Below are 57,671 nucleotides of genomic sequence, written 5' to 3' on the forward strand. Positions count from 1 at the left end.
CCTACCCCCTGTACCTGGACAATCCGCTGCGCGCCTCCGCGGTGGCCGAGCTGTGGTTCGGGGCCGCGCGCGGCCGCGGGAACGCCGTGGTGGTGAACCTCGGCACCGGTGTGGGCGCCGGGCTCGTGCTCGGCGGCGGGCTGCACCGGGGGGTCAGCAACAGCGCCGGCGAGTGGGGCCACACCACGATCGTCCTGGACGGCCGGGTGTGCCGCTGCGGCAAGCACGGCTGCGTGGAGGCGTACGTCGGCGCGTCCGGGATCATGCTGAATCTGCGGGAGCTGAGTCCCGGCAGCCCGCTGCTGCACCAGGACGACCAGACGGCCACCATCGCCGCCCTGGCCGAGGGGCTGCGGCAGAACGATCCGGTGGCCCTCGGCACGCTCCGCGACACCGTCCGCTACCTCGGCGCCGGGATCGCCAACCTGGTCAACCTGTTCAACCCCGAGGTGATCGTGCTCAGCAGCTGGGTCGCGGCCGCCCTCGGCGAGCCCTTGGTCGAGGAGGTGCGCGAGGCGGTCGCCCGGCATGCGCTGCCCCGGCCGATGGCGGCCACCGAGATCGTCCTCTCCCCTATCCCCACGGATCCGGTGTGCCTGGGCGCGGCGACGTTCGCGCTCGAGGGCGCCCTCCAGTCGGTCGGCCAGAAGTCGCCGAAACGCAGCATCACGCCCGCGAGGGCCAAGACGCCCAACCCGCGTTAGCCAGAGCCTGGTTCCGGCAGTGGGCCGTAGGGCCCGGAAGGCAGTAACCCGCAGTACCCGAAGGGGGGTTGCGGGCCGCTGGTGCGGCGGCCCGTGACCCGCGATGTCCGGTATCCCGAACACTCCGCAACGCTTCGAACAGACTTCGTCCAACCCCTTGCCGAAGCCTTAGCCGAAGGTTAACGTCCCGCACCGCGACACCAATTGAGCCACCTGGCGCTGAGCCGCTTCAGGCACCGGGCGCAGAGCCGCAGCCGTACTCGAGACAAGGACGTCAGCATGTCGGCAATGAGAAACGTCAACTGGGACCGCCGTACCGTTCTTCGGGCCGCCATGGGTATGGCGGCCGCCGGCGGACTGGCCGCGTGCGGGGGCAACACCGGACGCAGCAGCTCCGGCGAGGGGCTCACGCAGTACTTCCACGCGTACGGCGAGGCGGGCACCGAGCAGGCCATCAAGCGGTACGCGAAGGCCTACAAGGAAGCCAACGTCACCACCCAGTGGATCACCGGCTCCAACTTCGAGAACAAGCTGTTCCCGGCTCTGCTCACCAAGAACGCGCCCGACGTCTTCGAGTTCCACCCGCAGCTCCAGATGGTGACGAGCGGTCAGGTGGCGGACCTGAGCGACATCATCAACCCGGTCAAGGACGACTTCAACGCCGCCGACATCGCCTCGCACACGGTCGACGGGAAGATATACGGCGTCCGGATGATCGACGACCCGCAGTTCTTCTACTACCGTCCGTCGCTCTTCGAGAAGGCCAAGGTCGAGGTTCCCCAGACGCTGGAGGAGCTGATCGAGGTCATCGACAAGCTCACCACGAGCAAGGTCAAGGGCGCCTTCCTCGGCAACGACATCACCCCCGTCCAGAACCCGCTGATCTGGTCGGCCGGCGCGGACACCCTCAACGACAAGAACGAGATCGCCTACCACACGGACGCCGTGGCCGACGGTCTGAGCCAGCTCCGCAAGCTGTTCACCAGCGGCAACCTGCTCCTGGACGCCCCCGCCGACTGGTGGGACCCCTCCGCCTTCACTCAGGGCCTGACCGCGATCCAGTGGTGCGGCATGTGGGCCATGCCCGTGATCCAGAAGGCGCTCGGCGACGACGTCGGCATCTTCCCGTTCCCGAAGGTCGGCGACTCCGGCAGGTTCTCGGTCATCAACGGCGGCTGGTCGATGTTCGTCAACGCCAAGAGCAAGAACCTCGACGCGGCCAAGGAATACGTCAAGTGGCTGTGGATCGACCAGAAGGAGTACCAGGAGGACTGGGCGCTGTCCTACGGCTTCCACATCCCGCCGCGCACCTCGATCGCGCAGTCGGCCACCAAGCTGAAGTCGGGTCTGCCGGCCGAGGGCGTCAAGCTCTTCGGCGAGTACGGGCACTTCGACAACATCGCCTGGACGCAGGCGATGATCGCCTCGGTGAACGACGTGATCGCCAACTCCGTGCGCAAGAACGGCAGTCCGGAGGCCGCGCTCGACGCCTGTGACAAGAAGGTCAACGCAGAGCTCAAGAAGCTCTTCGGATAGGCCGGCGGGCGGACCTCGACATGTCGACCACCACCAAGCTCGACCTCACGGACGCCGCCCCGGCCAAGCCTCAAAAGGCGCGGCCGCGGCGGAGTCTGCGGGCGAACAGCACCCTCAACTTCTGGCTCTTCACCAGTCCCTTCCTCATCGGCCTGGTGATCTTCGTCTTCGTGCCGATGGGCTGGAGCATCTACCTCAGCTTCTTCGAGGCACGCTTCACCGTCTCGCCGAGCGAGTTCATCGGCTTCGACAACTACACGGCGATCCTGGACAACCCGGACTTCACGGGGTCCCTGGTCACCTTCACCGTCTTCGCCGCGTTCATCGTGCCCACCACGTGGGGGCTCTCGCTGGGCCTGGCGCTGCTGGTGCACCGGCTGACGTTCATGAAGGCGTTCTTCCGGTCGGTGTTCTTCATCCCGACCGCGGTCTCCTATGTGGCCGCGGCGCTGATCTGGAAGATGTCCATCTTCAACGGCGTCCGCTTCGGTCTGGCGAACACCGTCATCGGCTGGTTCGGCGTCGAGAACACGGCCTGGCTGGCCAACCCCGACCCGCCCTGGTACTGGCTGGTCATCGTGACGCTGCGGCTCTGGCTCCAGGCCGGCTTCTACATGATCCTGTTCCTGGCGGCGCTCCAGAACATCCCGGCGGAGCTCTACGAGGCCGCCTCGATCGACGGCGCCAAGCCGGGCTGGCAGACCTTCCGGTACATCACCCTGCCCCAGCTGCGGGCCACCTCGACCGCGGTGATCCTGCTGCTGCTGATCGCCGCCTACCAGGCCTTCGACGAGTTCTGGAACCTGCTCAGCAGGGCGACCTGGGGCCAGCCACCGCTCGTGGAGCTGTACAAGACGGCCCTCGGTGAAAGCCAGGACTACGGCCAGGGCAGCGCCGGTGCCGTCATCCTGACCTTGCTCATCCTCGTGATCACCCTGCTCCAGGGCCGGATCATGGGCTTCGGAAGGGGTGAGGAGTCCAAGTGACCACCACCGCACCTGACGTCACGAAGACCCCCCGCAAGAAGCGCGGGGGCAAGGTCATCGGCAACACCGGGCTCTACATCGCCACCGGTGTCGCGGCCCTGCTCTTCCTGGTCCCGTTCTATCTGATCGTCCGCAACGCCCTGATGACGGACCAGGAGATCACGGGCGAGAACTGGAAGTGGCTCCCCACCGACATCCAGTGGGGCAACATCACCGAACCGTTCAACGACGAGACCGTCGACTTCGGCCGGGCCCTGTGGAACTCCTGGGTCGTCGCCGTCCTGCACACCAGCGGCATCCTGCTGATCTGCTCGCTCGCCGGCTACGGCCTCGCCCGCATCCCGTACCGGCACGCCAACAAGGTCTTCTACGCCGTCCTGGTCACCCTGATGATCCCGACGGCCGTCACCTTCGTGCCGAGCTTCGTGCTGGTGTCGTCGCTGGGCTGGGTCGACACCTACCGCGGTCTCATCATCCCGGGCCTGTTCAGTGGTTTCACCTGCTTCCTGTTCCGGCAGTACTTCCTGGGGTTCCCCAAGGAGCTGGAGGAGGCGGCACGTGTGGACGGACTCTCGTACTGGGGGGCGTACTGGCGGGTCGTCGTACCCAACTCGCTGAACTTCTTCGCGGCGATGGCCACGATCACGTTCATCAGCGGCTGGAACTCCTTCCTGTGGCCCCTGGTCATCGGCCAGGACCCGAGCTCCTGGACCATTCAGGTGGCCCTGTCCTCGTACATGACCAACCAGACCGTCAACTACCACCTGATCTTCATGGCCACGGCCATTTCCATCCTGCCCCTGTTGCTCGTGTTCCTCTTCCTCCAGCGCTGGCTGGTGCAGGGGATCGCGCAGACCGGCATCAAGGGCTGACGTTCTCTTCTCAAGACCTGGAGACCGATGTCTTTCCGCACCACCGCCGTCGACTACGTCGAGGACGTCTCGCCCGGTAGCGGGGCCCTGCCGCCCCGCGCCTGGTACGCCGCCTCCGACGCGAAGGCGCTGTCGCTCAACGGCAGTTGGCGCCTGCGCGTCTCGGCGACCATCGACGCCGAGGACGACTCGTTCGCCGAGGAGGGCTACGACGCCGGGGACTGGGCCGAGGTCCAGGTCCCCGGGCACTGGGTCCTCCAGGGGCACGGTTCGCCCATCTACACGAACCATCTGTACCCCTTCCCCGTGGACCCGCCGCACGTCCCGACCGAGAACCCGACCGGCGACCATCTGCGCGTCTTCGACCTCCCCGAGGCCTGGCCCGCGGACGGCGGCGCGGTGGTCCGCTTCGACGGCGTCGAGTCCTGCGCCCGGGTCTGGCTGAACGGCACGGACATCGGTGAGTTCAAGGGGTCGCGGCTTCCCCATGAGTTCGCGGTGGGGCATCTGCTGAAGCCGAAGGGCAACGTCCTGGCGGTCCGCGTCCACCAGTGGTCGGCCGGCTCCTACCTGGAGGACCAGGACCAGTGGTGGCTGCCCGGCATCTTCCGTGACGTCACGCTGCTGCACCGCCCGGCGGGCAGCGTCCTGGACTTCTTCGTGCACGCCGGCTACGACCACGTCACGGGCGAGGGCACCCTGCGCGTCGACTCCGACGTCGACGGGCGGGTGACCGTGCCCGCCCTGGACATCGATGTCGCGACCGGCGAGTCGGTGACGGTCGCCGTGGAGCCGTGGAACGCCGAGACACCCCGGCTGTACGACGGCGAGCTGGTCACCGAGGGCGAGCGGGTCCCGCTGCGCATCGGATTCCGCACCATCGTGCTGGAAGACGGTCTGCTCAAGGTCAACGGCAAAGCGATCCTCTTCAAGGGCGTCAACCGGCACGAGTGGCACCCCGAGAAGGGGCGCGCGCTGGACCTGGAGACCATGCGCGAGGACGTGCTGCTGATGAAGCGGCACAACCTCAACGCGGTGCGCACCTCCCACTACCCGCCGCACCCGGCCTTCCTGGACCTGTGCGACGAGTACGGCCTGTGGGTCATCGACGAGTGCGACCTGGAGACCCACGGCTTCACCGAGCAGGACTGGCGGGACAACCCGGTCGACGACGACCGCTGGACCCCGGCCCTCCTCGACCGCGCCGCCCGCATGGTCGAGCGCGACAAGAACCACCCCTCGATCGTCTTCTGGTCGCTGGGCAACGAGGCCGGCACCGGACGCGGCCTCACCGCGATGGCCGAGTGGATCCACGGCCGCGACTCCTCGCGCCTCGTGCACTACGAGGGCGACTGGAACTGCCGCGACACGGACGTCTATTCGCGGATGTACGCCAACCACGCCGAGGTCGAACAGATCGGCAAGGAGCTCGACGGCGGCACCCACAAGCGTCGTGAACTCCCCTTCATCCAGTGCGAGTACGCGCACGCCATGGGCAACGGCCCCGGCGGACTCGCCGACTACCAGGAGCTGTTCGAAAAGCACGACCGGCTCCAGGGCGGCTTCATCTGGGAGTGGATCGACCACGGCATCACCCACCCCGAGCTGGGTTATGCCTACGGCGGTGACTTCGGCGAGGAGCTGCACGACGGCAACTTCGTCTGCGACGGCCTGATCTTCCCCGACCGCACGCCCTCCCCCGGCCTGGTCGAGTACAAGAAGGTCATCGAGCCGGTCCGGATCGAGGGCGACGGCGCCGACGGCACCGTGCGGGTGACCAACAAGTACGACTTCGCCGACCTGTCGGCGCTGGCCTTCGAGTGGTCGTACCAGGTCGAGGGCGAGACGGTGGAGTCCGGCTCGCTGTCGGTGCCCGCGCTGAAGCCCGGGGAGACGGCCGACGTGAAGCTGCCGGAGCCGCCCGCGGACCACCGGGGCGCGGAGACGCAGTGGACCGTGCGGGCGCTGCTGGCGCAGGACACCTCGTGGGGGCCGGCGGGCCATGTGGTGGCGTGGGGCCAGTTCCCGGTCGCCGCCCGCCCGTTGCCGTCCGTCGCGCCCACCGAGGGGCCCGTGCGCGGCGAGGGGCAGATCACGCTCGGCCCGGCCGCCTTCGACGCCCGCACCGGTGCGCTGCGGTCGGTCGGCGGGGTGCCGGTCGAGGGCATGCGCCTGGACGTGTGGCGGGCGACGACGGACAACGACGACGGCGCCGAGTGGCAGACGGACACCCGGTACGGGGTGCTGTGGCGGGCGCTCGGTCTGCACCGGATGCAGCACCGGCTGGACGCGGTGGAGCTGTCCGACGACGCGCTGACCGTGCGGACCCGGGTGTCCCCGGCCGCCCGCGAGGTGGGTCTGGCCACGGTGTACCGCTGGACCTCCGACGGCGACCGGCTGAAGCTGACGGTGTCCGTGGCTCCCGAGGGCGACTGGACGGTGCCGCTGCCCCGCCTGGGCATCCGGTTCGGGCTCGCCGAGGCGGACGCGGTGCGGTGGTTCGGCGGCGGTCCCGGCGAGGCGTATCCGGACAGCCGTCTGGCGTCGACCGTCGGCCGCTGGCAGTCGACCGTGGACGGTCTTCAGACGCCGTACGTGCGCCCGCAGGAGAACGGTGCCCGTGCCGACGTCCGCTGGGCGGAGATCGGCGGTCTGCGGATCGAGGGCGACCCGGAGTTCTGGTTCACCGCCCGCCGCTGGACGACCGAGCAGCTGGACGCGGCCACCCACCTCACCGACCTCACCCCCGGCGAGACGGTCTGGGTCAACCTCGACCACGGCCAGCACGGCCTCGGCTCGCAGTCCTGCGGACCGGGCCCGCTGCCGCAGTACCACCTCAAGGCGGAGCCGGCGCAGTTCTCGTTCGTGTTCTCGACCGCCAGGTAAGAGATCCATTAATCGATTGACTGATTGATCGACATTCCGACACTGTCGGAACGTCGCCAGCGGCCGGTCGGCATCCTTGCCGACCGGCCGCACTTCTGTTTGCGCACAGAGGAGTTGATGCCACTTGGTCGGCAGCATCGAGGTCCGCGGACTGTCCCGCACCTTCCACACCACCGTCCGCCGGCCGGGTTTCACCGGTGCGGTCCGTTCCCTGGTCAACCCGGAGCGTGTCGCCAAGCACGCCGTCAGCGACATCACCTTCGACGTGTCCCCGGGCGAACTCCTCGCCCTGCTGGGCCCGAACGGTGCCGGCAAGTCCACCACCATCAAGATGCTCACCGGCATCCTCACCCCCACCGCCGGCCATGCCCGGGTCGCGGGCGTGGTGCCCTACGAGGAACGCGAGCGCAACGCCCGCAACATCGGCGCGGTGTTCGGGCAGCGCACCCAGCTGTGGTGGGACCTCCCCGTGCGGGAGTCGTTCGCGATCCTGCGGGACATCTACGAGGTGCCGAAGGCCGAACACGCCGCCCGCCTCAAGGAGTTCGACGACCTCCTGGACCTGTCGTCGTTCTGGGACACCCGAGTGCGCCACCTCTCACTCGGCCAGCGCGTCCGCAGCGACCTCGCCGCCGCCCTGCTCCACGATCCGCCGGTCGTCTTCCTCGACGAGCCCACCATCGGCATGGACGTGGTCGTCAAGGAGCAGGTCCGGGAGTTCCTCAGGCACCAGGTCGAGGAGCGCGGCCGCACGGTCCTGCTCACCACCCACGACATGACGGAGGTCGAGCGGCTCGCCGAGCGGGTCGTCCTCGTCAACCACGGCCGGCTGGTCCTCGACGGCTCCCTCGACGAGATCCGCCGCAAGTTCGGCTCGACCTGGCAGGTGCGGGCCACCCTCGCCGACCCGCACGCCGAGATCGTCCCGCTGCCGGGCATCACCCTGCTCCAGCAGACGGGTCCCCGCCTGGTGTTCGGCCCGGACGGCGTCGACGCGCCGACCGTGCACCAGGCACTGAAGGCCGTCATCGAGCGGTACGAGGTGACGGACATCGCGCTCGACGAGGCGGACCTCGAGGACGTGATGCGGGCCGCCTACGTCCATGCGGAAGGGGTCTGACATGGCGGCGATCCACGCCTGGCGCGCCGCCCGCGTCACGCCCCTCGGCGAACTGCACACCCCGCCCCGTATGACGGCCGCCCTGCTCCGCCTGACCGTGCAGATCGTGCTGGTGGCGTCCCTGTGGCACGGCCTGTACCAGAACACCGGCACCACGGCCGGACTCGACCGCGACCAGGCGGTGACCTACGCGGTCCTCGCCGTGCTCGCCTCCCGGCTGCGGGAGCTGGACCAGTACGCGGGCCGCGACACGGTCCTGCAGCACATGCACTTCGGCACGATCATCTACTGGTACCTGCGCCCGCTGCAGCCCCAGCGGTACTACGCCCTGCGCGCGTTCGGCGAGCAGCTGTACGGCCTGGTCTGGGCGCTGGGCGGATACGCGGTCTGTCTGGTGTCCGGTGTCGTGGAACCCCCGAAGTCGGCAGCCGTGGCGGGGGTGTTCGCGCTCAGCCTGCTGCTGGGCCAGTGGGTCCTGTACTACGTCATGCTCGTCATCGACCAGCTGTGCTTCTGGACGCTGCGCAACGGCGCCGCGATGCTCATCCTGATCTTCGCGCAGAACCTCCTGGCGGGTGTGTACGCGCCGCTGTGGTTCTTCCCCGACTGGTTCATCACGTTGAGCACGTTCCTGCCGTTCCAGGCGACGCTGAGCGTGCCCCTGTCGATCTACATCGGCCGGATCGAACTGTCGGACGCCGCCCTCCAGTTGGCGATCCAGGCCGCCTGGGTCCTCGCGCTGGCCCTGTTCACCCGTCTGCTGTGGCGGCGGGCCGCCCGCCGTGTCGTCTCCCAGGGAGGCTGATGCCTGTGAATGCCGTCCGGATCGCGTGGCGCATCACGCGTCTCAACTTCCGTGCCCAGCTGGAGTACCGCTCCGAGTTCCTGATGATGATCGCGATCGGCGCGGTCTGGCAGGTGTCGGTGATCGTGTTCGCGACGGTGCTGCTGACCCGGTTCACCGGGATGGGCGGCTGGGACAGCTCGGACGTGCTGCTGATCCCGGCGACCCGGATGCTGGCGCACGGCCTGTTCGTGCTGTTCCTCGGCCGGGTGCACGGTCTGGGCCGGCACATCCAGGAGGGGGTCATCGACACCTATCTGGTCCGTCCGATGCCGGTCTACCGCCAGCTCCAGCTGTCCTACTTCCCGACGAACGCGATCGGTGACCTGACGGTGGCCGTGGGTCTGATGGCGGGTGCCCTCAGCCGCAGCGACCTGGACTGGACGGCGGGCCGGATCTCGTACCTGGTCGTGGCCGTGCTCGGCGGTCTGCTCCTGGAGGCGGCCCTGTTCACGGCGGTCGCCTGCGCGTCGCTGCGCTTCCCGGCCGCCGACTACTGGGGGCGCTGGCTGGAGGAGCTCCTCGGTACCTTCGGCAGCTACCCGCTCAACGTGCTGCCGAGAGCGGTGGGCGGCCTCCTGACGTACGGCCTGCCGCTCGCGTTCGTCGCCTACTTCCCGGCCGCCGTGCTCACCGGCCACGGCCACGACACCGGCGTCCCGTACTGGCTGGCCGCGGCCTCGCCGCTGCTGGGGGCGCTGGCGTACCTCGGGTCGCGCCGACTGTGGCACTTCAGCCTCAAGCACTACACCGGGGTCAACGGATGAAAGGGGCCGCACGGGTGGTCCTGGCCGGGAGCTAGTGCCGCGGCAGGCAACGTTTGCCCGTCAAGGAGCGGCGTCCGGTGCGTGCTCTCGGCGTGCCGGCCGGAAGCCCTCGTACTGGACGTACTTGGGCTTTCGGCCGGTGCGGCGAGAGTGCGTGCCGGGCGTCGCGACGGGGCAAACGTTGCCTGCCGCGGCACTAGGCTCGGGCGCGATGGACGAGCGAGAGGAACGGGTGCGGGCGTACGCCGCCGAAGGGGTCGTCTGGTCCCGGCTCGCCGGGCTGCTACCGGGCGCCGAGGACGTGGAGCTGATCCAGGCGTGCTGGGACATCGGCGAGCAGGAGGGCGGCCTCTTCCAGCTGGTGGACCGGTTGTTCGAGCTGGAGCTGGCCGTGGGCGACTCGGCACGGGCCGAACTCGCGGCGATGGCCTCGCAGTGGGGGGTGTGGGACCAGCTCGCCACGGACATCGTCGACCTGCCTGGTTCTCAGGGGCAGTTGCGGGTGCTCGAGGGCTTGGAGCCCGTCGACAGGGACGGCATGGCGCTGGTGCCGTGGATACGGTGCGAGGGCTGCGGCCGCATCCTCGCCCTGGAGCATCGGTACGAGTCGTGGGGCGCCCTGTCGTTCCAGCCGGTGTCGTACACCGTCTCCGCGCCCGACGGCACGCTCCTGGAGTTCGACAACGAGAAGGAGGGTGCCGTGTGGCGCGCGCTGGACGCGTTGACGGCACCCTGCCGGGTGGGCACTGCGAGCGGGTGACTACCCGGTGCCGGGCGCCGTGGCCGCCAGGTCCGGGGGCGGCGCGGGGGTGGGCAGGAGGTCCTACACGGGGTTGTCCAACGGGCTCAACCCGGCGCTCTGAACGGGCATTTCGGCCGGGAGGTCCGCCAGGGAGCGGATTCCCGGTATCGGCAACGGCAGCAGCCACAGCACCGACAGCACTCCGCCGACGGCGACCGTGACGAGGGTCGCGCGCAGCCCGAAGGTCGTGGCGAGCGCCCCTCCGGTGAGTGCGCCGAGGGGGCGTACGCCGTAGTTGACGGTGCCGAAGGCGCCGGTCACGCGGCTGCGCAGGGCGTCCGGAGTCACCGCGGTCTGCAGGGAGTTGAGGTTGACGTCGAACCACATCACCCCGAGGCCCACCAGGAAGTAGGCGCCGCCCAGGCACCCCGCGGCGGCCCACGCCGGTCCGCCGGCGACCGCGGCGAGGGCGTAGGGCGCCGGGAACAGCACGGCACCCACGGCGACCGCGCGCCCGACTCCGATACGGCGGGACAGCCAGGGCGCGGTCAGGGCGCCGAGGAGAGAACCGGTCGACCCGACTCCGAGGGTCAACCCGATCGCTCCCGGGGAGAGTTGGAGGACCCGGTCCGCGAACAGCACCACGAGGCCGGTGCCCGCCAGGAACGTGAAGAAGTTGACGGTCGTGCAGCAGCCGAGGCTCGCCCGCAGCACCGGGTGCCGGACGACGAAGGCCAGACCCTCGCGGGCGTCGCGCAGCAGCGCGGGTGCGGCGGCGCCGATGCGGGCCGCGGGCGCCGGTTCGTCGACTCTGATCCGGCCGAGCAGCAGGGCGGAGGCGAGGAAGGACAGGGCGTCCACGACGACGGTGACCGGTGCGCCGATCGCCTGCACGAGGCCGCCGCCGACCGCGGGGCCGGCGACGAACGAGGCGGAACGGGCGGCGCTGAACTTGCTGTTGGCGTCGACGTACGAGGAAGGCGGCACCAGCCGCGCGAACAGCGGCTGCCACGCACAGCCGGCCACCACGCCCGCGAGGCCGGTCAATAACGCCACCGCGTACAGCTGGCCGAGCGTGAGCGTGCCCCACAGGTAGGCGGCGGGCAGCGACAGCAGCACGCCCGCCCGCACGAGGTCGGTGACGATCAGCAGCCGCCGTTTGCGCCGCCGACCGTCGACCCAGGCGCCGAGCACGATCCCGAGCAGGTTGGGCGCCCAGGCGAGTGCGGTCAGCCAGGAGACCTGCGCGGCGGAGGCGTCCAGGAGGCCGATGGCGATCAGCGGGACCGCCACCTCGGAGACCCGGTCGCCGAACTGGGAGACGGCCCCGCTGGTCCAGGTGAGCCGGAAGGGACGGTCGCGCCACAGGGAGGTCTCGGAGACCGATATCCGCGGGCGCCTCATTCCGGCGTCCCGGATTCCTCGTCCGCCGCCTCCGGCAGGGCGTACAGCAGCATCCGCACGGCCCGGCCGTCCGGCGGCTGCTGTGCGGGCTCGCGGGTGACGTAGGGGGCGAGGAGCTCCTCCATCGCGTCCTTGAGCGCGGCCAGCTCCCCGGCGGTGACGACGATCCCGGTGTTGTTGGACATCGCTGCGCCCATCCACTCCGGCTCCAGGCGCGGCGCGGTCTCGGTCAGCCAGCGCATCGGCAGCTCGGCGCGGCTCGCGAACATCTCGCCGGCGAGCACCTGGGCGGCCGCCCGGCCCTCCTCGTCCTGCGGCACCTCGAACCGGTAACCGCGCGCCACGGCCCCCCAGCGCCGCTCGCGCCGGTCCGCTCCTGGCTCCGCGTCCCGGACCAGTCCGAATCCCGCGAGGTGGCGCAGATGCCAGCTGGTCACGGACGGGGTGGCCCCCACGTGCGGGGACAGCTGGGTGGCCGTGGCGGGCCCGTACCGCTGCAACCGCTCCAGGGCCGCGAGCCGTACGGGGTGGGCCAGCGCGCGCATGGCCTTCGGGTCGGTGATCTCCAAGTCGCCGAAGCGATTGCCGGAATCCATGACGTGAGAGTGTCCTCTCACAAAGTATGAGAGTCAACTCTCATGACTCTCACTGTTTCCCCAACTGCCCTTGCCCGCCACACTGGTTGCCGTCGAACCTGAGCACCGTTCACCTTCTGCCCCACCTTCCGACCGGAGCCCCCCATGAGAAGACTCCTCGGCACCCTCGCGGCCGCCGCGCTGGCCGTCACCGGCCTCGCGGGCACCGGCGCCACGCCGGCGGTCGCCGCGACCAGCGGCTCGTTCAACGTGCTGACGTACAACGTCGCCGGCCTCCCGGAGGGCCTGAGTTCCGGCAACCCGGAAACCAACACCCCGCTGATCTCACCGCGGTTGGGGTCGTACGACATCGTCAACGTCCAGGAGGACTTCAACTACCACGCGGCCCTGTACGCGGGCGACAACCACCCGTACCGCACCGCGACCAGCGGCGGCGTGCCCTTGGGCGACGGTCTCAACACCCTCTCGGACCATGCCTTCGAGGACTTCGAGCGGGTGAAGTGGAACAACTGCACGGGCACCAACTGCCTGACGCCGAAGGGTTTCTCGCTCGCGCGCGTCCGGCTCGCCGAGGGCGTCTTCGTCGACCTCTACAACGTCCACACCAACGCGGACGACACCGCCGACGCGCTCGCCGCCCGGCGTGCCAACATCACGCAGCTGTCGGACTTCATCCGGGCGAACTCCTCGGGCAACGCGGTGATCGTCATGGGCGACACCAACACGCGCTACACCCGCAGCGGCGACAACATCCGCACCCTCGCCGACGAGAACGGCCTCACGGACGCGTGGGTGCAGCTGGCGAAGGGCGGCGTCCGGCCCACCCAGGGAGCGGACGCGCTGCTCTGCCCCACGACGGCGCCGCCGAACGGCTGCGAGGTGGTGGACAAGGTCCTCTACCGCGGCAATGACCTGCTGTCCCTGAACGCCACCCGCTACAACAACGAGTGGGCCGCGTTCCTCGACCCGGCGGGCGCCAACCTCTCCGACCACTTCCCGCACACGGTCGACTTCTCGTACACCCTCGACTCCTCGCTGCGGGCGAGCGACTTCTTCGGCGGCCCGCACGGCACGGCGTACAACGACGCCGACGACCTGCCCTCCACGGTGTCCCCCCGCACACTGACCCTCCGCGGCGGCACCCGCCTCGACGCGGTGTCCCTGACCCACGACGGCGGTACGACGCTGAGCCACGGCGGCACGGGCGGCACCGCGTCGTCGCTGACCCTGGCGTCCGGCGAGCACCTCAGGTCCGTGAAGCTGACACAGGGCCAGAAGGACGGCCGTACCCGGATCTTCTCGGCCGCCTTCACCACCGACAAGGGCCGCACCCTGTCCTCCGGTACGGCGACGTCCGGCGCGAAGACCTTCACGGCGCCCTCCGGCTGGCAGATCGTCGGGTTCACCGGACGGTCGGGCATCGAGATCGACAAGCTGGGCGTGCTGTACGCACCGATCAGCTGAACCCGGCGGTTCTACAGGGTTCGCCCGGGCGCCGGGATCCGCGGCGACCGGGTGAACCGGCGTCGGCGACGGGCGTGTTCACCGCCCATCGCATCCGGGACGCGTGACGGCGGGTCGACGGGTCGACGGGCCCGGCGTATCAGGCGATCCACGCCCCGCCGTGCCGATGCCGCTCCAATCCCACGGCGGAGAACTCGTCCTCGCCGGGCCCCGCCACGACCCCCAACCGCCGCAGCGCTCGGGAGACCGGGCCGCCGTCAGGGGGAAAGGGCTCCCCCTCCTCCACCCGCAGCGGCCCCAGCACGACGGCGCCGCCCTCCCACACGGCGGCCCGCTGCTCGCCCACGCCACCGAAGTACTCGGCTTCCGCATAGGCCACCGGACCGCCGGCCGACCAGGCGGCGACGGTCTTCGCGAACGGCTCCGGCAACCGGGAGAATCCCAGCGCGCCCCCACCCCAGCCGTGCGCGACGGACGCGAACAAGGCGCGCGTCATCGGCATCAGGGCCAGGCCCTGTCCGATCGACGCCGTCCGGGCGGCGGGCAGGTCCCGCGCCGCGCGGCGCAGCGACTCCTCTTCGGCGATCACTGCTTTCAGGTCGTACGCCATCCGGTCCGCCCGAGGTGGTCGGTCTGATCCGCCGCCCGCGCTACCGGGGCGTCAGCACACAGAACTCGTTGCCGTCGGGGTCGAGCATCTCGACCCGGCCGGTCTCGCCGGGGTCGGCGTCGGCGAGCTCGGCGCCGAGGGCGAGGAGGCGCTCGACCTCGGTGCGCTGGTCACCGCCGGCGGGTGGCGCGAGGTCGAAGTGCAGTCGGTTCCGGCCCGTCTTCGGCGCGACCGGCGGGCCGCCCCAGGTGATCTTCGTCCCGCCGTGCGGCGACTGGATCGCGGTCTCCTCGTCCTGGTCCCAGACCAGCGGCCAGCCCAGCGCCTCGCTCCAGAAGTACCCGACCGCTTGCGAACCGTCGCAGGCCAGCGCTCCAATGAACGCGGTGTCGGCGAGGAAGTTGTTGCCCGCCGGGATCACACAGAACTCGTTGCCGTCGGGGTCGGCGAGCACCACGTGCCCCTCCTCCGGGAGTTGGCCGACATCGATGTGCCGCGCGCCGAGTCGCAGGGCCCGGTCCACCGTCTCCTGCTGCTGCTCCGGACAGGCACTCGTCAGGTCGAAGTGCATCTGGTTCTGGCCGACCTTCTTCTCCTGGGCCGGAAGGAAACGGAGCCGGAACCCGTGCTCCTCGGCGGGCAGCAGCGCGACTCCGTCGTGCGGGTCGTCGATCAACTCCCGCCCCAGGACCCCGGACCAGAATCCCGCGAGACTCCGTGGCTCACTCGCACCGAAACACATCGCGAACAGTTGACAAGTCATAGCCCCGCGCATCCCCGATCCGCTGCCCGGCCACTGCCGACAGGACGCCTCGTCGGCTCCCCGGGGCGGAAGCCTAGGGGCGAGCCGGCATCACGCGCAGCCCAATATCCGACGTGACCTTCATGTACTAGCATTCGACCTAGAGACCCTAGGTTTCTGAACAGCCCAGGTTTCCCTTCGGCACCCCGGAGCCCCATGGCCCGCGCAGGAATCACCCCCGACCGCCTCACCGCGGCCGCCGCCGACCTCGCCGACGAGGTCGGGTTCGAGAACGTCACCCTCTCCGCCCTGGCGCGGCACTTCGGGGTGAAGGACGCGAGTCTGTACTCGCACGTCAGGAATCTTCAGGAGCTGCGGACCCGTGTCGCGCTGCTCGCCGGAGGCGAGATGATCGACCGGATCGCCGTCGCCGTGGCGGGGCGGGCCGGGAAGGACGCGCTGGCCGCGTTCGCCGGGGCCTACCGGGAGTACGCGCTGGAGCGCCCCGGGCGGTACGCCGCCACCCAGATCCGTATCGACCAGGCCCTCGTCGCCGACTCCCCCGGCCTGCGCCGCACCACCGAGATCACCTACGGCATGCTCCGCGCCTACGGCCTCGAGGAACCCGACCTCACCGACGCCGTACGCCTGCTGCGCAGCACCTTCCACGGCTACTGCGCACTGGAGGCGAGCGGCGGCTTCGGCGCCCCCCGTGACGTACAGAAGTCCTGGAAACGCGCCATCGACGCCCTGCACGTCCTGCTGCAGAACTGGCCCCGCGAGGAGAGCGAAGAAGAGTGACCGACCTCTACTACGACGTCCGCGGCAGCGGTCCCGTGCTGCTGATCATCCCCGGCGGGGCGGGCCATCCCATGGGGCTCGGTCCGCTGACCGAGGCACTCGCCGACCGGTTCACCGTCGTCGTCCACGACCCGCTCGGCCTGGCCCACGGCCGGCTCGGCTCACCCGTCGACGACCAGCGCGTCGAGGACTGGAGCGACAGCGCCCGGCGGGTGCTCGACAGCGTCCTCGCCGACGGCGACACCGCGTACGTCCTCGGCACCAGCGCCGGCGCCGTCGTCGCCCTCGACCTGCTCGCCCGGCACCCGGAGCGGTTGCGGCACGTCGTCGCGCACGAGCCGCCCTGTGTGGGCGTGCTCCCGGACGGGCACCGGCACCGGGCCATGTTCCGGAAGGTGGCCGACACCTACCGCGGGGCCGGGCTGCGAGCCGCCGCCGCGCGGATGACCGCCGGGCTCACCGACCAGCCCGCCCCGGCCGCAGAGGCGCCTCTGGTGGGTCAACCCCTCACCCGTGAAGAGGAGTTGGGCAATCCCATGGCGCTTTCCCTCGCGCACGTCCTGGTCCCCTTCACCTCCTACGACCCCGATCTCACCGCCCTGGCCTCCGCTCCCCTCACCCTCGCCGCCGGAAGCGACTCGCGCGGTCAACTCCTCTACCGCACCGCGGAGTTCACCGCCCGGCAGACCGGGGCCGCCTTCGCCGAGTTCCCCGGCGGACACCTCGGCGTCGCCCAGCGTCCCGACGCCTTCGCCGAACATCTCGTCGGCGTGGTGGGGTTCGGGGAACACGGTCACGACAGGTCGCCCACCGCGTCCGCGTAGTACGTCGATCCCTTGAGGTGGAGGGCGAGTTCACGGAAGCTCCAGCCCTCGCCGGGAGAGTCGTCGAGTTCGCGCTCGGTGAGCGCGTCCAGCCGGGCGGCCCAGATCCGGGCCAGCCGGTCCAGACGGCTGCGGGCCTCGTCCAGGTCCTCCTGGGTGAAGGGCGCCAGGTCCGCCCCGGTCGTGATCGCCGAGGCGTACCAGTGGTCCGGCCGGGGGTCCACGCCCGCCAGCCGGGCCTCCATCTCCGCGAGATGGTCGACGAGGTGGTCGGCGACCCGGCGGATCGCCTTGTGCGGGGTGTAGACACGGCCGTCGGTCTCGTACAGCCTGCCGTCCCAGGCGGTCCAGGTCGCGGCCAGGGCGAGGACGTGGTCGACCATCCCGGTGACGGCCCGGGCGGGGGTTTCCTGCGGGTTCTCGGTCATACCGGCACGCTAGAAGGGTGTCGGTTCGGTGCCCGCCGAAGTGTCCCCGAGGGACCCGTTACGCTCCTCGCTCCGCCGCACTGCGCTCCACACAGAACTCGTTGCCCTCCGGATCGGCCAGCACCGCCCATCCCGTACCGTCCGGCTTGCGCCGGTCGTCGGAGAGCTTGGCGCCCAGCCCGAGCAGCCGCTCGACCTCCTCGTCACGGGTACGGTCCTGCGGCTGGATGTCGAAGTGGATCCGGTTCTTGGCCGTCTTGGGCTCCGGAACGGTGACGAAGAGCAGACCCGCGGCCTCGATCAGCGCCTCCTCGTCACCGGGACGGTCGTCCTCGTGCAGCGGCAGACCGAGAACCTCGGACCAGAAGCCGGCGAGGGCGTAGGCGTCGGCACAGTCGATCGTCGTATGACGGATGGCGGAAGTCATACGGCGGATTTTCGTGCAGTGCCTTCGCGGAGATCAATGCGCTTTTCGAAGAGATCGACGCGCGCGGCAACCATTCCTTTGCCTGCGGCCACATCAGGGCATGACTTCAGCACCACGCACCACGCGCCACCGCCGTGTCCGGGGCGCCCGCAAGCCACTGATCGCGGGGCTCGCCGCCACGGCCGCGCTCGTCGGCGCCTGGTACGCGACCGCCGGGGCGAGCACGGCCACCGGGCTCACCGTCTCCACGACCACGGTGTCCCTGTCCGCCAAGTTCCCCTATCTGTCGGTGGGTTACAACAACAGCCGCGAGTGGACGCGCACGGCGACGGCGGCCGCCCCGAACGGCACCCTGCGGGTGGCCTGGCCCGCCTCCGACGGCATCCACGTCACACCGCTGACGGCGGCCGGCAAGCGTTCGGGTGCGGACACGATCGTCAAGGGCGCCAAGGAGGTCGGCGGGCTGGTCGCGCACAACAACGGGTTCGCGCTGCTCACCCGGGTCTCCGACACCAACAAGTGGAAGGAGACGGCGGCCGCGATCGTCCGCTACACGAACGGCACGAAGACCTTCCAGACCAAGCTCACCGGCACCGCCACCCACGACACGTCCCCCACCCTGGACGGACAACTCACCTGGAACGGCACCAAGTACGGCGCCTACTTCGTGGTCCACGGCGCGGGCGGCTTCGCCGACGGTCATTTCGGCGACAAACTGTCCTACCTCAGCAGCACGGGCAAGAAGCTGAGCGGCGGCTGGAGTTGGGGCTGCAGCCACAACGAGGGCATCGCCCTGCACCCCGAGACGTCCGGCGCCTTCACCTCCCTCTGCTTCGACGACTGGCGCTCGGGCCTGTTCGTGTCCACCGGTATCGGCGCCCCCGACGTCGCGCCGGTCGTGCAGCGCGAACAGTGCTGGGCGGGCTACTGCGGCGGTACGTTCGCGGGTCGTACGGGCGACCTGGTGAAGTCCGCCACCGGCCGTTACGCCACCGCCTTCGCCTCCCGCGGTGCCGCGTCGGCCAAGAAGAACCCCGACGACTCCAGCGGGCGCGGCTGGAGCGTCACGGCGAAGACCAGTACCCACCAGGTCGCCGTCGCGTTCATGAAGAACCGTGACTCCGGTCCCGGCAAGGCGGTCTACCTCTCCACCACCAAGGGCACGGACCACGTCAACGTCCGCCTCGCCCCGTACGGCAAGGACCGGCTCCTGCTCTCCTGGGAGTCCGTCAAGAACGCCACGTGCACGGCCGGCACCTGCACCGGCACCTTCGCGGGCACCCATCTGCGTCTCATCGACTGGAACGGCAAGTTCCAGGGCGCGGACAAGATCGTGAACACCCGGATCACCGGTGACATCGCGGTCCAGAAGGACGGCGCGCTGACCTGGGCGTCCGTACCCGTCACCCCGTCGTACGCGGCCGCCCTCACCGGGGCGTCCCCGACGACCAAGACGCTGAAGATCAGCCGCCTGACTCCCTGAACGCGTACAACCACCTCCCCGTCCGGCGTGTCTCCCAGGTGCGATGCACGCGGACGGGGGAGGTCGGTGCGATGTCCGACGAACAGTTCAAGCGGGATGTACAGCGTTTCTTCTGGCTTCCGCCGGATGTGCCGCGCCCGCCCGCCCGGGTGTGGGCCACCCTGCGGGTCTGGCTGCTCTGCCTGGCAGTCGGGGCGCTGGGCGCGGCTGTCGGCTGGGAGGAGGAAGGCCTCGTCGTGATGATGATGGTGGTGATGGCGAACCTGCTGGACGACGTGTTCGAGGGGGTACGCCACCGCTGGCCCGCCTTCGTGGCCGCCCTGGCGTTCGGCTGGGGCGTGAACCGGCTCGGCCACGCCCTGATACCTTCCTCCGACTCGCTGTGGGGCGAGTACGGCATCTATGCCCTGTGGACGCTGGTGGCCATGGCGACCTTCGTCGCTGTCAGTCGGCTGCCCCGGCGGTGAGTACGCCGACCATCCGGCGTACGACCTCGGCGGGCAGCGCCGGATTCCGGGCCGCCGTCTCCGCGTTGCCGGTGCCCGTCCGCAGCAGCATGACCAGGAGCCGGACCGGCAGCCGAGGGTGGAGCGCGGCGGCATGCCGGATGTGCTCGTGCGGATCCTCCAGCAGCCGCGCGGCGCCCGCCGCCGAGAGCCGGGGGTCGGTGGCGGCGCGGTAGCGCACCTCCTCGTCGGGGTCCCTGCTGAGCCGTTCCACCAGCTCGGGCGTGGACAGCGGGTCGTCCAGGGCCAGTTGGCGCATGCGGGGGCTGGGGTCGTCGGCGTACCGCAGGAGGCCGTGGCGGGGGAAGTTGGGGTGGCCGCGCGGCCGGTCGGGGGAGCTGAGGCTGCCGGTCCACCACTGCCACACCTCCAGGAGCATGTCGGCGGGCGCGTCCTCGCAGGACTCGGCCAGAAAGAGCTGGACGACGCGGTCCTCGTCCCGGGCCAGGCGTGCGACGACGTCCGGCGGCAGACGGCGGGCGCGGGCGACGCTTCTGCGGATGAGCGGGTGGCAGGAGGCGGCCAGGCGGCGCATGGCGTCCTCGTCCTCGTGGAGGGCGACGACCCAGTCGAGAGCCCAGGAGTGCTGGTTCGGGTCGAACTCGAAGTCGATGCGCGCGCGTTGCTCCTCGGTGAGGTCGGCCCGCTGCGCCACGACGTAGCGCACGTCGGCATCGGGGTCCTCGGCGAGGAGGGCGGCGAGGTCCGGGTCCAGGCGCGGGTTGCGTGCCAGCGAGCGGCGCTCGTCCGGTGTGCCGTGCCGTGCCAGGTCTTCGGCCAGGCCCCGCTCCAGGCGGCACGTCTCCAGTGCCTGGCCACGGATGTCCTGGACCCCCTGGATCTCCTGGGCCTCGAACACGGCACGGGGCATGGGGTGTTGCCGGTGGTGCAGCAGCCGGGCGCGGACGCGCACGGTGCCGTGCGGATCGGCCAGGAGCGCTTGCTGTGCGGCGGCGTCGAGATGGGGCCAGGCCGTCAGACAGGCCACGGCCCGCACGCCGCCGTCGGGGTCGGCGGCCAGCGCGACCGACAGATCGGCGGGCAGGTTCTTGAGCCGGGCCGTCTCGGAGCGCACGCGCGGGGAGGGGTCGGCGGCGAGTCTGCGGCAGGTGCCTTCGTCGAGTTCGGCCCAGCGCTCGGCGGCGATCATGGTGAGCAACCACCGTTGGCGCTCGTCCTGCTCGGCGAGGATCACCCGGTCCCACTGCTCGGGAGTGATGTTCGGCTGGTGCTCGGCCGCCCGCATCCGCCTCTTCCAGTCCGGATGGGCCAGGGCGGCGTCCAGGGCTTCTGTCGACAATGCGCTGTACATCGCATACGAAGACCTGTCGACCAGCTGGGACCGCAGCTCCTTCGGGGTGGCCGCGTTGAGCGAGAGCCCGCTCGCCCAGGCGTCGATCACTTTCTCCGGGGGCCTCGGCCCCTGGAACAGCGACTCCCAGGCGGCCGCCCGGTCCTCCGCCGTCTCCCGGCCCGCAAGCCGCGCGGCCTCCTCCTGCCGCTCCCTGATCCGGTCGACGGCGACGAGCCAGACGGCGTACTCCTCGGTCGTGACGCCCAGCAGGGTGTCCCCGTCCGGCGACATGGTGAGGAACTCCGGCTGCCCGGGCCGCTCGCCGAGCACCCCGGCGAGATCCCAGTCGGCGGCGAGCCGGACCCGGATCCACCGCCGGGGCGCGCACCCGGCGTCGACCAGGAACACCCCGTCCTCGCCGAGGATCCCCGTCTCGGACGCCAGCCGGAACCACTGCGCGTTGATCTCGGCGACCGGATCGGCCCGCTCGAAGCCCACCGCCACGGCCGGCTCCGCCTCCCACTTGGCGACATGGCGCCACGCGAACGGAGGCGGCAGCACCTCCTCGACCCGCCGCTCCCCCACGACCTCCAGCCCGGCCCGCCCCAGCAGTTCTACGAGTTCATCCGTCCCACCCATGATCCCCATACTGCCCGAGACGGCTCACCCCTCGGCCCCGACCGACACCCCGGCGTCGTCCAGCCGGACCCGCACCTCGGCTCCCGCACGCCAGCGGACCGTCAACTCGCCCGCGCCGTCGGCCCGTACGGTCACGGCCTCGTCCAGCGGCACGGGATCCGCCTCTCCGGTGAGCCGGACGAGCGCGACGAAGAGCGTCCCGCCCTCGCCGGTGACTCCGGTCAGCGCCGCGTCGAGACCGACGGCGGGCGACGCCTGCGCCAGCACACCGTCCCGAGCCGCCCACCCGGTGACCCTCACCGGCGTCCCGGGCTCGGCTCCGGACACCAGATGGGCCCGCACCTCCACGGCCCCGCGCGCCAGCACCACGCTGGTCACCCGCGCTCCACCGCCGGCCGCGTGCCGCGAGGCCACCCACCCGTCCCCCAGCCCGAGCGGCTCGATGTCGGTACGGCTCGGATCGTCGCCGACGATCACGGTGTTGTCGTACGACGGTGAGGGCGCCGTCACCGTGGAGTACGCGAGGCGCGTGTAGTACGGGTCGTAGCGGACGTCCTCGCTGCCGTGGTTGTGGAGGCGGACCAGACCGTCCGAACTGGTCGACTGGATCAGCCAGTTCGGGGCGGTGACCGGTCGGACCTCGTCCGCGCGCTCGACCGGGGACGGCTCCTCCTCGGCCGTCCACACCTCGTGGTCCGGCGGGAGGAGCAGGCCGAGGAAGGCCTTGCTCGCCCAGTACGGGGAAGCGGGGCCCGAATAGCCCTGGAGGACGGCGGAGTCGGGGCCGTGCCAGCCGAGGGTCAGCAGGCCGTCGGAGTTCACCGCGCCCCGGTCGAGGAAGTACTTCAGCGCCCCGGACGCCAGCCGCCGCGTCTGCCCCGGCGTGAGCGGGGTACGGCCGGTCAGGGCGCCGAGCCACAGGGGGGCCGTCGTGGCGAAACGATAAGTCAGCGAGCGGCCCTGATGCATGGGGGCACCGTCACCGCCGAACAGGCGGGCGTAGTCGGCAAGGTGGGCCTCCAACCGCTCGCCGTATACAGTCGACAGCCGACTGTCGTCGGCGAACCAGGCATGCAACACCGGATACAGGTGCATCGCCCAGCCGTTGTAGTAGTCGAACTTGCGACCCTCCCCGTCGGTGTACCAGCCGCCGCCGACGTACCACTCCTCGATCCGCTCAAGACCGCGGTCGATCGCCTTGCGCGAGGCCTCGGGCTCGTGGCCGATCTCCTGGAGGAACCCGCCGACGGTGACCGGGAACAACTCCCAGTTGCAGGGCCAGGCCTCGGCGGTCAGCGCGTCGCCGAGCCAGGCGGCGGCCCGCTGGCGCACCCCTTCGTCCAGCCGGTCCCACAGCAGCGGGCGCGTCAGCCGCAGCGCCACGGCGATGGACGCCGCCTCCACCAGCGGCTGACTCCGGTCCTCGATACGCGGCCAGACTCCGGAGACTCCGGCCGCGAGACCTTCCGCGTACCGCTGGAGGGCGGTCTCGTCCTGCCGGAAGGCGGCCAGCAGTATCGTACGGGCGTACCCCTCCAGCCCGTCGGAGAGCCGACCGGACCAGCTCGTGCGGTCGCCCGGGAAGTAGTAGAGGGCGCCCCCCTCGGCGGCGTACGGCTCCGTGGCAGCGAGCAAGCCGTCGGCCGCGGCCTCCCAGTGGGCGCGCGTGTATCCGGTGTACGGGCTACGGATGCGGTCGGCGGGAGGGAGGTGCATTGAGCTCTCTTTCAGATCTTGAAAATGTCCGGCACGATAACGCGCCCCGAAAGGGGCGCGGGGCTGTGTCGATAAGCGGCTCCGCCGCGCGGGCGCGATCAGCCCCCACCGGCCCGCGGCGTGTCACGGCTCAGCAAGCGCAGCGAACAGGCCTGGGGCGCCCCGGTTCCGGTCGAGGCGCCCCAGGGGCTCATCCCGCCCGCACCAGGCCTTTCGGCACCAGGTGCTGGGCGAGGAGTTCGTCGCGGACGAGGCCGGCGTACACCGTGGCCCCGTGCACGGAGGTGTGCGTGTTGTCCCGCTTCTCGTTGTAGAGGTAAATCGCCTTGGAACCCTCGACTCCCAAGGATTCCACGAGCGACTTCGTCTTCGCCGTCAAGTCGATCAGCGGGACGTCCTGCGCGGCGGCGACCGAGCGGGTGACTGCGGGGTGGTCGACGCCGAGTCCGTTGACCAGGAGTGCGGTGTTGTTGTTCAGGGTGCCGTCGGAGTTGAACCAGCGTCGCACGATAGGCGTCACGAGGACAGGCTCACCGCCCTTTTCCCGGATACCGGCGACCAGTGTCTCCAGGTTCGTCCGGTAGGTCACCTCGTCGGTGGTCTTGTCGTTGTGGGCGAGCTGGACCAGGACGAGGTCGCCGCGGCGGATCAACGGCTGGACGGTGGCGAACAGTTGAGGATTGGACAGGTAGGTCACCGTGCTCTCGCCGGAGTCGGCGTAGTTGGCGACGGAGACGCCCTTGCGGAGGTACTGGGGCAACTGCTGGCCCCAGCCGGAGTACGGGTCGCCGGGCTGGTCGCAGACCGTGGAGTCGCCGACGAGGAAGATCTGGCGGGTGTGCCGGGCGGGGGTGACCTTGATGTCGGCGAGCGCGGGGGCCGAGCCGCCGAGCACGAGGTCCAGGCCGGGGGTGCCCTCGGCGCCGGTGGGTTCGCCCTCGGGGGTGCGGACGTTCACGGTGAAGCTGCGGGCGGTCCGCTCGCCGGCCGCGACGGCGGTCTCGGGGAGCAGGGAACGCCGGGTCTCACCGCTGACGCTCGTGCTCGATCCGGCGTCGCCGCCGAGGAGGACCTTCACGTCGTACGTGCCCGCGGGGACGTCGAAGTGACACCCGGTGGCGGTGCAGTTCTCGATGCCGAGGGGGCGGTGCCCCTCGGCTGCGGCATGGGCCGGGACGGCGGTCAGTGCGGTGCTCAGTGCGACCGTCGCCAGCAGGGCGAGGTTGAAACGTCTCATTCGAGGCTCCTACGACACACGACAAGGCCTGGCGGCTGGACCGTACCCCCATCGGCAAGCGCTTTCTAGACCTCGGGTCGATTTCACAAGATTGCCAACCTCCAGCAAGCGAAAGCCCTTTCGCGAAATCGATTCAACTGTCACCCTCGCTCTCACCCGCACCACCCCCACATGTCCTCGAAGGAGGCACCCCCATGTCCGGATCCGCTGCGAACAGACCGGTCCGCCGCCGCACCTTCGTCCTCGGCACCGCTGCCACCGCCGGCACGGCCGCCCTGGCCGGCCCACTCGCCCAGACCGCCTCCGCCGCGACCTTCGGCTGGAGCGACGACGGCTCCAACTACGTCGTCGACACCGGCGCGAACCTGGTCTTCAAGGTCAGCAAGACCAACGGCGACCTGACCTCGCTGGTCTACAAGGGCACCCAGTACCAGGGCTACGGCGGCAAGAACTCGCACATCGAGTCCGGCCTCGGCACCTCCACCGTGAGCATCAAGCAGTCCGGTACGACGATCCTGATCTCGGTCGCGTATGGCACGCTGAAGCACTACTACGCGGCCCGCAGCGGCGAGAACAACATCTATCTGTGGACCAACAAGGCCGACACCTCGGTCAGTGCGACCCGCTACATCCTGCGCGTCAACGCGGGCAAGTTCCTCAACGACGAGTCCGACTCCTACACCTACGCGCCCACCACCATCGAGGCCCAGGACGTCTTCGCGAAGTCCGACGGCCAGACCCGCTCGAAGCACTACACGAAGTCCCGGGTCATCGACTACAACTACGTCGGCTGGACCACCGGCAGCGTCGGCCTCTACATCGTGCGCTCCAACCATGAGAAGGCCTCCGGCGGTCCGTTCTACCGCTCCCTCCTGCGCCACCAGAGCGCGGACGGCGGCGGCCTGTACGAGATCCTGTACTACGGCGAGAACCAGACGGAGGCCCAGCGCTTCGGCCTCCAGGGCCCCTACGTCATCGCCTTCACGGACGGCGGCGCCCCCTCCTCCGCGCTGTACCCGGGAACCCTCACCACGTCGTGGGCCGACTCGCTCGGCATCTCCGGCTACGTCCCCGCGAGCGGCCGGGGCAAGGTCGCGGGAGTCGGCATCACCGGCCGGAACACGGCCTACGCCTACACGGTCGGGCTCGCCAACTCCGCCGCCCAGTACTGGGGTACGGCTCGGGCGTCGGACGGCTACTTCTCCATCGGGGGTGTCCTTCCGGGGACGTACACCCTGACCGTGTTCAAGGGCGAACTGGCCGTCCACACCGGCTCGGTGAGCGTCAGCGCGGGCGGCACGACCACCCTCAACACCATCGCGATCCCCTCCTCGAACGACCCGAGCAACGCGGGCGCGATCTGGCGCATCAACGACTGGAACGGCACGCCGAGCGGCTTCAAGAACGCCGACCTGATGACGTACGCCCATCCGTCCGACGTCCGCGCCGCCTCCTGGACCGGGAACGTCATCATCGGCAGCGGCACCGAGACCTCGGCGTTCCCCTGCTATCTGTGGAAGGACGTCAACAGCGGGATCATCGTCTACTTCAAGCTGACGGCCGCCCAGGCCGCCGCCGCGCACACCCTGCGCATCGGTGTGACGACGGCGTACGCCAACGGCCGTCCGCAGGTCGTCGTCAACGACGCCTGGACGTCCGCCGTCCCCTCGCCGCCCACCCAGCCGAGCACCCGGTCGCTGACCGTGGGCTCCTACCGGGGCAACAACTACACGTTCACCTACAGCGTGCCGGCGTCCGCCTGGCTGACGGACACCAGCGCCTACAACACGCTGAAGATCTACGTGGCGAGCGGTTCGGGGTCGACGTCCTTCCTCAGTGCCGGTACGTCGATCGACGCGATCGATCTGCTGGCCTGACGTCAGGTTCCGCGCGTCCACTGCTGGTTGGTCGCTCCGTTGCACGTGTACGTGATGATCGCGGCGGAGTTGGCGGTGGACGCGCCGTTCACGTCCAGGCACTCGCCGGAGGCGCGGGCCTTGATGTTGACGTACGAGCCCGAAGTGACCACCGACCACTGCTGGGTGGTCGCGCTGGCGCAGTTCTCCTGGGTGACGGTGGACGCGTTCTCCTGGAGGCACAGGGAGCTGCCGCGGCCGACGAGCTGGTAGTAGCCGGTGCCGAGGTCCTTGAACCAGAACTTCTGGTTGTTGCCGCTGTTGCAGGTGTACTGGGCGAGGGCGATGCCCTGCCACAGGGACTGGTTCGGTACGTCGACGCACTTGGAACTGTTGCGGGCGATCAGGGTGTTGTACGTCGCGCTTCGCCCGGAGATCGTCCCGGCGACCGCGTCGACGGTGACCTCGGGGTACCAGGACATCGACATCGTGGTGGAGCTCGGGAAGGTCAACGGCAGCCACACATAGCGGGAGTCGTTGACGGTGCCGCCGAAGGAGTTGCCCCAGCGGTCGCCCATGTAGAGGTACGAGGTGCCCGAAGTGCCCTGCACGGGAAGGACGTACGCGGTCTGCGAGTTGTACGTCGTGGAGTCGCCGACGTTGGCCATCGACGTCCACGGTCCGGCGAGCGAGGTCGCGGTGGCGTACTGCTGCTGGTTGGCGCTCCAGCCGGTCGCACCCGACGTCAGCATGAAGTAGACGCCGCCCCGCTTGAAGAGGGCCGGGGCCTCCCGGTGGCCGCCCGCCCAGGGGTTGGCGACCAGGCTGTCGATGGCGGTGTAGGCGGAGTTGAGCTTGTAGATGTGCAGGTCGTAGTTCTCTTTGGCGGCGGACACCATGTAGCCGGTGCCGTCGGTGTCGACGAACGTGGTGATGTCACGGGACATGTGGGTGCCCAGCGGACGGAAGCTGCCCTGGTAGGTGTAGTTCCCGTCGACGGTGTCGGAGACGGCGACGGCGGCGCGGGCCTCGCCGTAGTCGGTGCCGTTCTCCTTGTGCATCCACATCACGAACTTGCCGGTGGACGCGTTGTACATGACCTTGGGCCGCTCGATGTAGGCGGTGCCCAGCTCGGCGGCGGAGGACTGGGTCAGGACGTTGTTCCTGAACTCCCAGTTCTTCAGGTCGGTGGAGCGGTAGGCGGACACGTACCGGAAGGTGTTGTCGGAGTTGCGGTTCTCTCCGAACCAGTAGTAGTACGACCCGACCTTGATGACCCCGCCGCCGTGGGCGTGCAGGGCGCCTCCCGAACTGTCCGTGAACTGGACCCCGTTGGGGATCGTCAGGGCGGCGGCCTGGGCCGGTCCCGCGGTGACCAGGGCGCCTGCCAGGGCCAGACAGAGGGCGAGCAGTACCGCGTACGCACGTCTCATCTCACGCACTCTCCTTCACCGAGTCGATGGCGGTGTCCGCCACCGGTATGCCGAAGTCCGGGGTGCCGTCCGCGTTCCAGCCCAGCTTCTGGACACGGGTGTGCCGGTTGGGATCGTTCAGCGGGTCGCCGACGATCTCCTTGTACTGCCGGGCGTGGTAGACGAGGACGTCGCTGCGGCCGTCCTCGGCGACGGTGAAGCTGTTGTGGCCGGGGCCGTACTGCTTCGTGGTGTCGTTGCTGGTGAAGACCGGGGTGGGCGACTTGGACCAGTTGGCGGGGTCCATGAGGTCGGCGTCCGCGTCGGCGGTCAGCAGGCCCATGCAGTAGTTGAAGTCGGTGGCGCTGGCCGAGTACGACATGAACAGGCGGCCGTTGCGGGCGATGACCGAGGGGCCCTCGTTGACCTTGTAGCCGATGCACTCCCAGTCGTACTCGGGTGTGGACAGCCGTACTTGAGGGCCCGTCAGGGTCCACGGGTTCGCCATCCTCGACAGCCACAGCGCGGTGTTGTTGCCCATGCCGGGCTCGTGCTGGGCCCAGGCGAGGTAGCGGCTGCCGCGGTGGGTGAAGGTGGTGGCGTCGAGGGAGAAGGTCTCCCAGGCCGTCTTCAGCTGGCCGCGTTCGACCCACGTCCCCTTGAACGGGTTGGGACTGGCGTTCTCCAGGACCCAGATACGGATGTCCCAGACGCTCTCGGCGGGTGCGGAGGCGAAGTAGATGTACCACTTGCCGCCGATGCGGTGGATCTCCGGCGCCCAGATGTGAGCGCCCATGGGGCCGGTCGCGTGCTTGGTCCAGATGACCGACTCGGGTGCGGTCGCCAGTCCGTTCAGGGTGCGGGAGCGGCGCAGGATGATCCGGTCGTACTCGGGGGCGGTGGCGGTGAAGTAGTAGTGGCCGTCGGAGTGCCGGTGGATGTGGGGGTCGGCGCGGTTGCGGACGAGCGGGTTCACGAACGGGGGTGTCTTCTTCGGGCTCGGAGCGGCTGCGGCGACGGTGGGGGTCACGGCCAGGGCGCCCGCGGCCAGGGCGCCTTTCAGCAGCAGTCGCCTGTCGGGGACCTCGGGGGTGCGGCTCATACGGACTGCCTCTCGGATGGGGGTGTCCTGAGAGTGATGTTCGATATTGAGAACATCTGTTGTTATTGCGAACAGCCGAAAGGTAAGGCTGGGGAACGAGGAGGTCAACGGGTCGGACGCGACTAAAGAAGGCGCTTTCTACCGGGCGGGCACTTCGCGGGAACATTTCTGTTATCGACGGCCGGTCCGGCCCGTCTCCGTAACCGTGCGCAGCCATACCCACAAGACAGCAGCCGCAGCCGGCGCCCTCGCGACGGTCGCCTTCCTGATCGCCACTCCCCCGGCGCGGGCGGTCGGCACCCTCGACATCACCGCCGACGTGCTCGCGGGCCGGAACGTGACGCTCGCCGGCGACACGGTCGTCACCGTCCCCTCCGGCACGACGACGTACGACGGACTCCTGCGCGGCGAGGGCACGCTCACCGTGCGCGGCACCGGAACACTGATCCTGACCAGGAACAGCGACTTCACGCTGCCGAAGTCCCGGCAGCGGCAGAAGGTGTCGATCCAGGGCGGCAACCATCCCTACGTCACCACGACCGCCCCCGACCCCCCGGCGATCACGGTCGCACGCGGGGCGACACTTCAGTACGGCAACGGCGGCTCGACCGGTCTGATCGGCCACTTCCCTTACGGCACCCCGCAGTTCGCGCTCAACCAGGACAACATCCGGGTCGACGGCACCCTGCGACTGTCCCTGAAATCCGCCTACAACCTGGGCACCATCAGCGGCTCCGGGCTGATCACCCAGCCGCGCTTCCTCTGGGGCACATGGGACCTGTCGGGCACCCACCCCTTCTCCGGGGTGATCGACAACGGCACGCAGGTCAACGCCGGGCGACCGGAGTTCGCGACCGCGCTGCCGAACGTCCGCAAGGTCCTCAACCAGGGCACCTGGACCGTGGACACCCCGCTGGGGCAGACCGTCACCGAGGGCATGGACTTCTACCAGCGCGAGTACGGCAGCGACATCAACGTCCAGTCCCGGCCGGGCGGCAAGGTCGTCCTGACCGGCCAGTACAGCTGGTCGAACCAGGGCGGCGACACCGATCCCTCGCTCAGCGACCCGTCCCTGAACTGGACGCCCGCCCGCAAGAACGTCAACAAGCGCGGCACCAACATCAAGGGCGCGAACGTCCAGTGGGGCGACGGCACGACGCACAGGATCTTCATGCCGGGGACGGCGGAGACGGTCTACATCAACCTGCTGGCGGCGCGCTCCCGCTCGCTGCTCACCTTCGACTACAACGGGCCGGTGACGCTGGGCGCCCCCATCGGCGGCGGCAAGTTCCACGACACCCTGGCCGCACCCGGCGCCGGGGACATCGTCATCGCCGGGACCCGCGGGAACGACGTCACCTTCGCGGCCGTGCAGTACTACGACGGCTCCACGACCGTCGAGAAGGGTGCGGTGCTGCGGCTGGGCAGCGGCCGGGCGGGCGGCGACGGTGGACTGTATACTGCAGGCAGTCTGTACAAGGTCGTGAACAACGGCTCGCTCGTGCTGAACAACGTCGGCAAGGCCCTCACTCTGTCCCGGATCACCGGCAGCGGGTCGGTCACCCAGTCGGGCGCCGCGACGACGACCCTGACGGGGAGCGGGGTGACGTACACGGGCACGACCACGGTGAAGAAGGGCACGCTGGCGCTGCGGCAGGGGGCCACGCTGCGACGCAGCAAGGCGATCCGGCTGACCTCCGCGGGCTCCCGGCTGGACGCGGGCCCGACGGGGCTGCGGGTGGCGACCACGCTCAGCGGCAAGGGCACGGTGAAGGGCTCGGTGACCAACGACGGTGTCGTCGCCGGCGGGCTCACGGTCTCCGGGAACTACACGCAGAGCGCGAAGGGCGAACTCGTCCTGCGTGACAAGCCGTTGAAGGTGACCGGTGCGGTGCGCCTGGGCGGGGCCCTGGACCTCGCGGCCGCCGGGACCGAGCCCGCGCGCGACATCACGGTGCTGAACCACACGGGCGGCTCGAAGACCAGTGGCACGTTCACCGGGCTGAAGGAGGGCACGAAGGTCAAGCTCGCCGACACCACGTACCGGATCAGCTACCGGGGCGGTGACGGGAACGACGTCGTACTCACCGCCACCGCCACCGCCGCGAGCAAGTCCCCTTCCCCGTCCGCGACTTCGTCCTCGGCCGCGGTGGCGACCCGCACCGTGGGCGCCGCGGAGGACGACCGCCTCGGCTGGTGGCCGTACGCGCTGGGGCTCGGTCTGCTGGGCGGACTCGCGGTTCCGGCGACCAGGCTGCGGCGCGGGAACCGACGAGGGGGCGGACGGCACGCGGCGAACAGCTGAGGCCTCTCACACCCCCGGAGCCCCCTCAGCGCCCACCCTCTCCCGAGGCTGGGCCGGGCGGGGGCGACACGATCACGTTCCGCCGTTCCGAGCCTGTTCGCGGGGTGGACAAGCACGGCCCGAGGCCGGTCCCCGGAGTACCGTCGACGGCATGACCAGCAACTCCTCCCTCGCCGAGGCCCTCGCCGCCGGGACCGTCGTGCTCGACGGCGGCATGTCCAACCAGCTCGAGTCCGCCGGGCACGACCTCAGCGACGAGCTGTGGTCGGCGCGGCTGCTCGCCGAGCGGCCCGAGGCGATCACCGAGGCGCACCTCGCCTACTTCGAGGCGGGCGCGGACGTGGCGATCACCTCCAGCTACCAGGCCACCTTCGAGGGCTTCGCCAAGCGCGGAATCTCCCACGAGCGGGCGGCCGAACTGCTCACGACGAGCGTCGAGCTGGCCCGCGAGGCGGCCTCGCAGGCCGAGGCGAAGGGCGTCACGCGGCCGCTGTGGGTGGCGGCGTCGGTCGGCCCGTACGGGGCGATGCTGGCGGACGGCTCCGAGTACCGCGGGCGGTACGGCCTGAGCGTCGACGAGCTCGAACGTTTCCACCGGCCCCGGCTGGAGGTGCTCGCCGCCGCCGGACCCGACGTACTGGCTCTGGAGACGGTGCCGGACGCCGACGAGGCGGAGGCGCTGGTGCGGGCGGTCCGTGGACTGCGTACACCCGCCTGGCTTTCGTATTCGATCGACGGTCGGCACACCCGCGCCGGGCAGCCGCTGGAGGAGGCCTTCGCCCTGGCCGCCGACGCGGACGAGGTGATCGCGGTCGGCGTGAACTGCTGCGCGCCCGAGGACGTGGACGCCGCCGTCGAGATCGCCGCGCGTGTCACCGGCAAGCCGGTCGTCGTCTATCCCAACAGCGGCGAGGCCTGGGACGCCGAGGCCCGCGCCTGGAACGGCCGCTCCTCCTTCGCCCCCGGCCAGGTGCGCGCCTGGCGGGAGTCCGGGGCCCGGCTGATCGGCGGGTGCTGCCGGGTGGGTCCGCGGGCGATCACGTCGATCGCGGGGACGCTGGCGCAGGCGTAGAGCGACGACGGGCGACAAGAGGAAAGGCAAGGAGTCAGCTACTCCTTGCCACTCTCAACCTATAGCGCACTGGGGGCCTTGCGGCAAGACCCCCCACGTACCGCAGAATCTCCGGTCGAAGCCAGAAGCGGCTGAAATCAGCGATTCGCGCTACATGCGCTTATGGGGAGTCTCATGATCGACGTGATCATCGCCGGTGGCGGACCGACCGGCGCGATGCTCGCCGGCGAGCTGCGGCTGCACGGCGTGCGGGTGCTCGTGCTGGAGAAGGACGCCGAGCCCGCCGCGTACGTCCGCTCGCTCGGCCTCCACGTACGCAGCATCGAGGTGATGGACCAGCGCGGTCTGCTGGAGCGGTTCCTCGCCCACGGCCGGCAATACCCCGTCAGGGGTGGCTACTTCGCCGCCATCGACAAGCCGGTGCCCGAGCTGGACACCGCGCACGGCTACATCCTCGGCATCCCGCAGCCCGTCACCGATCGCCTGCTGGCTGAGCACGCCACCGAGCTCGGCGCCGAGATCCGGCGCGGGTGCGAGGTGGTGGGCGCGAGCCAGGACGAGGACGGGGTGAGCGTCGAACTCGCCGACGGCACACGGCTGCGCTCGCGCTTTCTCGTCGGCTGCGACGGCGGGCGCAGCACGGTGCGCAAACTGCTCGGGATCGGCTTCCCCGGTCAACCCGCCCAGACCGAGACGCTGTTGGGCGAGATGGAGGTGACGGAGACCCAGGAGACGATCACCGCCGTCGTGACGGAGATCCGGCAGACCGAGAAGCGCTTCGGCCTCGGACCCGTCGGGGAGGGGCGGTACCGCGTCGTCGTGCCCGCCGAAGGGGTGGCCGAGGACCGCTCGGTCCCGCCGACCCTGGAGGAGTTCAAGCGGCAGTTGCGGGCCTGTTCGGGCACCGACTTCGGGGTGCACTCGCCGCGTTGGCTCTCCCGGTTCGGCGACGCCACCCGGCTGGCCGAGCACTACCGGGTCGGCCGGGTGCTGCTGGCCGGCGACGCCGCGCACGTCCACCCGCCGCTGGGCGGACAGGGGCTCAACCTCGGTATCCAGGACGCGTTCAACCTCGGCTGGAAGCTGGCCGCCGAGGTCACGGGGCGGGCTCCCGAGGGACTGCTGGACAGTTACGAGGGCGAACGGCGCCCGGTGGCCGCCGCCGTACTGGACAACACCCGCGTGCAGAGCCTGCTGATCTCCACCGACCCGACCGCCCAGGCGGTGCGGCGGCTGATGGCGGAGCTGATGGACTTCGAGGGCGTCAGCCGGCACCTGATCGAGAAGGTCACCGCGCTCGACATCCGGTACGACGTCGGCGAGGGCCACGAGCTGCTCGGTCGGCGGCTGCGCGACGTGAAGCTGAAGCAGGGGCGTCTCTACGAGCTGATGCACGGCGGCCGCGGGCTGCTGCTCGACCAGACCGGCGGCCGGCTCTCGCTCGCGGGCTGGGCGGACCGGGTCGACCACGTCGTCGACGGCAGCGAGGAACTGGACGTGCCCGCCGTGCTGTTGCGGCCGGACGGCCATGTGGCGTGGGTCGGTGAGGACCAGGAGGAGCTGCTCGACCGGCTGCCCCGTTGGTTCGGCGCCGCCACCGGCTGAGCGCGTAGCCGCCGCAGTTCCTGCCGCATCCCCCTCGTCCCGGCCCTCCCCCGCTGCTAGCCTCCGGTTCGGGAACCGGTTTCCATCCATGTTGCCGCAGTTCCCGAGGGGTGGGCCGACCAGCCCGGGGAGAGGGACGAGGCAGGCATGACCAGAAAGAGCGAGGACGCGAGCCGCAGCACCATCAGGGACGTGGCGGCGCGCGCGGGGGTGTCCGCGTCGACCGTGTCGCGGGTGCTGGGCGGGGACTATCCGGTGAGCGCGGCGACCCGTACGCGCGTGATGCGGGCGGTCCGCGAGATGGACTACGTCGCCGACGCGCGCGCCAAGGCGATCGCGGGCGTCGGCACGCCCACGCTGGCGTTCGTGCTCGAGGACATCACCGGCCCGTCGTTCGCGCTGATGGCGCACGGCGTGGAGCGTGAGGCGATGCGGCTGGGCCATCTGTGCCTGGTGTGCAGCACGGAGGGCGACGCGCGGCACGAGCTGGAGTTCGTGGAGATGATGCGCGCGCAGCGGGCGGCCGCCGTGATCCTGGTCGGAGGCGGCGCCGACACCGCCGAGTACCGCGAACGCACCCGCCGCATGGCCGACTCGCTCGCCTCGGCCGGCTCCCGCCTCGTACTGTGCGGGCGCCCGCCGCTGGGGCCCGGGGCACCGGTCACGGTCATCGAGTACGACAACGAGGGCGGCGCCTACGCCCTGGTCGCGCACGTCCTCGCCCAGGGCCACCAGCGGGTGCTGTTCCTCGGCGGCAAGTCCGACCACAGCACGGCACAGGGGCGCGAGCGCGGCTATCTCGCCGCCCACCGGGCGCGCGGTGTCGAGCCGGCCGAGGAACTGGTGCGGCACGGCGACTTCACCCGCGACTCGGGCCACCGGCTGATGCGCGAGGCGCTGGAGCGGAAACTGGACTTCACGGCCGTGGTCGCCGCCACCGACATGGTCGCGGCGGGCGCGCTCACCGCGCTGCACGAGGCGGGCCTCAGTGTGCCGCGCGATGTGTCACTGGCCGGGTACGACGACATCCCGTTCGCCCGGGATCTGCATCCGGCGCTGACGACCGTGCATGTTCCCTACGAGGAACTGGGCAGGCTCGCTGTGAGGACCGCGCTGGGGCGCGAACCGAACACCCCGGACGAGCATCTGCTGCTGGGCACGCATGTGGTGGTACGGGACTCGGTGGCGCCGCTGAAGGAATAGGCGGCGCGGCCGCGGGCGCCGTGGGCCTCTTGTCGCGGAACCGGTTGCTTCCTGTGCTCACGATCTTGGCAACGCTCTCTGTCCTGGAGCCTCCCGCATGAGCACCGGCCCCATGCAAGTTGTCCTGCGCGGGCCATCCGCTGCGGGCCGCCGTGGCCGCCCTACGGCTCCCCCCTTACGGTCCGGCACGACCCCGTGCTGCTGGGCGGGGTCGGTGTCGTCACTGCCGACGGACTGCGCCGGGGAGGCGGAGACGCCGTACCACTGACCGCAGTTCCGTACTCCGCGTGGGCGAACCGTCAGGAAGGGCCGATGCGGGTGTGGATTCCGGAGGCGTGACGTCGGCGGCCCAGAGGGCGAAACCGGTGTCCCGGGGGCCGTGTGCCGTGTACGGCGGACTGTATGCGAAATCCGGGCGACCGTCGGCTGTCGGCGCCGGGCGGCCGTCGATCGCGTAGTCCGCCCGACCGTCGCCGACGTCACCGAAGATCCGCACCGGGTGCGTCTCGTCCCACGTCTCCCACCCCGGATCCCCGTCGACCACGAACCGCACCCACGCCCCGTGCATCGCCTCGGCCAGCTCGTGCGGTGCCCCTTCCCCGGCGAGCTTGGCCGACTCGGGACGGTCGCCCGTGTCGAAGACGAAGCCCAGTTCCAGGGCGTGGCAGGAGCCGAGGCCGGGGAGGTTGGAGGGCCAGGCGAACTCGTAGACGTACGCGGCGTCGGGGCGTGCCTCGGCCAGGCGGTGCAGGGGAAGGCGCAGCAGGTGGTCGGTGACCATCTGGCCGACGATCTCGGCGGTGCCGGCGTCGGGGTGCAGGACGCGGTAGCCGCGCGGCACCTCGTGGCCGGCGTGGCAGCGGGCCATGGCACCGGCCAGGGCGACGGCGCCGAGGCGGTCGACGCGTTCCAGGAGACCGCCGGGGACCAGCCAGAGCCGGTACTCGTCCCGGGTCCAGCCGACCATCAGGTCGACGTCACGGGCCGCGTCGCCCTCGGTCAGTGCCTCCAGGGGGTCGCGCGGGACGAGGTCGCCGTCCACGACGATGCCGAAGGCGGGACCGCCGAGCACCGGGCTGCTGAGCCGGCCGACCTCGCCCTGGGTGCGCAGCAACAGTTCGCGGTCGACCTCGGCGAAGGCGGCCGCGGTGGCGGGGATCTTCAGCCGTGCGGCCATCCGGCGCACCATCCGCCGTACCTTGTCGCGGTCGGCGGCCTCGGGCGGCCCGCTCTGCAGGATCGCGCGCCGCACCAGACCCTGTGCCTGCGGTGCGGCGAGCAGGGCGCCGGTGCTGATGGCGCCCGCGGACTGGCCCGCGAGGGTGATGCGGGCGGGGTCGCCGCCGAAGGCCTCGATCGACCGGTGCACCCACTCCAGCGCGGCAAGCTGGTCGCGCAGGCCCGGGTTGGCGGGGGCGTCCGGGAACAGGCCGTAGCCCTCGACTCCCAGCCGGTAGTTGACGGAGACGAAGACGACGCCGTCACGGGCGAAACCATGCCCGTCGTACACCGGCACGGCGGAAGAACCCCTGGTCAGAGCGCCGCCGTGCAGCCAGACCAGAACCGGGAGCCGGGCCCCGCGGCCCGGCTCCGGTGTCCATACGTTGAGGTTGAGACAGTCGTCGCCGGGCACGACCGGATCGGACAGGTACTGCGCGAAGGCTTCGGAGTACGGCGGTTTCGGCGCCGTGGGCCCGAAGGCCCCCGCGTCCCGCACCCCCTCCCACGGCTCGGGCGGGAGGGGCGGCCGGAACCTTCGGGGGCCGAAGGGGGGTGCCGCGTAGGGGATGCCGCGGAACACCGCGATCCCGTTCTCATGACGGCCGCGTACGGCTCCGTACGGCGTGCTCACCACGGGATCCTTCTGGACTGCTGCCGTCATTCGCCCACCAGCCTCCTCGCCGCACTCGTGCACCGGTAACAACAGAGCACCACATCACGGCGCGCTATTCCGGCGCACGAGGGCGTCTGGAGGCTGTTCGGGGTACATCGCATACAGTCCGCTACCGTCCGTACACGGTGTGGGCTGTGGTGTGTACAGACGGTGCCGCGTGCTACTTCGCGTACATCAGAGTGCCGAAGCCGAGCTGGTCGAAGCCGCCGCTGGTGGAGCCGTAGTCTCCGCCGCCGCCCTCGGGGGCGTTGGCGTAGTAGAACGCCGAGATGTACTTGTCGTCGAGGCTCAGGCGCCGGTTGTAGTGGAAGTGGAGCATCGCCCAGACGGGGCGGATCTGGCCGCGGGATGCGGAGGAGATCACCGTCTGGGAGGACTGGGAGCAGTTCTGGCCGGTGCCCCAGGTGTAGGTGGTGAAGGGGACGTCGTTGCCGAGGTTGTACTTCGCGACGTACTGGGCGCCCTTCATGAAGCGGCGGCCGTCGTACGAGTAGAGGTCGTCGCCCTGGTTCCAGGCCATCTCGCAGATGGCGCCCATCTGGCCCATGCCCATGACGGTGTGCCCCTGGTCGCGGCCGGACTCCTGCCACTGGCCCAGCGCATAGCCGTCGGAGTCCGTGTACAGGTACGGCACCGCGTGCGCGAGGGAGCCGTTGCCGGCACCGGACTTGAAGTAGGTGACGGCCTGGTCGTACTTGGCGCTGTCCTCGTTGAGGATGCCGATGGCCAGGATCGAGGCCATGTTGCACAGGTCCCAGTTGGCCCAGTAGTTGGTGATGCAGGCGTCGTTGTGGTTGGTCAGGAAGCTGTTGTTCATCGGGTAGAAGACGCGCGCCATCATCTCCTGGGCGGCGGCGAGGTCGAATCCGCCGTAGTCCCGCATGAGTTCGCAGGCGTTGGCGAACTGCCAGCCGTAGAGACCGGCCGCCAGGAACCGGTCGGCGTTGCCGGTGACAGTGGTCAGCGTGGTGGACCACGCGTTGAGGATGGCGGCCGCGCAGGCGGCGTTGGCCTCGGTGCCGCCGACCTTCCAGCGCAGCGCGTTCTGATAGGCGGCGGCGATGTCGTTGTAGAGGAGGCCGTAGTTCTCGCCGGTGCCGCCGCGGATGACGGTGGCGGTGGCCCGGTTGGTCCAGGTGGACTGGGAGTGGGAGTTGGCGACCAGTTTGTTCCAGCCGGACAGCCAGGGGTCGGTGCCGGCGGCGACCCTGACCTTGGCGCGGTTGATGTCACCGGCGTTGTGCAGCATGCCCGGATGGGTCCAGGTGGACGGGGCGGCGTCCGCGGTGGTGGCGGCGAAGGCGCCGCCCCCGAGGGCGAGGGCGGCGCCGAGTCCGCCGGCGGTCCTCAGCAGACCGCGGCGGCTCAACTCGCCTTCTTGAACACGCCGGTGGGGGGATGTGCGGCTCATGTGCGTTTCCAATCCGTGGGGGGATCTAGAGAGAGGTGACACTCACCTCTTCGAACTGGGTGGTGCAGCGGACCAGCGGACTGCGGGAGCAGACCACGAGGCCGACGTGGTAGGAGGCGTCGCCGAAACCGGGGATCTCGCCGGAGGCGAGGTCGGTCCAGGTGATGCCGTCGTCGGTGGAGACTGCTGCGGTGAAGGCGGTCCCGGCGCGCTTCAGCCGTAGCAGCAGCGGCAGTTGGACGGTGGCGGTGCCGGAGAAGGCGGAGGCTCCGGCGACGGTCTTGCGCAGCATGAGCTGTGCGGTGGTGCCGCCGGTGACGATGAGCCCGGCCGCCTGGTCGAACGGCGACAGTGACTTGGTCATCAGCAGACCGACCCGGTCGGCGGTCGTGCCGTCGCGGGAGACCAGACGGGCGGTGACCTGGCAGTTTCCGGTGACCGGGTGACGTACGAACTGCCCTGTCATTCCCTGGTTGTTGACGGTCAGGTCGGTGCCCGCGCCACGGACGGTGAAGGTGCCGTCGGCGTACGAGGTGCTGCCGGGTGTCGCGACCGCCACCACACCGAGGGTGCCGAAGGCGCGGTCGTCGAGGACCGGGTCGCCGAGGTCTCCGTACGTCCACGGGGCGGGCGGGGGTGTGCCGACCGTGAGGGCGAGCGTGCCGGTGGCGTCACCGGTCGCGTTGCCGGCAGTGGTGGTGACCTTGAACTCGCCGGTCTCGGTGGGCGTTCCGGAGACCAGGCCGGTGCGCTTGTCGAGGCGGAGTCCGTCGGGCAGTGCGTCCGCGGTGAACCGTACGGGCTCGTGCGAGCCGCGCAGCAGATACCGGAAGCTGTCGCCCTGGTTGGCGAACGCGGCGGTGGCGGAGGTGAGTTGGGGTGTGCTCGGGGTCGGCATCTGGGCGGCGGCAGCGTCCGAGAGCGGTCCTCGGCCGCCGCAGCTCGTCTTCGCGACGACGTAGTGGTACATCGTCCCGGGTGCGCCCGTGGCGTCGGCGTACCGGATGCGGGCGCCGAAGCCGACCGGGCCGACGCCGGTGGCGATGGTCTCGTAGGGGCCGTCGGCGCTCGTGGCGCGCAGCACCTTGTAGCGGGCGGAGAGGTCTGGGTCGGTCCAGGCCAGCTGTACGGCGTCCGCGGCGGAAGCGGCCTTGAGTCCGGTGGCGGTACGGGCCGGGCGGGGCACGGACCACACCTCGCCGGTCTGCGCGGAGACGACGCTGACGTTGTCGAAGGCACCGGCGCCGGTCTCGGCGTACTCCTCGTCGACGCCGAGGCAGGAGGTGAGGACCAGGCCCGCGTAGGCGGTGTGCCCCAACTTGACCTCGGTGGAGCCGACTTCGGTCCAGCGGATGCCGTCCGGTGAGATGGCGCCGGTGCAGCGGCGGCCCCTGCGGGTCACCCGCACCCAGTAGGGGGCCCGCATCCGGTAACCGTCGCCCGCGCCCTCGACGTACGGCGCTTCGAGCGGGGTCGCCGACTCGGGGAGGACGCCGAGGTTGGAGATCGGGAAGGCGGCGGTTTCGGTGATCGCTCGCTGCTGGGTGGGCGGGACGGGGGTGCTGCCGGTGCCGGACACGTCGGCCCCGGTGTCCGGCCGCACTGAGAACACCCCACTCCAGGTGTGCAGCGGCAGCCCCTGGATCAGCATCGAGGCGTGCGCGGCACCCGCGTCGAGGGAGTCGCGCAGGGTGACTCCGATCTTCGAGTACTGCGAGCTGAGCGGAAACACGATCCGCGCGGTGACCGTGCCGTCCCCCGGCAGCGGCAGGTGGACCAGGCGGTAGGTGTCGGGGGAGCCGGACGCCTCCAGCACGAACCGCTCGCCGTCGAAGGCCGCGGAGCCGGGGATCTTCACCTCGCCGATGTCCTGGGTGGCCCAGGGGTCGGGGAGGTCGGCCGAGGCGGCGGCGAGGCTCGATTCGTCGCTGGTGCCTTGGGAGTTGGTGGCGGTGACCCGGTAGTAGTAAGGACGCCCGCCGCGTGCGTCGTCGTCCGTGTACCTGGTGCCGTCGACCGTGGGCGCGATCTCCTCGTACGGCCCTTCGGGCTGGGTGGCCCTGCGGACGCTGTACGTCGTCGCCCACGCCGACGGCAGCCACGCGACGGTGACCTTCTTGCCGCCGCCCACCGCTGTGACCCCGGCCGGGGCCGTCGGCACGGTCGGCGAGGGGGCCTTCGTGCCGGCGTAGGCGAAGGTACCGAAGCTGGGCAGGTCGTCGTTGCTGCCCTCGACGGCGCGGGCGCCGCCGGTGCCGCGGAAGACGGCCGCCCTGGTGTACGGGGTGTCGAGGCCGCGGACGCCTGCGTAGTGGGCGTAGTACATCTCGTAGATCGGCGGCAGGTTGCCGCGGACCTTGTCGGAGACGGTCGTCTTGATGTACTTGCCGGTGCGGTCGAGGTCGGAGGTGAAGGGGACGTCGCCGCCGAGGTTGTAGCGGGCGGCGTACTCGGCGTTGGCGAGGATGCGGTTGTCGTCGAAGGCCCACAGGTCGACGCCCTGGTTCCAGGCGACCTGCGCGGCGTCGCCCAGCAGGCCGACGGCGAGCTGCTCGTGGCCCTGGTCGCGGCCGGACTCCTGGCCCTGGCCTTCCGCGGTGACGACACGGTTGCGGACGCTGCCGTTTCCGGCCCCGGCCGCGGCGAACCGCAGCGCGTCCTCGAAGAGCGTGCGCTCCTCGCAGAACACGCCGATGGCCAGGATGGACTGGATGGACGTCAGGTCCCAGTTGCCGTTGGCGTACAGCATGTAACCGGATACGGCCGGATACCAGACGTTCAGGAAGGACTGCTCGCAGCGGGCGATGTCGGCGTCGCTCCAGCCGTCGTAGTCGCTGTGCCGCAGCAGCTCGGCCGCGTTGACGAACTTGAAGGCCTGCAGCCCCGCGCCGAGCGGACCATCGGCGCCGGTGACCATGGTGAGCGATGCCGACCAGGCGTTGAGGATGTCCCGGGCCTTGTCGGCGTGGGCGCGGTTGCCGGTGACGCACCACATGAGGGCGTTCTGGTAGGCGGCAGCCGAGTCGGCGACGGCCTGGTTCTGGAAGTTGGTGGGACCGCGCCCCCAGGAGGTGATCTGGCCGGTGTTCTGGATCGTGTACGTCGGCTTCGAACGGGCGTGGGCCGCGAACGTCAGGTAACCGTCGTAGACCGGCGATTCCCGGTCGACGACCGCGGCCTTCATCCGGGCGAGGTCGGCGGCGCTGTGCAGCAGTCCGGGGTGGGTGAAGGAGCGGAGCGAACTGTCGTCGTCCTGGGCCCACGCCGCCGCTGCGGAGGCGGACAGCAGTCCGCCTCCGGCCGCGACCACGAGACCCGCCGCGCCGAGGAAGTTCCGTCGGCTGAGAGGAAACACGGGTGACTCCATGATGATTCTCAGCGCCGCGTCACGCGGGCTCGACGGTGAACGCGACGGTCTGCGTCGCGGTGCCCGCGCTGTTGGTGGCCGAGACCGTGGTGGTGAAGCTGCCGACGTTGTCCCGCATGGTCCCGGAGATCAGACCGGTGGCGGTGTCGATGCCCAGACCCTTCGGCAGGCCCTCGGCGGCGAACGAGGTCGGCAGGGCGCTGGCCGTGATCAGGTAGTTGAAGATCTGGTTCTTGGTGCCGGTGGCCTTGTCCGGGCTGGTGATGGCGGGCTGGTCGGTGGAGGTGGCCTCGTTGGCGTTCAGGAACCGGGGGGTGATCACGTGCTCGTTGGCGTACGCCGGCATGATGTCGGTGAACTTGTACCAGCCGGGCTTCTTCATCCCGTTGCCGATCATCTTGCCGTTGATGACGAGGTTCTGGAACGTCACGTTCTTGATGGCGTGGTCCGCGTCGTAGCCGACCATGATCGACGGGTTGGCGTGCGTGCCGGTGTAGGTCATGTTGCGGATGAACACGCCGTCGATGCCCCGGCCGACGGACGTGTTGTACGACTTGTTGTACATGACGCGCATGTTGATCAGCTGGCCCCAGCGGAAGTCCTCCACCCGGATGTCCTGGGCGCGGACGTTGCTGAGCAGGTTGCTGTCACCCGGGTTGAGTGCGATGCAGCCCTGGTAGTCCATCTGCGGTTCGCGGTGGTCGAGGATGTCGATGTTGCTGAAGACGAGGTTCTCGATCGTCTCCGGCTTGTCGGTGTTGCCGTGCGTGCCGACGTTGATCGGGTGCGCGACGTCCGCCCAGAGGGTGGAGTTGCGGACGGTGATGTTGCGGCAGTCGCCGTAGTAGTCCCAGCGGTGGGCGTAGATGGCGATGCAGTCGTCGGAGTTGCGCATCCAGACGCCCTCGATGAGGACGTCCTCGCTGGAGAAGACGTCGATGCCGTCGCCCCACTGGCCGTGGCTGTAGGAGTGCAGGTTGCGGATGGTGACCTGCTTGGACTGGCCGACGGTGACCGAGTAGCCACTGCTCGGGTTGAGCACCAGGATGCCGTCGATCTCGATGTTCTTGGCGTACTGGAGCAGGACGCCGCTCGGCGAGTTGTACAGCACACCGCGGCCGATCAGGCGGGCGTTCTCGACGTTGACGAACTCCACCCGGGAGGTCAGCACGGCGCCGCCGGCCAGGTAGAGCGTCTTGCCGCTAGGCACCTTGACCACGTTGTCGGTGGTCTTGTGCAGGCCGGGGCCGAAGTAGATGACGTCGGGGTCGTCAGGGTCGGGGACGTGGGTCTCGATCGGGTTGGCGTGCAGCTGGAGGTTGTTGAAGATCTCGCCGTCGATCTCGATGGAGAGGTTGCGCGGCTCGGTGAGGGTGAAGCTCACCGTGTCGCCGTCCACCGTGAACCGGGTGCCGTACGACAGGGGCCGGATCTTCGCGGATCCGATGGCGCCCTTGGCCGAGGTGACGGCGACCTCGACGGTGCCGGTGAAGTCGAAGGTAGCGACGGAGGAGTTGAAGACCGGGCCGCTTCCCGTGTTCGCGTCGATCTGCTTCGCCCTGGCACGGTAGACGGGCACCGTCTGCCAGTTGCCGCCCGCCGTACGGGCCTTGACGGAGAAGCTCGAGTTGGTCGGCACCCCGCTCGGGATCGGGAACACCACCAGCTTGTCGGCGGAAGCGGCGGTGTCGTCCGCTCTCGCGGTGCCGGCCGTGGCGCCGATCAGCGAGTACGCGGCGGCGGTGGCACCGGCTGCCTGGAGGAGGGTGCGCCGGGACAGGCCGGTGCTCTGGGCGTCGCTCATGGAGAAGTTCCTTCAACAAGAGGGGAGATGAGAGATACGGAAGGTCACTTGAGGCCGCTGGTGGACATCCCGGCGACGAATCCGCGCTGGGCGATGAGGAAGATCAGCAGGATCGGGACGACGTACATCACCGAGGCCGCGGCCTGCAGTTCGGGCACGGGCGTGCCGCCCTCGTTGACGTAGGCGGTCATCACGGCGACGGCGAGCGTGGTGCGGTCGGTGGACAGCAGCAGCTGCGGGGCGATGTAGTCGCCCCAGGTCCAGGTGAAGGCGATGATGAAGCTCGCGGACAGCACGGGCCAGGACTGCGGCAGGAAGATCCGCCAGAAGATCGAGGTGTAGCCGCAGCCGTCGACGATCGCGGCCTCCTCCAGTTCACGGGGCATGCCCGCGAAGAACTGCCGGAAGAGGAAGACCAGATACGGCGCCGCGGACAGGCCCCACAGCACCCACGGCCAGTAGGTGTCGACCATGCCGAGCTTGGCGAAGATCAGGTAGGTGGGCAGCAGGGTGACCATCTGCGGCAGCATCATCGAGCCGAGCAGCACACCGAACAGCACCTTCTTGCCGGGCGCGTCGAGCCGGGCGAAGCCGAAGCCGACCCAGGCCGAGCTGAGGGTGACGAGCGTGGCGTAGAGGAAGGCGATGATCAAAGAGTTGCGGGCGTAGCCGAGGAAGTCGATCTGCTGGAAGGCGTCGGCGAAGTTGTGCCACTGGAAGGCGTCGGGCAGCCAGTGCACGGGTGAGGCGGCCAACTCCCCTTGCGTCTTCAGGCCGGAGAGGATCAGCCAGCTGAACGGGCCGAGGAACACTCCGGTGACGGAGACGAGCACGGTGTAGAGGGCGAGGCGTCTGGCGCGCACGCGTACGCGCGCACCGGCCATGGGTGACTTGGGCGGCAGACTGGTCGCGGTCACTTCTTCGCCTCCGGGTCGACGGTGTAGAACACGGCGCCGGACGTGAACTTGAAGATGAGTCCGGTCACGACGAGGATCAGGACGAAGAGCACCCACAGCAGTGCGGAGGCGTAGCCGTAGCGGCCGAGCGCGAAGTACTGCGCGAACACATGCATCATGTAGAGGTAGTTGGACTGCGGGACCGTGGTGATACCGCTCGTGTCACCGAGCGGCGCCAGCAGCAGCGGCATGATGGTCTGCACCGAGGCGATCATCCCGGTGACCGTCTGGAAGAGCAGCACGGGCGACAGCAGCGGCACGGTGATGCTGCGGAAGGTGCGCCAGGCGCTCGCCCCGTCGATCCGGGCCGCTTCGTGGAGTTCCCGGGGGACGTCCTGGAGACCGGCCAGCGAGATGATCATGACGTTGCCGGCGCCCCAGAGCACGGTCATCAGCAGGACGTAGCGGGCGTACGGGTCGGCGAGCCAGGCCAGGGCGTCGATGCCGAAGAAGGTCAGAACGCCGTTGGTGGCACCGGAGTTCTGGTCGAAGAGGAACTTGAAGGCCAGGCCCGCGCCCACCGGCGGCACCACGGCGGGCAGATAGAGCAGGGTGCGGAACAGTCCGCGCGCCTTGAGCGGCCGGTTGACCAGTACGGCGAGGCCGAGTCCCGCGATGATCGACAGCGGAACCGAGGTCACCGCGAACAGGCCCGCGCGACCCAGGGAGTCCCAGGTGACCGGGTCGTTCAGCAACTCGCGGTAGTTGCCGAGTCCGACGTACTTCCAGTGGGGCGAGATGCCGTCGAAGGTGGTGAAGCTGAGCCACAGCGCGTACGCCATCGGCACGATGGTCAGCAGCAGGAACCCGATGATCCAGGGCGAGGTGAACAGGTAGAACGCCCGGTGTCTGCGCGCGGTCATGGTGACCCGTGGCCGCCCGGCGGCACTCGCACGTCCGGTGCTCGCGGCGGCGTCGGGCCGGTCCGCGACGGCGGAGATCTGATCGACCGTCATCCCACCTGCTCCTTACCGCGCTTCAGCTGGTCATTGATGGCCGAGTTCAGACGTCCGGCGAGGGTGTCGACGGAGATCTGGCCGTTCATCGCGGCGGGGGCTATCTGGTTGAAGAGGGCGTCGACTGCGTCCGCCCTGGTGTACGGGGTGAAGGAGACCACCGAGAAATGCTCCAGTTCGCTTTCCTGGACCCTCAACACCCGTTTCTCGTAGTCCTCCTGACCGGGCATCAGGGGGCGCAGCGACTTGAGCGTGGGGATGCCCCAGCCGCCGGCGGCGCGTGCCCTGGCCGGCTCCTCGCCGAAGAACCACTCGAAGACCCGCCAGGCGGCGTCCTTGTTCTTCGCGCCGCGTGGCATCCACAGTCCGGTGCCGCCCTGGCAGGCGCTGATCCGGGGACCGTCCGCGAACGTCGGGGCGGGCGCCAGCCTGGACACCTTCGCCAGCTTCTTGTCCGGGTAGATCATGCCGCCCATCCAGTAGCCGGCGTTCGACATGGCCAGCCGCCCGGCCTGGTAGGTGGGGCCGTCCCAGCCGTTGGGGTCGGGCTGGATGAGACTCGGCCCCACCTTGGTCCGGCAGTAGTCGATGTACCAGGTCAGGGCTTTGCGGGCCTCGGGGGTGGTGAAGTCGACCCGGGAGAAGTCGTCGTTGAAGAGGCTGCCTCCGGCGGACGCGGTCATGGTCGTCAGGAGCGTGGCCCGGGTGAGGCCGGCGTAGCTGCCGCCGAAGACGGTGGTCTGACCCTTCTTGCGCTGCACGAGACGCTTGGCGGTGTCCTGCCACTCCTCGTAGGTGACCGGCTCGGTCTCCGACGGGTGATCGACACCGGCCTTGTCGAAGGCCGCGGTGTTGTACCAGTACATGGAGTCCTGGGAGAAGTCCTTGGCCATGCCGTAGCGCGGGCCCTTGCCCTGGGTGCGGCCGTCGTACCGCCACAGGTCGTTGACGGGGTCCAGGTCGTCCAGCTTGAGGACGCCGCTCCGCGCGAAGTAGGGGTCCAGTTCCTCGGCCACGTCCCGTGCCGCGAAGAACGGCGCGTCCACGGCGCCGACGCCACGCACCAGGTCGGGCGGGCTGCCGCTGGTGAGCATCGCGATCAGCTTGGTGATGTCGTACTTCACCAGGACGATCTTGATTCCGAGGGCCTTCTTCGCCTGCCGCACCTGCTCCGGAAGGATGTCTCCCGAGTTGACCATCACGGTGACGGTCTCACCCGAGCCGCTGACCCCGGTGGACACCCGCATCGCGCAGCCGCTCAGCGCCGCGGCGCCGGCCGCGGCACCTCCCGCCGACAGGGCGAGGAACCGGCGGCGGCCCATCGGAGCACCGACATGAGGGTGCATGAACGCACCACCTCCCGCTTCACCTAGTTGGCTCGATTGCGTAGCAACCGGTTGTTGGGCAGTGGGCAGAGCTTCTTCCTGTCCGGAAACCGCGTCAAGAGCCTTGACGAGTTTTCGAAAAGTCTGCGTAACCCCGACGACACGCGCCGGACGGCAGACAAGGCCGCACCGGTCGATGAAGGCGCAGCTCAAAGCCATCTTGTACGGCGATGTCGACCACCCCCGTCCGCACGCGCGCACCGGTCGGGAGCGCCCTGCGCACGATCTCGGCGATCATTCACAGAGGCCCGGCACGCGGCTCGATCGCCGACGGCAAGCAGTGAACAGCAGGTGCTCTTGGCGGCTTGTCCAGAAACCGGTTGTCAGCCCGTGAGGCGTGGCCCGGTGACGCGGGCCATCGGCACTGCGCGGCGGGACGGCCGCCAGTCGAATCGCTGAGGCCACCGAGGCTGCTCGGCGAGAAAACGTGGTAACCGATTTCCCGACAGAGTGGGATCAAGACCCTCGGCCACGACACGGCACCCACGACCCTCCCCCGGCCCCAACTCCCGGCCCCGGCCCTCCATCCCGCCTTGACGTGGCCATACGTGGCGGAAACGAGCGAGGAGAAATCAGCACCTCCCTGATCCGCCAGACCGATTGACCCGCCATTCCCGGCAGATCTACGGTAGAAGGCGCTTTCTGAAAATGTTTCTACTCAGCGTCTCAGGAGTCTCATGCCCAGCTGCCAGCTGCCGCGGGCCGTGTTCGCGATGGACCCGGTGCACCTCCCCCTGCTGTTTCCCCCGGCGCTCATGGCCCGGTTGCGGCAGGCGGCCGACCTCGATCCCGGCCTGGTGCTGGGGGACTTCACCGATCCCGAGGCGGCCGAGGTCCTCGCCACGGCCGAGGTCCTCATCACCGGCTGGGGCTGCCCGAGCCTCGACGCGGACGTCCTCACGGCCGCACCCCGGCTGCGCACCGTGCTGCACGCGGCGGGCTCCGTCCGCTCACTCGTCGGCGAGGAACTGTGGGAACGCGGCATCAGCGTGTCCAGCGCGGTCACCGGAAACGCGCTGCCGGTCGCGGAGTACACCCTCGCGATGATCCTGCTCGCCGGAAAGGACGCCTTCACCCAGCGCGAACGGTTCCGCACCACCCACGCCTACCCGCCCCCCGCCGAGACCGCGCACATCGGCAACGTCGGCCGCCGCATCGGCGTCATCGGAGCCTCGCGGGTGGGGCGCCGCCTGCTGGAACTGCTGCGTCCCTTCGACTTCACGGTCCTGCTCCACGACCCCTATGTGAGTCCCGCCGAGGCCACCGCGCTCGGCGCCCAACTCGTCTCGCTGGACAACCTGTTGAGCCAGTGCGACATCGTCAGCCTGCACGCCCCGGACATCCCCGAGACCTACCGCATGCTCGACGCCGGACGACTCGCGCTCATCCGGGACGGCGGCGTCCTCATCAACACGTCCCGGGGGGCGCTCGTCGACCCCGACGCACTGACCGACGAGCTCGTCGCCGGTCGACTGTATGCGGTACTCGATGTCACCGAGCCCGAGCCGCTGCCGGCGGGGTCGCCGTTGTACCGGCTGCCGAACGTGTTCCTCACACCTCATATCGCCGGGTCGCTCGGGAACGAGCTGGAGAGACTCGGACGGATCGTGGTGGAGGAACTGGAGCGGGTGGCGTCCGGCGGTGCCCTGGTCCATGAGGTGCGGCATGCGGATCTGACCCGTGTCGCCTGAGGGAACCGGCACCTCACTGCCGTCGGAAACAATGGGATACGGTTTTCCGCACCGGCTCCGGGCCGGGCCCCCGGCCGGTGTCCTCCCGGCCCCCGGTGGGGCGATCACGACGGTGAAGGAGCCCCCAGGGTGAGTCAGCGCAAGGCTTCGGGCGACGCCGGACGGGCCACCATCCGGGACGTCGCGGAGCAGGCGGGCGTCTCCGTCGCCAGCGTCTCCCGCGTCCTGTCGGGCAACTACCCGGTCTCGGAGGAACTGCGCCGCCGGGTGATGAAGGTGGTCGGGGACCTGGACTACGTCACCAACGCCCACGCCCGCTCCCTGGCCGGCGGCGGCACACCCACGGTGGCGATTCTCATCAACGACATCACCGGCGCCGCGTTCGCCCATGTCGCGAGGGGTGTCGAGGGGGCCGCCACACTGCGGGGCTGGCTCTCGCTGGTCGGTACGACGGGTGACGACCCCGAGCGTGAGCTCGCGCTGGTCAACATGATGCGCCAGCAGGGCGTCGCCGCCGTGGTGCTGCTCGGCGGCGCCTACGACTACGACGAGTACCAGCTGCGCATGGCCCGGTTCGCCCGCTCCCTGGACGCGGCCGGCTCCCGACTCGTACTGGTGGGCAGGCCGCCGCTGGAGGGCGACGTACCGGCGACGACGGTCGACTACGACAACGAGGGCGGCGCGTACGCGATGGCCAGCCATCTGCTGTCCGCCGGGCACCGCAAGGTCCTGGTGCTGCCGGGACATGCCGAACTCACCACTGCACAGGGCCGGTTGAAGGGGGCCCGGCGGGCCTTCGAGGCGTACGGCGTGCCCTTCGAGCCCAGCATGGTGCGGCACGGCTTCTACGACTACGAGCACGGCTACGACGCCGTCCAGGAGAGCCTGCGCGACGGGCTCGACTTCACCGCGGTGCTGGCCGGGACCGATGTGGTCGCCGCGGGTGCCATGCAGGCGCTGCGTGCGGCGGGGCTGCGGGTGCCGGAGGACGTGTCGATCGTCGGGTACGACGACATTCCCCTCGCGTCCCAGCTCACGCCCCAGCTGACCACCGTGCATGTGCCGTACGAGGAGATGGGCCGGGTCGCGCTGCGCGCGGTCGCCGACCGGCGCGAGGGGGGACCGGGCCGTCGTAAGGGCGACGGCGACCACCTCGTGCTGGGCACCCATGTCGTCGTACGCAACTCCGTCCGACCCCCCGCCCCTCGCGTGTGATCCGCGCGAGCGGGCGGTCTGGAAGCGCTGTGAAAGCGATCGTTTCGTAAGCGTTTTCCAAAGGTTTTTTCGCGATCTCCCGGGGCCGGGCCCTTGGCTGCCCGGCCCTTGCACAGGCCGCTGTCCGCAGCCTCCGACCTGCACATACAGCTGAAGATCGACCGCCATCCGCAGGACACTCCGACATCACGCGACGGACAATCCGGCGTAACAAATTTCCGCGCACCTCTTGCTATGGACTGATCCGTCGTCCTACCGTCCCAGCAACCGCTTACTACATCTTCCGCTTGGCCGACCCCCCTCAACCGCGAGCCGCGGATTCCGGCCGCCGTTCCCGGCCTGCGCCCCCCGAGCCGCCGTCCTCGTTCCGAGACGCCCAACTTCCGAAGGAACACGGTCAGATGAACTTCACCAGCCGCCGGAGAAGGTTCGCCCAAACCGCTGTCGCGGGTATCGCGCTGACAGGCCTGCTCGCCGCCTGTGGCGGGTCGGACTCCGGAGACGACACCGACTCCTCCGGCCCGGTCACCCTCGACTTCTGGGGCTGGGCCAACGGCCAGGAGGCCGTCGTGAAGGCGTTCAACGCCTCTCACAAGGACGTCCAGCTGAAGTACACGAAGATCACCGACCAGCTGACCATGCAGAAGCAGCTGAGCAACGCCGTCAAGGCCGAGAACGCTCCCTGTCTGCTGCAGAACACCGGCGAGTACGTGACCAGTTGGGTCGCGCAGGGCGCGCTGGCCGACATCTCGAAGTACGTGGAACCGAGCAAGAGCAAGTTCAACTCCGGTTCCTGGGCGACCGGTCAGGTGCAGGGCAAGACCTACGGCGTGCCCACGGCCTCGGCGCCCGCGTTCACGATCTACCGTACCGACATCTTCAAGAAGTACGGACTGAAGGCCCCGGCGACCTGGGACGACTTCATCGCCGCGGGCAAGGTCCTCAAGAAGCACGACATCAAGATCACCAACTACGCCGGTGAGGACCCCAGCACCCTGGAGGTGCTCGCCATGCAGGCGGGCGCCCACTGGTACGCCATCGACGGCAACGCCTGGAAGGTGGACTTCCAGGACGAGGGCAGCCTGAAGGCCGCGAAGGTGATCCAGGAGATCATCGACAACGACCTCAACGCCAAGCTGTCCTTCGCCGACTACGCGGCCGTGCAACGCAGCTTCGACAACGGTGACACCGCGACCCGGCAGATCTCCACCTGGCAGATGTCCGGCATGGTGCAGAACTTCACCAAGTCCTTCGGCGACTGGGCACTGTCCCCGTGGCCGACGTTCGCCGGGGAGGCGGCCAAGACCCCGGCGGGCACCAACCAGAGCGGCAACCTGACGCTGGTGTCCGAGCAGTGCGAGCACCAGGAGCAGGCCGCCGAGGCGGCGCTGTGGATGTCCACCGACACCGGCGCGGTCAAGACCATGGCCAGCCCGGAGACCGGCAGCGGGGTGATGCCGGCGCTGGCCGACAGTGACTCCTACGTGCCCGAGGCGATCTCCGAGAAGCTGCTCGGCAAGAACTACGAGCCGGCGCAGCAGATCGTGAAGGACAGCCTCGGCACCGTCACCACCGACTGGACCTTCGGCCCCAACTGGACCGCGATGTTCACCGAGTTGCAGAGCCAGTGGGGCAAGGTCGTCAGCAAGAAGCAGACGGTCACCGACCTCCTCGCCCACATGCAGGAGTGGACGGTCAAGGACCTGAAGTCGCGCGGCATCAACGTCAAGGGCTGAGGCACACCCCGATGATTCGCTCACTGCGCTGGAAGGGTGCCGCCTTCACGGTGCCCTTCCAGCTCGGCTTCGTGTTCCTGTATCTGCTGCCGATCGGCTACGCCGTCTACCAGTCGATGTACCGCTCGCAGTCCTCCGGTCTGGGCCTGGGCGGCACCACCGACGAGTTCTCCGGCTTCGACAACTACCAACAGGGCCTGACGGACTCGAAGTTCATGGGCTCCGTACTGCGGGTGGTGGTCTTCGCCCTGGTGCAGATCCCGGTGATGCTGCTGATCAGCCTGGCGCTGGCACTGCTCCTGGACGCGGTGACGGCCAAGATGGCCGGCAAGTTCCGGATCATGCTGCTGGTGCCGTACATGATCCCCGGGGTGGTCGCGGCGATCGTGTGGATCAACGTGTACAGCCCGGATGTCGGCCCGCTCACCCCGCTCGGCGACTTCTTCGGCTTCCACTGGAACTTCTTCTCGCCGTCGATGGTGTGGCCGTCCATCGGCAACCTGCTGACCTGGCACGGCATCGGCTACAACATGGTGATCATCTACGCGGCGCTGCAAGGCGTGCCGCGTGAGCTGTTCGAGGCAGCGCGTCTCGACGGCGCCTCCGAGTGGCGGATCGCGCTCAATATCAAGATCCCGTTCGTGCGGGGGGCGTTGGTGCTGACCGGCATGCTCTCGATCATCCAGATGCTGCAGATCTTCAACGAACCGGCGCTGTTCCGGAACATCACCCCGGAGACGGTCGACGACAGCTTCACTCCGATCATGATCATCTACAACCAGGCGTTCAACGCCGGGAACTACCACTACGCCGCGACCCTCTCGGTTCTGCTCGCACTGATCCTCGGTGTCGCCTCCTTCCTCTTCTACCGGCTCACTTCGAGGGAGGCCGACTGATGACCCTCACCGAAGAGCGCGCGGGCACCCGCACCGTCCGCCGTCTCAACCGCCCCGACCCGGCGGCCCGTTCGCGCGGCGGCCAGCGGTTCCTGCTCGTCGGCCTGACCCTGGCGAGCGTCTACAGCCTGTTCCCGGTGTGGTGGCTGATCGTCGCCGCCACCAAGGACCGCACGGGCCTGTACCAGTCCAACGGTCTGTGGTTCTCCGGCTGGCACCTGTGGGACAACCTGCACCAGGTGTTCACCTACGACGACGGCATCTTCCTGCGCTGGACGTTCAACTCGTTCCTGTACGCCGGTGTCGGCTCCCTCGGCGGCACACTGATCGCCCTCGCGACGGGCTACGGCCTGGCCCGCTTCGACTTCCCGGGCCGCAACCTGGTGTTCGCGAGCGTGGTCGGCTCGTTCCTGATCCCGCTCGCCCTGCTGACCCTGCCGCTGTATCTGCTGTTCTCGGAGATCGGCCTGGTCGACACGCCCTGGGCGATGCTGATCCCCTGCCTGATCAACCCGTTCAGCGTGTACCTCGCCAAGGTGTATACAGAAGCCACCATTCCGTACGAGCTTCTGGAGGCCGCTCGTATCGACGGCGCCGGCGAGCTGCGGATCTTCTTCAGCATCGTGCTGCGGATGATGACGACGGGCGGCGCGACGGTCTTCCTGCTCGCCTTCGTGAACACCTGGAACGCCTTCTTCCTCCCCCTCACCGTGCTGCGCGGCCAGGAGAACTGGACCCTGAACCTGGGCCTGTACAACTGGTCCGGCAAGCGCGCGGAGTCCGGCGTCGACCTCACCAGCCTGGTGCTGACCGGCGCCCTGCTGTCCATCATCCCGATGGCGATCATGATGGTCGCGATGCGCCGCTACTGGCGGACGGGCGTGACCATGGGGGCCCTCAAGTGACCGTCGCACCAGGAGCTTTGACGTGACCTTGCTGCACAACCCGGTCCTCCGCGGCTTCGCCCCCGACCCCTCACTGGTCCGGGTCGGCGACTGGTACCACGTGGCGACCAGTTCCTTCGAGTGGTTCCCCACCATCCCGATCCACCGCTCCCGCGACCTCGCCCACTGGGAGTACGCGGGCCACGTCCGCGGCGCCGTCCCCGGCGACTCGCTGGCCGGCGTCCCCGACTCGGGCGGCGTCTGGGCACCGTCGCTGAGCTGGGACGGCGAACGGTTCTGGGTCGTGTACTCGATCGTCCGCTCGGTCGGCACGCCCTACTTCGACGTGGACACCTACGTCAGTACGGCGACGGGCCCGGCCGGCGAGTGGGCGGCCCCGCGCCGCGTCGCGAGCCACGGCTTCGACCCGGCGCTGTACCACGCCGAGGACGGCCGGCTGTGGCTCCTCAACCTCCAGAACGACTGCCGCCCCGGCGGACAGCGCTTCGCCGGCATCGTGGCGACCGAGCTGGACCGCGAGACCCTGACCCCCGTCGGCGACACCCACCTGCTGCTCCAGCACGGACGGCTCGTCGAGGGGCCGAAGCTGCTGCGGCGGGAGGGCTGGTACTACCTGGTGCTGGCGGAGGGCGGCACCGGTTTCGAACACGGGGTGCTCGTCGCGCGCAGCCGTGCGCTGACCGGCCCGTACGAGGTCGACGAGCGGCCGCTGCTGACGACCCGGGACGACCCGACGGTGCCGTTGCAGAAGGCGGGGCACGGGGAGCTGGTCCAGACGCCGGGCGGCGACTGGGTGTTGAGCCATCTCGCCGCCAGGCCGTTGCATACCGTCGACGGCCGACGGTGCCCGCTCGGGCGGGAGACCGCGATCCAGGCGGTGGTGTGGGACGGGGAGGGGTGGCCGAGGCTGCGGGACGGTGGGCACCATCCAGCGGTGGAAGTCGACGTACGACTGCATACAGTCGACCTCTCGCCGGATAGGTCCGACCCGGCGCATACAGTCGGCGCGCCGTCGTATACCGGCGACGGTCCGGCGCCCACGGTCGACCGTCCATTGCATACACCGACCTCGCACCCCACGGCCACAGCCCCCGACTCGGACCCCGACTCCGACCCGGACTGCGACCCCGGCTCCGCCCCCACCCCCGGCTCCCGCCTCGCCTGGCCCTGGAGCACCCTGCGCGCCTACGCCGACCCGTCCTGGGCCGACGCCGCGACCCGCCCCGGCTGGATCCGCCTGCGCGGTCGGCACGGCCCGGAGTCCTGTTGGGCGCACAGCCTGCTCGCCCAACGCGTCACCGAGCACCGCGCGGAGGCCGAGGTCACCGTCGAGGCGCGGCCGGGCACGTTCACGCAGGCCGCCGGTCTCGTGCTCTGGTACAACACCGAGGCCTATCTGAGCCTGGACCTGACGTGGGCGGAGCCGGAGGGCGAGGGACAGCACGGGCAGCAGTGGAGGGGCGGTGGCCGTACCGTGCTCAGCCTCGTCGAACGGGAGGAATCCGGGACCCGACAGGTGGCCGCCGTCGATGTGGACGCGGGCGCGCCGCTCACTCTCGGGGTGACGGTCGAAGGCGCGGAAGCGCGGTTCTGGTATGTCCGGGGCGGCGTGCGTACACCGGTCGGCGGGCCGCTCGACTTCAGCAAGCTCTCCGACGACCACGGTTCCAGGCTCCGTTTCACCGGAGCGATGGCCGGCATCCACGCCGTGGACCTCGTCGACGCGGCGTTCACCGCCGATTTCACGGGATTTCGCCTGACCTGCCGGTAGCTCTCGGCCCCTTTCCGACTTTCCCCGGCGAACCTAGGGTAGGAAGCGCTTACTATCCGCCTTGGTCGATAACTTTCCATGGCCCTCGGGCGGGCCGGAGAGGTGGTTCCCGATGGTCCGTACGGGGAGTGCGAGTGTGGCGGCCGGGCCGACGCTGGCAGTCGTGGCCCGGGAGGCGGGGGTGTCCGTGCCCACCGCCTCCAAAGTCGTCAACGGCCGGGAGGACGTCGCACCCGAGACCCGCCGCCGCGTCACCGAGGCACTGGACCGGCTGGGCTATGTCCGCAGACCCCGCTTCGACGCGGCGAAGCCGCCGGCGCTGGTCGACCTCGTCGTGCACTCGCTCAACAGCTCCTGGTCGGGGGCGGTGCTGCACGGTGTGGAGGAGGCCGCTCACGACGCGGGCCTGGAGGTGGTGGTGTCGGCAGGGCTGACCCGCCAGCGGTGCGGCCGGCCGGAGCGGGGCTGGCTGGACAAGCTCATCGCCCGTGGTTCGTCAGGGGTGTTGTTCAACCTGGCCGAGCTGACGCCCTCCCAGTACGCGTGGCTGGAGCAGCACCGCATCCCGTTCGTGATGATCGACCCCGTGGTGGAACCGCCGACGGGCGTGGTGTCGGTGGGCGCGGCGAACTGGCAGGGCGGGATGGCCGCGACCGAGCATCTGCTGGCGCTGGGCCATGAGCGGATCGCGGTGATCGCCGGGAACCGGCGCAAGATGTGCAGCACCGCCCGGGTGGCGGGCTACCGTTCGGCGCTCGCGTCGGCGGGGGTGCGGCAGCGGCCGGAGTACGTACGCCACGCCGGGTTCGACGAGTCCGTCGCCCGCGAACGCATGCGGGAACTCCTCGACCTTCCCGAGCCGCCCACCGCCGTCTTCGTCTGCTCCGACCGGATGGCGCTCGGCGTCTACGAGGCCCTGGCGGAACGGGGGTTGAGCATCCCGGACGACATCAGCGTCGTCGGCTTCGACGACCTCCCGGAGGCCCGCTGGGCCAGCCCTGCCCTCACCACCGTCCGCCAGCCGCTGTCGGAAATGGCGGCGACGGCGACACGGCTGCTGGTGCGGATGATGGAGGGGAAGCGGCCGGAGGGGACGCGGACGGAGTTGTCGACGCGGTTGGTGGAGCGGGCGAGTACGGGGCGGCCGCGGGGGTAGGGCGGGTCGGCGGGGTCCTTACGGGGGCCTAGGTCGCCCGCCAGACCGTCACGTCCGCCATCAGGGAGCTCATTCCGGGTGTGTCCCACAGCGCGGTGTTCTTCACCTGGACCACGAGCAAGGCGATGTCTCCGGAGGGATGCTTGACGCAGAACTCGCTGCCGGCGGAGGCGGCGGCCAGCGGGAAGTCGTGGTAGATCTTGCCGCCCTCGTCCTCGGCCCCACCGAGGAGCCAACGGCAGTCCCCCAAGGTGGCACCCGGTTCCTCGGCGATGGACTGGACGATCAAGCTGTCGTCGCTCGCCAGCGTACAACCGACGTCTTCGCAGGTGAAGCGGACGTCACCCTTGCGGTCCTCACGGGTCGCCGGGCGTTTGCCGTCGTGGAGGTACAGGGAGTTCTTCTCGTTCAGCATCTGGGGCACGTCCGCCGATATCGCGCGAGGCTGCCCGGCGGACGTCGAGGCTGAGGAGGAACTCGACGCCTCTTCCGCCGCATCCTCGGCTTCCGTACCCGCCCCAGCCGACGCCGACGCCCCCGCCGCCCGCCCCGACACCGTCGCATCCGGCGTCGAGGAAGACGTAGTCGGACCCCGCCCCTCGGCCCCGTCCGCCCCTCCCCCGACCTTCCACACCAGCCCCGTCACCAGCAGCGCGCCCGCGGCCACAACCCCGCCCGCGATCAGCGCCGTACGACGTCGACGGCCCCGGCGCTGCTCCGGCACCGCCGGTACCGTCGCCCGCGCCTCGGCAATCAGCGGCATCGTGTGCACCGGCGTCGGGTCGGGGACCGGGGCCGGGACGGTCACTTCGGGCCCCGTGATCTCCTGCCACACCGCCGGTCCGCCACCCGCGTCCGCGTCCCGGCCGAGCCGCTGCCGACACCACTCGACGACCTCGGCGAGCGTGGCCCGCTCCTGAGGGTCTTTGGCGAGGCACCGCGTGAGCAGCGGTCGGAGCGGCTCGGGAAGGCGGGAAAGGTCGGGGTCGGAGTGGACGATCCGATAGAGGATGGTCGCCGAGGGGCCGTCCCCGTACAGCGGCGAGCCCAGGGCCGCGAACGCCGCCGTCTGGCCCAGCGCGAAGACATCGGTCGCCGGTGTGATGTCGCCCGCGACCGCCTGCTCGGGGGCCATGAACTGGGGTGTGCCGACGGCGGCGCCGGTGGCCGTGTAGGCCGTGGTGTCGGCCGCCAGGGAGATCCCGAAGTCGATGACACGGGGGCCGTCGGCGGCCAGGAGCACGTTGGAGGGCTTCAGGTCCCGGTGGACGATTCCCTCGCCGTGGATGGCCTGGAGCGCCTCGGCCACGCCCGCCATCAGCCACAGCACCGCCGGTACCGGCAG

General features: G+C 69.9%; 45 protein-coding genes and 1 pseudogene (2 of these 46 running past the window's edge). 27 read left to right on the plus strand and 19 right to left on the minus strand.

Annotation, left to right across the window (positions count from 1 at the left end; genetic code table 11):
* The 9 genes from QF037_RS11680 to QF037_RS11720 form a co-directional block, all read left to right on the plus strand.
* A protein-coding gene (locus QF037_RS11680; RefSeq protein WP_307024317.1) for an ROK family protein crosses the window boundary here: on the plus strand, positions 1-704 show its 3' portion. It extends 544 nt beyond the left edge of the window; 704 of the gene's 1,248 nt are visible here — the last part of the coding sequence; the start codon falls outside the window, past its left edge; it ends in the stop codon at positions 702-704.
* A 279-nt stretch (positions 705-983) separates the two neighbouring features.
* Positions 984-2,240 carry an ABC transporter substrate-binding protein gene (locus QF037_RS11685; RefSeq protein WP_307024319.1) on the plus strand — a complete coding sequence of 419 codons (1,257 nt, stop codon included), beginning with the start codon at positions 984-986 and terminating at the stop codon, positions 2,238-2,240.
* A 20-nt stretch (positions 2,241-2,260) separates the two neighbouring features.
* Positions 2,261-3,226 carry a carbohydrate ABC transporter permease gene (locus QF037_RS11690; protein WP_307024321.1) on the plus strand — a complete coding sequence of 322 codons (966 nt, stop codon included), beginning with the start codon at positions 2,261-2,263 and terminating at the stop codon, positions 3,224-3,226.
* On the plus strand, positions 3,223-4,098 hold the full coding sequence (locus QF037_RS11695) for a carbohydrate ABC transporter permease (protein WP_307024323.1): 876 nt from the start codon (positions 3,223-3,225) through the stop codon (positions 4,096-4,098). The genes QF037_RS11690 and QF037_RS11695 overlap by 4 nt, the downstream gene beginning before the upstream one ends.
* Before the next feature lie 27 nt (positions 4,099-4,125).
* Positions 4,126-6,984 carry a glycoside hydrolase family 2 TIM barrel-domain containing protein gene (locus QF037_RS11700; RefSeq protein ID WP_307024325.1) on the plus strand — a complete coding sequence of 953 codons (2,859 nt, stop codon included), beginning with the start codon at positions 4,126-4,128 and terminating at the stop codon, positions 6,982-6,984.
* Positions 6,985-7,108: 124 nt separating this feature from the next.
* Positions 7,109-8,104, plus strand: coding sequence for an ABC transporter ATP-binding protein (locus QF037_RS11705; RefSeq protein ID WP_307024327.1), 996 nt, complete (start codon positions 7,109-7,111; stop codon positions 8,102-8,104).
* A gap of 1 nt (position 8,105) precedes the next feature.
* Positions 8,106-8,909, plus strand: coding sequence for an ABC-2 family transporter protein (locus QF037_RS11710; protein WP_307024328.1), 804 nt, complete (start codon positions 8,106-8,108; stop codon positions 8,907-8,909).
* On the plus strand, positions 8,909-9,715 hold the full coding sequence (locus QF037_RS11715) for an ABC transporter permease (RefSeq protein ID WP_307024330.1): 807 nt from the start codon (positions 8,909-8,911) through the stop codon (positions 9,713-9,715). The genes QF037_RS11710 and QF037_RS11715 overlap by 1 nt, the downstream gene beginning before the upstream one ends.
* 211 nt (positions 9,716-9,926) lie before the next feature.
* Positions 9,927-10,475, plus strand: coding sequence for a hypothetical protein (locus tag QF037_RS11720; protein ID WP_307024332.1), 549 nt, complete (start codon positions 9,927-9,929; stop codon positions 10,473-10,475).
* Positions 10,476-10,538: 63 nt separating this feature from the next.
* Here QF037_RS11720 and QF037_RS11725 read toward each other — a convergent pair whose 3' ends face one another.
* Together QF037_RS11725 and QF037_RS11730 are read right to left on the minus strand one after the other, a co-directional pair.
* Positions 10,539-11,861 (minus strand): MFS transporter, encoded by a 1,323-nt coding sequence (locus QF037_RS11725; RefSeq protein ID WP_307024334.1) that lies wholly within the window; start codon positions 11,859-11,861, stop codon positions 10,539-10,541.
* Positions 11,858-12,457: an ArsR/SmtB family transcription factor gene (locus QF037_RS11730; RefSeq protein WP_307024336.1), complete on the minus strand. Its 600-nt coding sequence runs from the start codon at positions 12,455-12,457 to the stop codon at positions 11,858-11,860. The genes QF037_RS11725 and QF037_RS11730 overlap by 4 nt, the downstream gene beginning before the upstream one ends.
* A gap of 144 nt (positions 12,458-12,601) precedes the next feature.
* Here QF037_RS11730 and QF037_RS11735 point away from each other — a divergent pair, with 144 nt between their 5' ends.
* Positions 12,602-13,921: a jacalin-like lectin gene (locus QF037_RS11735; protein WP_307024338.1), complete on the plus strand. Its 1,320-nt coding sequence runs from the start codon at positions 12,602-12,604 to the stop codon at positions 13,919-13,921.
* A gap of 139 nt (positions 13,922-14,060) precedes the next feature.
* Here QF037_RS11735 and QF037_RS11740 read toward each other — a convergent pair whose 3' ends face one another.
* The gene (locus QF037_RS11740; RefSeq protein ID WP_307024341.1) at positions 14,061-14,531 is read right to left on the minus strand and encodes a hypothetical protein; all 471 of its coding nucleotides are present in this window, start codon (positions 14,529-14,531) and stop codon (positions 14,061-14,063) included.
* Between the two features lie 40 nt (positions 14,532-14,571).
* On the minus strand, positions 14,572-15,294 hold the full coding sequence (locus QF037_RS11745) for a VOC family protein (RefSeq protein ID WP_307024343.1): 723 nt from the start codon (positions 15,292-15,294) through the stop codon (positions 14,572-14,574).
* A gap of 195 nt (positions 15,295-15,489) precedes the next feature.
* Between QF037_RS11745 and QF037_RS11750 the strand changes: the two genes are divergently transcribed.
* Complete coding sequence (locus QF037_RS11750; RefSeq protein WP_307024345.1) at positions 15,490-16,074, plus strand: TetR-like C-terminal domain-containing protein; 585 nt, start codon at positions 15,490-15,492, stop codon at positions 16,072-16,074.
* Entirely contained in the window at positions 16,071-16,898 is an 828-nt protein-coding gene (locus QF037_RS11755; protein WP_307024347.1) for an alpha/beta fold hydrolase, read from the plus strand. Before QF037_RS11750 ends, QF037_RS11755 begins: the two co-directional genes overlap by 4 nt.
* Here the strand turns inward: QF037_RS11755 and QF037_RS11760 are convergent.
* Positions 16,868-17,326 carry a hypothetical protein gene (locus tag QF037_RS11760; RefSeq protein ID WP_307024349.1) on the minus strand — a complete coding sequence of 153 codons (459 nt, stop codon included), beginning with the start codon at positions 17,324-17,326 and terminating at the stop codon, positions 16,868-16,870. The two genes, QF037_RS11755 and QF037_RS11760, sit on opposite strands and share 31 nt — an antisense overlap.
* A gap of 58 nt (positions 17,327-17,384) precedes the next feature.
* Positions 17,385-17,753 (minus strand): VOC family protein, encoded by a 369-nt coding sequence (locus QF037_RS11765; protein WP_307024351.1) that lies wholly within the window; start codon positions 17,751-17,753, stop codon positions 17,385-17,387.
* Between the two features lie 100 nt (positions 17,754-17,853).
* Between QF037_RS11765 and QF037_RS11770 the strand changes: the two genes are divergently transcribed.
* Both QF037_RS11770 and QF037_RS11775 read left to right on the plus strand, forming a co-directional pair.
* Complete coding sequence (locus tag QF037_RS11770) at positions 17,854-19,236, plus strand: hypothetical protein (RefSeq protein ID WP_307024353.1); 1,383 nt, start codon at positions 17,854-17,856, stop codon at positions 19,234-19,236.
* Between the two features lie 71 nt (positions 19,237-19,307).
* Positions 19,308-19,703, plus strand: a complete 396-nt coding sequence (locus tag QF037_RS11775; protein ID WP_307024355.1) for a hypothetical protein — start codon at positions 19,308-19,310, stop codon at positions 19,701-19,703.
* Here QF037_RS11775 and QF037_RS11780 read toward each other — a convergent pair.
* The 3 genes from QF037_RS11780 to QF037_RS11790 form a co-directional block, all read right to left on the minus strand.
* Positions 19,681-21,675 carry a PE-PGRS family protein gene (locus tag QF037_RS11780; protein ID WP_307024357.1) on the minus strand — a complete coding sequence of 665 codons (1,995 nt, stop codon included), beginning with the start codon at positions 21,673-21,675 and terminating at the stop codon, positions 19,681-19,683. The two genes, QF037_RS11775 and QF037_RS11780, sit on opposite strands and share 23 nt — an antisense overlap.
* Before the next feature lie 24 nt (positions 21,676-21,699).
* Positions 21,700-23,391, minus strand: coding sequence for a DUF2264 domain-containing protein (locus QF037_RS11785; RefSeq protein ID WP_307024360.1), 1,692 nt, complete (start codon positions 23,389-23,391; stop codon positions 21,700-21,702).
* 190 nt (positions 23,392-23,581) lie between these two features.
* Positions 23,582-24,628, minus strand: a complete 1,047-nt coding sequence (locus QF037_RS11790; protein ID WP_307024362.1) for a rhamnogalacturonan acetylesterase — start codon at positions 24,626-24,628, stop codon at positions 23,582-23,584.
* Between the two features lie 194 nt (positions 24,629-24,822).
* Here QF037_RS11790 and QF037_RS11795 point away from each other — a divergent pair, with 194 nt between their 5' ends.
* Positions 24,823-26,505: a rhamnogalacturonan lyase B N-terminal domain-containing protein gene (locus tag QF037_RS11795; protein ID WP_307024364.1), complete on the plus strand. Its 1,683-nt coding sequence runs from the start codon at positions 24,823-24,825 to the stop codon at positions 26,503-26,505.
* Between the two features lie 2 nt (positions 26,506-26,507).
* Here QF037_RS11795 and QF037_RS11800 read toward each other — a convergent pair whose 3' ends face one another.
* Both QF037_RS11800 and QF037_RS11805 read right to left on the minus strand, forming a co-directional pair.
* Positions 26,508-27,917, minus strand: coding sequence for an RICIN domain-containing protein (locus QF037_RS11800; protein WP_307024366.1), 1,410 nt, complete (start codon positions 27,915-27,917; stop codon positions 26,508-26,510).
* Position 27,918: 1 nt separating this feature from the next.
* Positions 27,919-28,998 carry a glycoside hydrolase family 43 protein gene (locus QF037_RS11805; protein ID WP_307024368.1) on the minus strand — a complete coding sequence of 360 codons (1,080 nt, stop codon included), beginning with the start codon at positions 28,996-28,998 and terminating at the stop codon, positions 27,919-27,921.
* A gap of 205 nt (positions 28,999-29,203) precedes the next feature.
* Here QF037_RS11805 and QF037_RS11810 point away from each other — a divergent pair, with 205 nt between their 5' ends.
* The 5 genes from QF037_RS11810 to QF037_RS50940 all read left to right on the plus strand — a co-directional run bounded on the left by QF037_RS11810 (position 29,204) and on the right by QF037_RS50940 (position 35,522).
* On the plus strand, positions 29,204-31,303 hold the full coding sequence (locus QF037_RS11810) for an autotransporter (RefSeq protein ID WP_307024370.1): 2,100 nt from the start codon (positions 29,204-29,206) through the stop codon (positions 31,301-31,303).
* Positions 31,304-31,454: 151 nt separating this feature from the next.
* A complete protein-coding gene (mmuM, locus tag QF037_RS11815; protein ID WP_307024372.1) occupies positions 31,455-32,375 on the plus strand; it encodes a homocysteine S-methyltransferase in 921 nt (306 codons plus the stop codon).
* Positions 32,376-32,549: 174 nt separating this feature from the next.
* Positions 32,550-33,980 (plus strand): rifampin monooxygenase, encoded by a 1,431-nt coding sequence (gene rox / locus QF037_RS11820; protein WP_307024375.1) that lies wholly within the window; start codon positions 32,550-32,552, stop codon positions 33,978-33,980.
* 147 nt (positions 33,981-34,127) lie between these two features.
* Positions 34,128-35,183, plus strand: a complete 1,056-nt coding sequence (locus QF037_RS11825; RefSeq protein ID WP_307024377.1) for a LacI family DNA-binding transcriptional regulator — start codon at positions 34,128-34,130, stop codon at positions 35,181-35,183.
* Between the two features lie 195 nt (positions 35,184-35,378).
* On the plus strand, positions 35,379-35,522 hold the full coding sequence (locus QF037_RS50940) for a hypothetical protein (protein WP_373463700.1): 144 nt from the start codon (positions 35,379-35,381) through the stop codon (positions 35,520-35,522).
* A 193-nt stretch (positions 35,523-35,715) separates the two neighbouring features.
* Here the strand turns inward: QF037_RS50940 and QF037_RS11830 are convergent.
* From QF037_RS11830 to QF037_RS11860, 7 genes and pseudogenes are all read right to left on the minus strand, one after another.
* Positions 35,716-37,065, minus strand: a pseudogene (locus QF037_RS11830) (carboxylesterase/lipase family protein); the annotation flags it as partial.
* Between the two features lie 172 nt (positions 37,066-37,237).
* Positions 37,238-38,488 (minus strand): alginate lyase family protein, encoded by a 1,251-nt coding sequence (locus QF037_RS11835; protein WP_307024380.1) that lies wholly within the window; start codon positions 38,486-38,488, stop codon positions 37,238-37,240.
* Between the two features lie 25 nt (positions 38,489-38,513).
* Positions 38,514-41,843 carry an alginate lyase family protein gene (locus QF037_RS11840; RefSeq protein ID WP_373463702.1) on the minus strand — a complete coding sequence of 1,110 codons (3,330 nt, stop codon included), beginning with the start codon at positions 41,841-41,843 and terminating at the stop codon, positions 38,514-38,516.
* Positions 41,844-41,874: 31 nt separating this feature from the next.
* Positions 41,875-43,659, minus strand: coding sequence for a glycosyl hydrolase family 28 protein (locus QF037_RS11845; RefSeq protein WP_307024384.1), 1,785 nt, complete (start codon positions 43,657-43,659; stop codon positions 41,875-41,877).
* Between the two features lie 44 nt (positions 43,660-43,703).
* Positions 43,704-44,576: a carbohydrate ABC transporter permease gene (locus QF037_RS11850; protein WP_307024386.1), complete on the minus strand. Its 873-nt coding sequence runs from the start codon at positions 44,574-44,576 to the stop codon at positions 43,704-43,706.
* A complete protein-coding gene (locus QF037_RS11855; RefSeq protein WP_307024387.1) occupies positions 44,573-45,571 on the minus strand; it encodes a carbohydrate ABC transporter permease in 999 nt (332 codons plus the stop codon). Before QF037_RS11855 ends, QF037_RS11850 begins: the two co-directional genes overlap by 4 nt.
* Complete coding sequence (locus QF037_RS11860; protein WP_307024389.1) at positions 45,568-46,917, minus strand: extracellular solute-binding protein; 1,350 nt, start codon at positions 46,915-46,917, stop codon at positions 45,568-45,570. Before QF037_RS11860 ends, QF037_RS11855 begins: the two co-directional genes overlap by 4 nt.
* A 716-nt stretch (positions 46,918-47,633) precedes the next feature.
* Between QF037_RS11860 and QF037_RS11865 the strand changes: the two genes are divergently transcribed.
* From QF037_RS11865 to QF037_RS11895, 7 genes are all read left to right on the plus strand, one after another.
* Positions 47,634-48,647: a hydroxyacid dehydrogenase gene (locus tag QF037_RS11865; RefSeq protein ID WP_307024391.1), complete on the plus strand. Its 1,014-nt coding sequence runs from the start codon at positions 47,634-47,636 to the stop codon at positions 48,645-48,647.
* Between the two features lie 129 nt (positions 48,648-48,776).
* Positions 48,777-49,862, plus strand: coding sequence for a LacI family DNA-binding transcriptional regulator (locus QF037_RS11870; protein WP_307024393.1), 1,086 nt, complete (start codon positions 48,777-48,779; stop codon positions 49,860-49,862).
* 401 nt (positions 49,863-50,263) lie between these two features.
* Complete coding sequence (locus QF037_RS11875; RefSeq protein ID WP_307024395.1) at positions 50,264-51,598, plus strand: ABC transporter substrate-binding protein; 1,335 nt, start codon at positions 50,264-50,266, stop codon at positions 51,596-51,598.
* Positions 51,599-51,609: 11 nt separating this feature from the next.
* Positions 51,610-52,494 (plus strand): carbohydrate ABC transporter permease, encoded by an 885-nt coding sequence (locus QF037_RS11880; protein ID WP_307024397.1) that lies wholly within the window; start codon positions 51,610-51,612, stop codon positions 52,492-52,494.
* Positions 52,494-53,399 (plus strand): carbohydrate ABC transporter permease, encoded by a 906-nt coding sequence (locus QF037_RS11885; RefSeq protein WP_307024399.1) that lies wholly within the window; start codon positions 52,494-52,496, stop codon positions 53,397-53,399. The genes QF037_RS11880 and QF037_RS11885 overlap by 1 nt, the downstream gene beginning before the upstream one ends.
* A gap of 22 nt (positions 53,400-53,421) precedes the next feature.
* Positions 53,422-55,170 (plus strand): family 43 glycosylhydrolase, encoded by a 1,749-nt coding sequence (locus QF037_RS11890; RefSeq protein WP_307024401.1) that lies wholly within the window; start codon positions 53,422-53,424, stop codon positions 55,168-55,170.
* 112 nt (positions 55,171-55,282) lie between these two features.
* Complete coding sequence (locus QF037_RS11895; protein WP_307024403.1) at positions 55,283-56,326, plus strand: LacI family DNA-binding transcriptional regulator; 1,044 nt, start codon at positions 55,283-55,285, stop codon at positions 56,324-56,326.
* Between the two features lie 28 nt (positions 56,327-56,354).
* Here QF037_RS11895 and QF037_RS11900 read toward each other — a convergent pair whose 3' ends face one another.
* A protein-coding gene (locus QF037_RS11900) for a serine/threonine-protein kinase (RefSeq protein WP_307024405.1) crosses the window boundary here: on the minus strand, positions 56,355-57,671 show its 3' portion. It continues 345 nt past the right edge of the window; only the last 1,317 of its 1,662 coding nucleotides appear in the window; its start codon lies beyond the right edge, outside the window; the stop codon is at positions 56,355-56,357.

It is taken from the genome of Streptomyces canus (assembly GCF_030815415.1).
Lineage (GTDB): Bacteria > Actinomycetota > Actinomycetes > Streptomycetales > Streptomycetaceae > Streptomyces > Streptomyces canus_F.

Excerpts from the sequence above, each read along its gene's own strand:
- QF037_RS11685 (WP_307024319.1), top strand. The coding sequence starts at position 984 with ATGTCGGCAATGAGAAACGTCAACTGGGACCGCCGTACCGTTCTTCGG.
- QF037_RS11690 (WP_307024321.1), top strand. The coding sequence starts at position 2,261 with ATGTCGACCACCACCAAGCTCGACCTCACGGACGCCGCCCCGGCCAAG.
- QF037_RS11700 (WP_307024325.1), top strand. The coding sequence starts at position 4,126 with ATGTCTTTCCGCACCACCGCCGTCGACTACGTCGAGGACGTCTCGCCC.
- QF037_RS11710 (WP_307024328.1), top strand. The coding sequence starts at position 8,106 with ATGGCGGCGATCCACGCCTGGCGCGCCGCCCGCGTCACGCCCCTCGGC.
- QF037_RS11715 (WP_307024330.1), top strand. The coding sequence starts at position 8,909 with ATGCCTGTGAATGCCGTCCGGATCGCGTGGCGCATCACGCGTCTCAAC.
- QF037_RS11720 (WP_307024332.1), top strand. The coding sequence starts at position 9,927 with ATGGACGAGCGAGAGGAACGGGTGCGGGCGTACGCCGCCGAAGGGGTC.
- QF037_RS11725 (WP_307024334.1), bottom strand. The coding sequence starts at position 11,861 with ATGAGGCGCCCGCGGATATCGGTCTCCGAGACCTCCCTGTGGCGCGAC.
- QF037_RS11730 (WP_307024336.1), bottom strand. The coding sequence starts at position 12,457 with ATGGATTCCGGCAATCGCTTCGGCGACTTGGAGATCACCGACCCGAAG.
- QF037_RS11735 (WP_307024338.1), top strand. The coding sequence starts at position 12,602 with ATGAGAAGACTCCTCGGCACCCTCGCGGCCGCCGCGCTGGCCGTCACC.
- QF037_RS11740 (WP_307024341.1), bottom strand. The coding sequence starts at position 14,531 with ATGGCGTACGACCTGAAAGCAGTGATCGCCGAAGAGGAGTCGCTGCGC.
- QF037_RS11745 (WP_307024343.1), bottom strand. The coding sequence starts at position 15,294 with ATGACTTGTCAACTGTTCGCGATGTGTTTCGGTGCGAGTGAGCCACGG.
- QF037_RS11750 (WP_307024345.1), top strand. The coding sequence starts at position 15,490 with ATGGCCCGCGCAGGAATCACCCCCGACCGCCTCACCGCGGCCGCCGCC.
- QF037_RS11760 (WP_307024349.1), bottom strand. The coding sequence starts at position 17,326 with ATGACCGAGAACCCGCAGGAAACCCCCGCCCGGGCCGTCACCGGGATG.
- QF037_RS11765 (WP_307024351.1), bottom strand. The coding sequence starts at position 17,753 with ATGACTTCCGCCATCCGTCATACGACGATCGACTGTGCCGACGCCTAC.
- QF037_RS11770 (WP_307024353.1), top strand. The coding sequence starts at position 17,854 with ATGACTTCAGCACCACGCACCACGCGCCACCGCCGTGTCCGGGGCGCC.
- QF037_RS11775 (WP_307024355.1), top strand. The coding sequence starts at position 19,308 with ATGTCCGACGAACAGTTCAAGCGGGATGTACAGCGTTTCTTCTGGCTT.
- QF037_RS11780 (WP_307024357.1), bottom strand. The coding sequence starts at position 21,675 with ATGGGTGGGACGGATGAACTCGTAGAACTGCTGGGGCGGGCCGGGCTG.
- QF037_RS11785 (WP_307024360.1), bottom strand. The coding sequence starts at position 23,391 with ATGCACCTCCCTCCCGCCGACCGCATCCGTAGCCCGTACACCGGATAC.
- QF037_RS11790 (WP_307024362.1), bottom strand. The coding sequence starts at position 24,628 with ATGAGACGTTTCAACCTCGCCCTGCTGGCGACGGTCGCACTGAGCACC.
- QF037_RS11795 (WP_307024364.1), top strand. The coding sequence starts at position 24,823 with ATGTCCGGATCCGCTGCGAACAGACCGGTCCGCCGCCGCACCTTCGTC.
- QF037_RS11800 (WP_307024366.1), bottom strand. The coding sequence starts at position 27,917 with ATGAGACGTGCGTACGCGGTACTGCTCGCCCTCTGTCTGGCCCTGGCA.
- QF037_RS11805 (WP_307024368.1), bottom strand. The coding sequence starts at position 28,998 with ATGAGCCGCACCCCCGAGGTCCCCGACAGGCGACTGCTGCTGAAAGGC.
- mmuM (WP_307024372.1), top strand. The coding sequence starts at position 31,455 with ATGACCAGCAACTCCTCCCTCGCCGAGGCCCTCGCCGCCGGGACCGTC.
- rox (WP_307024375.1), top strand. The coding sequence starts at position 32,550 with ATGATCGACGTGATCATCGCCGGTGGCGGACCGACCGGCGCGATGCTC.
- QF037_RS11825 (WP_307024377.1), top strand. The coding sequence starts at position 34,128 with ATGACCAGAAAGAGCGAGGACGCGAGCCGCAGCACCATCAGGGACGTG.
- QF037_RS11835 (WP_307024380.1), bottom strand. The coding sequence starts at position 38,488 with ATGAGCCGCACATCCCCCCACCGGCGTGTTCAAGAAGGCGAGTTGAGC.
- QF037_RS11845 (WP_307024384.1), bottom strand. The coding sequence starts at position 43,659 with ATGAGCGACGCCCAGAGCACCGGCCTGTCCCGGCGCACCCTCCTCCAG.
- QF037_RS11855 (WP_307024387.1), bottom strand. The coding sequence starts at position 45,571 with ATGACGGTCGATCAGATCTCCGCCGTCGCGGACCGGCCCGACGCCGCC.
- QF037_RS11860 (WP_307024389.1), bottom strand. The coding sequence starts at position 46,917 with ATGCACCCTCATGTCGGTGCTCCGATGGGCCGCCGCCGGTTCCTCGCC.
- QF037_RS11865 (WP_307024391.1), top strand. The coding sequence starts at position 47,634 with ATGCCCAGCTGCCAGCTGCCGCGGGCCGTGTTCGCGATGGACCCGGTG.
- QF037_RS11875 (WP_307024395.1), top strand. The coding sequence starts at position 50,264 with ATGAACTTCACCAGCCGCCGGAGAAGGTTCGCCCAAACCGCTGTCGCG.
- QF037_RS11880 (WP_307024397.1), top strand. The coding sequence starts at position 51,610 with ATGATTCGCTCACTGCGCTGGAAGGGTGCCGCCTTCACGGTGCCCTTC.
- QF037_RS11885 (WP_307024399.1), top strand. The coding sequence starts at position 52,494 with ATGACCCTCACCGAAGAGCGCGCGGGCACCCGCACCGTCCGCCGTCTC.
- QF037_RS11895 (WP_307024403.1), top strand. The coding sequence starts at position 55,283 with ATGGTCCGTACGGGGAGTGCGAGTGTGGCGGCCGGGCCGACGCTGGCA.